Genomic DNA, 57,671 nt, shown 5'->3' with positions numbered 1-57,671 from the left:
CAGAGCTGTTTATTATGCCGACCGAACAGCCGTGGTAAGAGGGTGAAGCGGGTCAGGCTGGTGCCTGACCCGCAACGTTAGTTTGCAGAGGCCGTAGGTCTGATGGTGATTTCGGTGGTATCGACACTCTCAGGCGCCTCGATGATGTGGCGCACGGCGCGAGCGATATCAGCCGGTTTGAGAGCAATAGCCCGGTACGCATCCATCACCGCCATGGTTTCTTCGTGCGTGATGGTCGAGGCCAGTTCGCTTTCCACTACCCCAGGGTTGACGCAGGACACACGGATGTTCGAACTTTCCTGACGTAAACCATCGGAAATGGCCCGTACCGCAAATTTGGTCGCGCAATAGACGGCGGCCGTGGGCACGACGGACAAGGCACCAATCGAGCCTATATTGACGATCTGCCCCGAGCCCTGGGCTTCCATAATCGGCAAAACAGCACCAATACCCCACAGTACGCCCTTGATATTTACGTCAATGGTGCGCTCCCATTCATCCTGCTTGCCAGCCGAAAGGGGAGAGAGAGGCATAATGCCCGCGTTGTTAATAAGTACGTCAATGCGGCCCCACTTATCCCGTGCTGCCTGAACGAAGGCGGCCATCGACTGGCGGCTGGTAACGTCTAATACCTGAGCCTCTGCCTCCCCACCTGCGCTGCGGATTTCATCAGCCAGAGCGTGGATGCGATCCAGCCTCCGTGCACCCACGAACACTTTTGCGCCTGCCTTGCCGAGCTCTCTGGCGATACCTTCTCCGATACCGCTGGAGGCGCCGGTAATTAAGATGACTTTGTTCATGTTTTACTCCTTCAGTTGAGTTCACTGCAATCATAGATACAGACCATTGTTTCTTGTATCCTGCCTTTACTGGACTCACTGGTTAGCAATGTTAAACAATGAAAATCGATCTTAATTTGTTACCGCTTTTTCTGGCGGTCGCCGAAGAACGCAGCTTCAGCGCTGCCGCCGGGCGCCTGGGCATAACCCGTTCCGCTGTCAGCCAGGGAATAAGACGTCTCGAAGATGGGTTTCAGACCCTGCTGGTGATGCGCACCACGCGCTCGGTAAGGCTCACCGAAGCGGGTTAACGGTTGCATAAATCGTTGCTGGGGCCCATCGCCAACATTGAGGCGGCTTTTGACGACATCACCTCGGACAGCATACCGCGCGGACAGCTCAGGATCGCTGTTACCTCAATTGCGGAAGCGTTTCTTTCGGGCCCACTGCTCGCCTCGTTTACGGCCGCGCATCCTGCGGTATCGCTTGATGTTTTCGTGTCAGATGAGGAATTCGATATCGTGGCAGCGGGCTATGACGCCGGGGTGAGGCTGGGCGAAGTTATCGAAAAAGACATGATCGCTATTCCCCTTACGGGCCAGCAGCGTGAACGGGTGGTGGCTTCACCTTCCTATCTGGCGACACACAGCGCACCGACGCACCCCCGTGAACTGGTCGCTCATCGGTGTATCGGCTGGCGCCCTTCCCCGGACGTTGCCCCCTATCGCTGGGAGTTTGAGGAAGCAGGCGTCCCTTTCGATGTGGCAATTGAACCACAAATCACCACTAACGATCTGCGTCTTATGCTCAGCCTCGCGCTGGCCGGCGGTGGTATAACCTTTGCCACGGAGGACACCTTCACACCGTACATTGAATCAGGACAGCTGGTTTCCTTACTGGATGCGTTTCTTCCATCTTTTCCTGGTTTTTATCTCTATTTTCCCCAGCGCCACAATATGGCCCCCAAGCTCAGAGCCCTGATCGAGCACATCCGCCAGTGGCGACAGCTCCCCGCCACGCAGCCTACACTGCGTTAAATGGTTCCAACCCTGAATGCAGATTTTCCTCAATCTACTGCGTCCCTTTGATGAGCATCAACGACAGCACGTCATTACCATGGAAAATGACAACGGACACGATGGGCAGGACTTCACACAAGGATGGAACCTTAAAAATGTACAGACCAATAGTTGTTATCCTCTTTATTCTTTTGACATTAGCCGCCCTCGTGGAAATCGGCATAATTTCTTTAGGCTAATACCGATAGCCTCTGAAAGGCCACGCTTGCGGCCTTTTATTTATTAAACATGAGAAGAAAACACGTTATTTTTTGAGTAGCAGAAATTAACCCGCCCGTAAAAATATATTTTATAAATGAGAGAGTTTTAAATATATCATACACCAGATATTTCACCCTAACTTAAACTACAATTAAGCAGCAATTAAACCTAACCAAAATTAGATATTTATCGCATATTATAATTATTAATATCGCCCCACCAGCACCGTTTTAAGGGTTGCACCTTTTACGCCAAAACCCTTTATCCACGCGCCCTCATAGCTAACGGAATATATTCACGCTATCAATTAATCTCCCCTGCAATAGCCGCGCTGGGTTTACTAACACTTAATTTGCTTATTCAGACATTTATAGCTATATCATTTTTATAACGAAATAATTTAATACCTGCACAAACAATAAGGCTTATAAATCGCAAACATATAAATAAACAACTATTTCCTGTGTAAATAATTAGCTTTGCCCTGAGGTTGCCACTTTTAATCCTGGCGGGCATCGGTCGCGCTAAAGAAAGTAACGGTAAATCCTGTTTATTAAACAGTATTTTCGCCGGGAGCGCGTTCATCCCTTCAGAAACGATGGCTTTGTTTGACACGCCGTAACCAATCACTCTGCTGGAGTAATAACTGTATGAGCCAAATATCTGTTATATCTAAATTAACTGGCGTGGAAACGACCACGGAAGGGACACAGATAACACTCGATCACTCCTCAATCGTTAAGCTTAACGTGGATCGAGCCAACATCGCAGATTACTCCCGCAGCGGAAACGATCTGGTGATTACCCTCAATTCGGGCGAAGTGATTACCCTCAAGAATTTCTACGTCGCTGATGCGCAGGGCGTAAGCCAGCTGGTGCTTGAAGAGAGTGACGGAGCGCTGTGGTGGATTGAAGATCCAACCGGTGCCGCGACCTATGAATCCATCGCCTCCACCGATGCATTACTGGCGGCGTCAGGGAGTGATGCTGGTGGCGCCGCTGCGTGGCCCTGGGTGCTGGGTGGCCTGGCCGCCGCAGGTGGGATTGCTATTGCGGCGGGAACCGGCGGTGGAGGTGGCGGAGATGACGATAACAACAACCCGAATCCCGGTAATCCGGGAAATCCTTCCGAACCTGATACTACGCCTCCGAATGCTCCCACTAATCTTCAGGTCTCACCTGACGGCAAAATCGTAACAGGTACGGCTGAACCGGGCAGCACGATTACCCTTAAAGATGCCGATGGCAACACCATTGGAACGGGCAAGGTCGGCAGCGACGGCAAATTTACTATCGATCTCGGTACGCCGCTCACCAACGGGGAGCAGATCACCGCCACGGCCACCGACCCGTCCGGCAATACCAGCCAGGGTGGTCAGGTCACAGCACCGGATCTCACCGCGCCGGATGCACCTGCCAATCTGGAGGTTTCGCCTGACGGCAAAACCGTCTCCGGTACGGCTGAGCCGGGCAGCACCGTGACACTGAAAGATGCCGATGGCAACACCATCGGAACGGGCAAGGCTGGCAGCGACGGGAAATTTACTATCGATCTCGGCACGCCGCTCACCAACGGGGAGCAGATCAGCGCCACCGCCACCGATCCGTCCGGCAATACCAGCCCGGGCGTTCAGGTCACGGCACCGGATTCAACCGCGCCGGCTGCCCCCGAGATTGTCACCGTCAATGATAACGTGGGCACCGAAGCGGGCCCGCTGAGCAACGGACAACGCACGGACGATGCACGCCCGACGTTCAGCGGCATCAGTGAAGCTGGCACCGTTATTACCTTCTATGACAACGGCAGGCCGATCGGCACCGCCACGGCCGATGCTACCGGGAAATGGAGCTTTAACCCGTCGACCAACCTGTCTGAAGGAAACCACGCCATTACCACCACCGCGACCGATGCGGCAGGCAACCAGAGCGGCCTGTCTCAGCCGATCAACTTTACCGTCGATCTTACGCCGCCAGACATGCCGGAGGCGACGCTCAATTCGACAGGCACGCAAATCACCGGTACTGCCGAGCCGGGCAGCAAAATTGTCATCACCAACAACGCCGGGGTGCAAATCGGGACCGCCACTGCCGACAGCAACGGCAACTACATCGCCAACCTGAACCCTGCACAAGTGAACGGCGAGATCATCTCCGTGGTCGCCTCCGATGCCGCAGGCAACCAGAGTTCCCCGGCGCTGGTTAACGCAGCGGACATCACCGCGCCTGCTGCACCGGGTAACCTGGTGGTGGCGGAAGACGGGGCAAGCGTCAGCGGAACCGCCGAGCCAAACAGCACGATTATTATTAAAGCGCCGGACGGTACGATCATCGGCCAGGCCACCGCCGGTCCGGACGGCACCTTTACCATCCCGATTTCGCCAGCCCAGACCAACGGCGAAGCCCTTGCAGTGACGGCCACCGACGGCAGCGGCAACACCAGTCCGTCCGGCTTTGCCGACGCGCCAGACAGCACGCCACCGCTGGCACCGGAAAACGTGGTGATCTCTGCCGACGGCACCACGGTAACCGGTACAGCCGAGCCGGGCAGCACCGTCACCATTCGTGAAAATGGCGTTAAGGTCGGGGAAGCGGTCGCCGACGATCAGGGTAATTTCAGCGTTGATCTGATCCCGCCGAAAGCCAACGGCGAAGCCCTGACCGCAGATGCCACCGATACCGCCGGAAACACCGGCCCGACCGCGCCGTTTGACGCGCCGGACATCACCGCGGCACAAACCCCGGTCATCACAGGCGTGGAGGATGATGCGCTCGACGTCACCGGTCCTGTCAGCCAGAACGGTCTCACCAACGACAAAACCCCGACCATCAACGGAACGGGCGAGCCCGGCACAACGATCACCCTCTACAGCGGCACCACTGAAATCGGCACTGCGGTGGTTGGGCCTGACGGCCAGTGGTCCATCACGCTGGAAACGGATCTTCCCGACGGCGGGCACGTGCTGACGGCGACGGCGGTTGACGCCAACAATAACCTCAGCGGGACATCGAACACCTGGAGCATCACGGTGGATACCGCCGCGCCGGGCGCTCCAGCCATTACGCAGGTCATTGATGACGTACCGGGCCGCACGGGGCCGCTCGACAACAACCAAATCACCAACGACACGCTCCCGACGCTGAACGGTACCGGCGAGCCGGGCTCCACCGTGACGATCCGCCTGGACGGACAGGATATTGGTACTGCCATTGTGAACAACGGTGGCGCATGGACCTTCACGCCCACTACCGCATTAGGGAACGGGCAGCATACGTTCACCGTCGTCGCGAGCGATGCGGCCGGCAACACCAGCGCATCATCACCCGGCTTTACCTTTACCGTCGATACCACTCCGCCACCGGCGGCCACCCTTGACACCGTCTCCGATAACATCGGCACTGTGCAGGTTCCGCTTAACAGCGGGGATACTACCGATGACACGCTGCCGCAGCTGCAGGGAACCGCACCGGAAGGCACCACCATCACTATCTATGACGGGACCACCCTGCTCGGCACGGCCGTGCTTGACGGCAGCGGCGGCTGGAGCTTTACGCCAACCACGCCGCTGACGGACGGCCCGCATTCGCTGACGGTCCACGCGACGGATGAGGCGGGTAATACCACCATCTCGCCACCGTTTGAGCTGGCGATCGACACGACCGCGCCTGCAACGCCGGATATTCCTGAGATCACCGTGAACCCGGACGGCGCCACACCGGGGACGGCTCTGAATCCTGGGGAGACCACCCGCGATACCACACCAACCCTGAGCGGCTCGGGCACGCCGGGAGATACCGTAAGCATTTACGATGGCGCAACCAAAATAGGTGAAGCCGAGATCGATGGCGACGGTAACTGGAGCTGGACACCGGAAGATCCGCTCCCTGACGGCACCTACGATCTCTCCCTGACGGTGACCAATCAGGACAGCGCCGGGAACGAAAGCGCACCGTCCACGCCAGTGACCATTACCATTGATACCGACGCGCCGGGCCAGCCGGGGATCCCGACAGTGACAGACAGCGTAAGCCAGATCACCGGGCCAGTGGACAACGGCGGAACCACCAACGATCCGCGCCCGGTACTGAGCGGCACCGGTACGCCGAATGACGTCATTACCATCTATGACCAGGTGGGTACAGGCGAGCCGCAGGCCGTGGGCAGCGTCACGGTGGACGGTAGCGGTAACTGGAGCTGGCGTCCTGAGAGCAACATTGGCGAAGGGACGCACCAATACACGGCGACCGCCACCGATGAAGCCGACAATGAATCTCTGCCATCAACCGGTATCACGATAACGGTCGACACCCTCGCCCCGGATACCCCGCTCATCGGTTCCATTGGCGGCGCTCAGAATGGAGGCTCAACCAACGATAACACACCTGTCATTGGCGGAGGCGGCACGACCGGCGAAACGGTGATTATCTACAACAACGGCGTGGAAGTGGATCGCGTTGAAATCGCCAATGGCGAGTGGTCATACACCCTGCCGACACAAACCGATGGTCCGCTGAATATCACCGTCGCCGCGGTGGACGACGCGGGTAACCTGAGCCCGGTCAGCCCGGTCTTTAGCGTGACGGTCGATACGCAGGCACCGACCGTGCCGCAAATTGACGCCGTCTCTGACAGCCAACTGACCAACAGCGTGCTTTACACCCGCGACGGTACCCCAACCCTCACCGGGATTGGCGAGCCGGGTTCGAGCGTAACCGTTTCTGTAGATGGCACGCCGTCTCCGGTGGTCGTGGTGGTTCAGCCGAACGGGACATGGTCCTGGACAGCCGACCCCGCGCTTGCGGAAGGGCCGCATACCTTCTCGGTTGCCGCAAGTGACGCGGCGGGGAATACCTCCGCCAGCTCCGGCGATCTCAGCGTGACGGTGGATACGCTGCTTCCTGCAACGCCAACCAATATCACCATTGCCGCAGAGGGCACGCCACTGACCGGTACGGCAGATGACGGAACCACGGTGACGGTGCGTGACGCCGGCGGCAATATCATCGGGACCGGGGTCGCGACGGGAGGCATCTTCTCCATCGCCCTCTCCCCGGCCCAACTGGATCCCGCGACGCTGACGCTGTTCGCCACGGACGCCGCAGGTAATGCAAGCCCGACAACCACCTTTGACGTACCGGACTCCCCGCTTATTCTGCCAGCGGTGCCGGTGATTACGGCAATCAACGATGATGCCGATCCCGTCACTGGCGATGTGAAAGACAAAACCACCAATGACACCACGCCTACCCTTACCGGCACCGCCGATCCGGGTAGCGTCATCACCATTTATCTGGATGGGGCGCTGGTTCCGCTGACCGAAATTGTTGCGGATACAGACGGCAACTGGAGCTATACGCTTCTACTGCCGCTCGCGGAAGGCCCACACACCTTCGCCGTCACCGCCACGAATACCGGCACCGGCGCGACCAGCGGGCAGTCGCCGATCGCGACCGTCACCGTCGACCTCACCGATCCGACCGCACCAGCCATCGGTGCGGTGACCGATGACGTAGGCCCGGTCACCGGCCCAATCGCTGACGGGCAGAGCACCAACGACAACCGTCCTACCCTGACCGGAACAGGCACGGCCGGGGACACCATTACGGTGTACGATGACGGCGACCCGCTGGGCACCGTTGTTGTCGGTCCGACCGGCACCTGGAGCTACACGCCGCCTGCGCTGGACGACGGCAGCCACACCCTGACCGTGACCGCCACCGACCCGGCAGGCAATGAGAGCGCCCCGTCGGCCGGGATCACCATCGTTGTCGACACCGTCTCTACCACGCCGGTGATTACCAGCGTGACGGATAACGCAGGCAATGCGGCAACGCCAGTCCCAAGCGGCGATCCAACCAACGACACTACGCCAACCCTGACCGGTAGCGCCGAGCCGAACAGCGTCGTCGCCATTTTTGATGGCGCTACGCAAATTGGTACGGTGGCAGCAGACGGCACCGGTGCCTGGACATTTACTCCTGAAACCGCCCTCGGCGAAGGGACGCATGACTTTACCGTCAGAGCGACGGATCCGCAGGGCAACGTCAGCCAGCCGTCCAACGCCTGGAGCGTCGAAATCGATCTGACTGCGCCACAGGTGCCGACGATCGTTACGGTCAGCGACAATGCCCCGGGAGGCACAACCGGCCCGCTTACCGCCGGGCAGGTGACCAATGACACCACGCCAACCCTCAGCGGCTCCGGTCAGGCGGGTACCATCATTCACGTGCTGAATAACGGCGTGGAGATCGGCACCACCACGGTCGACGGCAGCGGCAACTGGACCTTTACGCCGGATCCGGTACTGACTGACGGGACGTATAACCTGCGCGTTAACGCCAGCGATGATGTCGGAAACGTCTCCGCCAACTCGCCAGTGTTCGCCTTTACGGTGGATACCGCCGGGCCTGCGGCCCCGGTGGTTACCACGGTAATAGACGATGTCAGCCCGGGAACGGGAACCCTCGCCAGCGACGGCTCCACGAACGACACCCGTCCAACCTTCAACGGTACGGGGGAAGTGGGCGCAACGGTACACGTTATTGTCGATGATGTGGAAATTGGCACGGCGGTCGTCAACGCCCAGGGTAACTGGACCTTCACGCCGACCACTGAACTGGGCGAAGGGCCGCACGTTATTACCTTCAACGCCACCGATGCCGCAGGCAATACCGGGGTCACCTCACCACCGTTCAACCTGACGGTGGATACCTCGGTGCCTGAGGCACCGGTCTTTACCCCGGCCACTGACGATGCTGGTACCGTGCTGGGCCCGGTCGCCTCGGGACAAAGCACAGACGACACCACGCCAACACTGAACGGCACCGCGGCGGCCAACGCGACCATCACCATTTATGAAAGTGGCCGTGAAGTGGGTACCGCCGTGGCGGACGCAAACGGCGTATGGAGCTTTACCACCGGTACGCTGGCAAACGGCAGCCACACCTGGACCGCCACGGTAACCGATGCCGCGGGCAACGTCAGCCCTGCCTCACCAGGCTTTACGCTGGTGGTAGATACGGCTGCGCCTGTCGCGCCGGTTATCACCCAGGCGATTGACGACGTTGGCACCATCACCGGGGCAATAGGTTCCGGCCAGACCACCAACGATCCTCTCCCGCGTCTGGTGGGGACCAGCGAGCCGCTGGCCACCGTGAATATTTATGAGGGCACCACGCTGGTGGGCACCGGTACTGCCGATGCCGATGGCAACTGGACCGTCGATATCACCGTGCCGCTGGACAGTGGGTCACACACCTTTACCGCAGAAGCAACGGATCAGGCGGGTAACACCAGCACGTCGTCCGCCGACTTCAGCCTGACCATTGACACCACGCCGCCAGCGCTGCCGGTGCTGACCAGCATCACCGACGATGTCGGTAACGCCGCTGCGCCTGTCGCCAACGGCGGGTTAACCAACGACGCGCGGCCAACGCTCACCGGTACGGCAGAAGCCGGCGCGACGGTCACCATCTTTGATAATGGGGTACAGATTGGCACCGCAGTCGCCACCGGCGGCGCGTGGAGCTTTACGCCTTCCACCCCGCTGGCTGACGGGCCGCATAATCTGACCTTCTCCGCTACCGACGCGGTGGGCAACGCCAGCGCGCAGACCGGCGGTTACACCATTAATGTGGATGCCACCGCCCCTGTCGCACCGGCAATCACCTCGATTGAGGATGATGTGGGGACCGTCACCGGACCTGTTACTGGCACCAACCCAACCAACGACACCCGTCCGACCTTAAACGGTACGGCAGAAGCCAATGCCACCGTACGTATTTACGACGGCACGACGCTGGTGGGGACCGTCACTGCCGATGCCAACGGCAACTGGACGCTGCCGCAAACCAGCACCACGCTGACGGAAGGCGCGCATAACTTCACCGCAACCGCCACCGATGCCGCGGGCAATACCAGCGTGGCTTCACCGATTATCACGATTAACGTTGACCTGACGCCGCCACCAGCTCCAACCGCGCTGGCGGTGATCACCAACGGGACGCAGGTCACCGGTACAGCGGAAGCGGGAAGCACCGTCACCATCACCAGCAGCACCGGAACCGTGCTTGGAACGGCCGTCGCGGACGGTAGCGGAAGCTTCAGCGCCACCATCACCCCTGCACAGACCGCCGGTGAATCCCTGATCGTCTTTGCTACCGATAAGGCCGGTAACGCGGGTATCACCACCTCCGTGATTGCCCCGATCACCACAATCCCGAACGCGCCTGTTATCGCCAATATTGACGATAACGTTGGCACGGTGACGGGCAACCTGACCAACGGGAATACCACCGATGACACCACGCCAACCCTGAGCGGCACGGCGCAGCCGAACACGACCATCACCCTCTATAACAACGGGGTGCTGATGGGCACGGTCACCGCGAATGCCAGCGGCAACTGGAGCTTCACCACGCCGGTGCTGAGTGAAGGCCCGCATGACTTCACCGCCACGGCGAGCAACGGCTCGGGCACCAGCCCGATTTCCACGTCGACCACCGTCATTGTCGATCTCACTGCGCCAACGGCTCCAACCGGGACCTTCAACGCAGACGGCAGCGTACTGACCGGTAGCGCTGAAGCGGGCAGCACCGTCACCATCCGCCTGGCGGATAATTCAACGGTCACCGCCACGGCGGACAGCAACGGTTCCTGGAGCTACACCTTCCTCAATAAACAGACGGAAGGTCAGACGCTGCAAATCACCGCCACCGATGCGGCAGGCAACGTTTCGCTGCCCGGCTCAGCCCTTGCGCCGGTGGTGCCGCTCTCTGCCAGCACCAACGCTGAAGAACTGGCGCTCACGACCACCGCCACGGTGACCAATTCGCAGTACAGCGACTATGGTTTCCTGCTGGTAGGCGCCTTAGGTAACGTGCTGACGCTGCTCGGCAACGACACCGCGCAGGTAGGTTTCACCGTCGGCAACGGCGGCAGTGCGGATATTGCCGTGAACGCCAACGCCACGGGTGCCGTTCTTTCCCTGCTCAATACCCTTGAGCTGGTGGTACAGCGCTTCGACGCCGCCAACAACACCTGGACCACCGTGGTCGATACCGGGCAGCCGCAGTTCGCTGACCTGTTGACCCTCGGCGCGACGGGGGTGTCGCTGAACCTGAACGGGCTGGCGAATGGTCAGTATCGCGTCCTGAGCTACAACACTAACCTGCTGGCAACCGGCTCTTACACCAGCCTCGATGTGGCGGTGAAAGAGACCAGCGCAGGCACCGTGTCCGGCGAGACCAGCGTTGTCGGGAACGTCATCACTGACGTGGATCCAACCGCAGGCAGCGACAACGCCCCGGCGGGCACCACCGTCACTACGGTCACCAACGCCCAGGGCACCACCACCAGCGTTACGGCTGACGGCACGGTGATTCAGGGGCAATACGGCACGCTGACCATCAACCTGGACGGCAGCTATACCTATAACCTGACCAACACCAGCGCCGCCGTCATTGGCCGCACGGAGAACTTTACCTACACCATCACCCATAACGGCACCAGCGCCTCGGCAAATCTGGTTTTGTCGCTGGGCGAAGGCACTACCAGCAGCGGGATCGTGGCCGTGGACGATACCGCCTCGCTGACCTTCGACACCACCGTGGAGGCGATCAACAACGGCACCTCGTCGCAGGGCGGCTTTACCCTGGTGGGGATCAACCTTGGCAATACCCTGGGGCTGAACCTGCTGGACGATCTGGCCAACCCGATCATCTATAACGTGGAAGAAGGCACCACCCGCACCATGACCGTTCAGGCGTCCGTGGGCGGCGTCGCGCTGGCCTCGGTGTTCGACCTCTACATCTATAAGTTCAACAATGCGACGCAGACCTTCGAGCAGATGCGCGTTGAACCCGGCTGGCTGCGCGCGCCGCTGCTGGGCGGCACTTCCCCGCAGCTGACGTTGAACCTGCCCGCTGGCGAGTACCTGTTCCTGCTCAATACGGCGGCGGGGATCACCGCGCTGACGGCCTACACGCTGAACGTCTTGCAGGATCATGTCTACAGCGTGGCAAGCGTGAGCGAGAGCACGACCGGGGATGTGCTGGCGGATGATATTGCGCCAGCAGGTACCGTGGTCTCCGACGTTAACGGCGTGGCGGTGAACAGCAGCGGCCTGACGGAGATCACCGGCGAGTACGGTACGCTGCGGATCAACGCAGCCGGGGAGTACACTTACACCCTGGACAGCGGAGTCGGCGCTGACAGCATCAGCACCCCAGATACCTTCGTCTACACCATCACCGCGCCGAACGGCTCGAAAGACACGGCATCGCTGAACATCACCCCGACCGCGCAGCCAATGGACGCGGTGAACGATGTCAGCACGGCGATGGACGTGAACTCGGTGCACCGCACCGCCGCATACTCGGATACCACCGTCGGGTCGGCGAGCTGGAACGCCGCGCTGCTTGCCTCAACCCAGGGCAGCGGAAGCGGGACCTTCGTGGTGGATCCTAATACTGCACTGCATAACGTGGTTCTGTCGTTTAACGTCGCCTCGCTGCTGACCCTTACCGGGTTAACGGTCGACTGGACGCTGACCAACGGCACCACCACCCTCAGATCCGGCTCATTTAACGGCGGGCTGCTGCTGGGCGGCAGGGCGACGATCAACCTGACGGGCCTCGATCTGGAAGCGGGAACCTATACGCTGAACTATACCGGCAGAATGGGACCGCTGGGGGTGGGAAATATCACCGTTACCCCAAGCGTCACCGGGACCAGCTACTCCCTGTCGCAGTTTGACGCCACGGGCACCCACACCGTTGACGGCAATATCTTCGACGGCACCGGCTCCGCGGGCGCGATGGACCAGCTGCACTCGGTGGATACCCGTCTCAGCATTACCGGCTACGACGGCGTAACCACCACGCTGGATCCGTACACCGGCAGCACGCAGGTAAACATCACGGGCCACTACGGCACGCTGGCAATTGCCGCAGACGGCAGTTACACCTACACACTCAACCCGGGGATATCGTTCTCTACCATCACCAGCAAGGAGGTCTTTAACTACACCCTGACCGACGCCAACGGCACCCGGGATACCGCCTCGCTGACCATCAATATGGCACCGAAATTTGTCAGTTCGGAACATAACGATGTGATTAGCGGCACGGCCTACGGCGACACGCTGATTTATCAGGTGTTGAACACTACGGCGGGTAACGCCACCGCAGGTAACAGCACGGGTGACCACTGGACGAACTTCTCCCTGTCGCAGGGAGACAAGATCGACATTGGCGATCTGCTGGTGGGCTGGAACGGTAGCGCGTCGACGCTGGGGAACTATGTCTCTGTTTCACAAAGCGGTAACAATACTGTGATCTCCATCGACCGTGACGGCACGGGAGCCGCCTACACTAAATCTACGCTCGTTACGCTGGACAACGTTCAGACCACCTACGACGAGCTTGTAAACCAGCAACACATCATTACCTGATAGCACCTGCAAGAAATGACCCGGGCGCGCACAGCGCCCGGGCATAAACAAAAAAGCAGTACTTTTTTATTAGGGACAAGACATGGGAAAGAAGATGCCTTACTGGTGGCTCTCGTGCTGCCTGATATCTGTGCCCGCTATCGCGGCAAACCCTGCGGCGATGATTAATACCGGACAATTAAGCGAAACGCAGGAACTCCCCTCTTTAAATGGCCGCGTGGCGCCCGTAGCCAGCAAAGCCGCCCCCGGCACGCTACAGCTGGATGAAGCCGTAAACCGCGCCGTGACCTGGCATCCGGCCATCAGTGAAGCCGTCGGCAAACTTTATCAGCAGAGCGAAAATGTGGACGTCGCCAAATCGAAATATTATCCGCAAATTAACGCCGGCATGGATAACGGCTATAGCCACGACGGCGACGATAATGGCTTTACCCCCTCGCTGGTGCTTTCGCTTTCGCAAATGCTTTACGACTTCGGCAAAGTCGCAAGCCAGGTGCGCGCCGAAAACGCGGGCGTCGCCCAGCAGCAGGCCAACGTGCTGGTGAGCATCGACACTATCGCCCACGATACCGCCATCGCTATGGTGCAGGTGCAGACCTGGCAGCAGATGGTCGAGACCGCTAAAGAACAGCTGGACGCCCTGACCTCCATCGGCACACTGACGAAGCTGCGTAATGACGAAGGCGCCACGTCGCTCTCTGACGTGGTGCAGACCGATGCCCGTATCGAAGGCGCGCGAGCGCAGCTGATGCAGTATCAGGCCAGCCTCGACAGCTCACGCGCCACGCTGATGAGCATGCTGGGCTGGGACGGCCTGAACGCGGTCAGCAATGAATTTCCGCAAAGTCTGGCCCGCAGCTGCGATATTGCCGAGCCGGACGATCGCCTGGTACCCTCGGTTTTAGCGGCCTGGGCGCAGGCCAACGTCGCGCAGGCCAATCTCGACTATGCCAACGCGCAGATGACCCCTACCGTCTCGCTGGAGCCGGAAGTCCGCCACTATCTTAACGACCGCTACTCAGGCAACGAAACGCGGGACCGCACCCAGTACTCCGCGTGGGTAAAAGTGCAGATGCCGCTCTATCAGGGCGGCGGCCTCACCGCCCGGCGTAACGCCGCCGGACACGCGGTGTAATCGGCCCAGTCCACCATTCAGCGCACCCGTCTTGAGGTGCGGCAAAAACTGCTGGAAGCGCGCAGCCAGGTGATGAGCCTGATGAGCACGCTTCAGATCCAGGGCCGCCAGGAAGCGCTCAGCGCCCGTACCCGCGAGCTGTATCAGCAGCAGTATCTCGATCTTGGTTCCCGCCCGCTGCTCGACGTGCTCAACGCCGAGCAGGAGGTGTATCAGGCGCGCTTTACCCAGCAGCAAACCGCCGGACAGCTCCGCCAGCTTCAGCTGAACTGTCTCTACCAAACCGGGCGCATACGTCAGGCGTTCGATCTTGAAAACCGCACCATCCAGACCGTGGAGATCCAGCCATGAAGCAACGCGATATTCCGCAGGGTGAAAACATGACGGATGAGGCGCTGGAGCAGTGGGCGCAGGCGTTTGGCTATGTGGCGACGCGCTATCGCGTTGCCTGCTCGCCAGGCTCGCTGATCGCGGGCGCGCCGTGGCTGAAAGGCAAACCGATGGTGCCCGCGCTGACGCAGCTCGCCCGTGAAGCCGGGCTGACGTTCCAGCTGCTGACGGCCGATCAGCACGCCATCAACAGCTGGCGTCTGCCGGTGGTGGTAGAGCTAAACGACGGTAAAATCGGCGTGATCGACAATTTCGACGGCGAGGATACGCTTGAGGTCAGCTTTTTCGACGACAACACGCACACCAACCGCCTGTCGATGAGCGCGATGCTGCCTGCCATCCGCCACGTCATCGCCCTGCGTCCGCTGGCGGCGCTGAAGGACAGCCGCGTGGACGCCTATATCTCAAAATACCGCCCGGACTGGCTCTACCGGCTGGTGATGCGCGACCTTCGCCCTTACAGCTGGGTGATGCTGGCGGCGCTGTTTATCAACGTGCTCTCCCTCTCCGGCATTGTCTTTTCCATGCAGGTGTATGACCGGGTGATCCCCGCCCAGTCCTACCCGACGCTCTACGTACTGACCATTGGGGTACTGATCGCCACGCTGTTTGGTTTTGTGCTGCGCGTGGCGCGCGGGCACATTATGGATCTGCTGGGCAAACGCTCGGATATGCGCGTCTCGGATCGGGTCTTCGGCCACGCGCTGCGGCTACGCCACAGCGCCATTCCGCGCTCCACCGGCAGCTTTATCTCCCAGCTGCGCGAGCTGGAGCAGATCCGCGAGATGGTCACCTCCTCCACCATTTCCACCATCGTCGATCTGCCGTTCTTTATCCTGTTTGTGATTGTGCTGGCGATCATCGCCCCGCAGCTGGCGTGGATCGCCCCGGTGGCGGCGGTGATCATGGTCCTGCCTGGCCTGCTGCTGCAAAAGAAGCTGGCAGAGCTGGCGAAGCAGTCGGCGCATGAATCTACCCTGCGCAACGCGGTGCTGGTGGAGAGCGTACAGGGGCTGGAGGACATCAAGCTGATGCAGGCGGAGAACCGCTTTTTGCAGCAGTGGAACAGCTATATCCAGATCACCGCCGAATCCGGCTTGCGCACCCGCGAACTGACGCAGAACCTGATCAGCTGGGGGATGACCATTCAGAGCCTGGTCTATGCCGGGGTGATCGTGGTGGGCGCGCCGATGGTGATCGACGGCACCTTAACCACCGGCTCGGTGGTGGCCGCCTCGATGCTCGCCTCACGGATGATCGCCCCGATGGCGACGCTGTGCGGCGTGCTGGCCCGCTGGCAGCAGGTGAAGGCGGCCAAAGAGGGACTGGACAGCATTATGCAGCTGCCGACCGAGAACCAGCGCGAAGAGACGCCGATCCGCCAGGACGTGCTGCGCGGCCACTATCTTTTCGAGCAGGCGCAGTTCCGCTATCACCCGGAAGATCCCCGCATGGCGCTGCGCATTAACCACCTGGAGATCAAAGCGGGCGAAAAAGTGGCGATCCTCGGGCGCAACGGCGCGGGCAAATCAACCCTGTTGCAGGCGATGGCGGGCGGGATGGATCTGGCGGGCGGTGAACTGCGGCTCGACAACCTCAGCCTGCCGCATCTGGACGTGGCTGACGTGCGGAGAAACGTCGGCTTTATGACCCAAAACGCCCGGCTGTTTTACGGCACCCTGCGCGAGAACATCACGCTCGGCATGCCGCGCGCCACCGATGAAGAGATCTTCGAGGTGCTGGAGATGTGCGGCGCGGCCAGCTTTGTGCAGAAGCTGCCAAAGGGGCTGGATTACCCGATTATGGAGAACGGCGTCGGGCTGTCCGGCGGGCAGCGGCAGTCTATTCTGCTGGCGCGGATGCTGCTGCGCGACCCGAATATCGTGCTGATGGATGAACCGACCGCCTCCCTTGATGAACATACCGAGCGGGAATTTATTCAACGTCTCGGGGCGTGGCTCGGCAACCGCACGCTGGTTGTCGCGACCCACCGTGTGCCGGTACTGGAGCTGGTGGAGCGCGTGGTGGTACTCAAAGATGGCATGCTGGTGATGGACGCGCCAAAAGCGCAGGCGCTGAACAACAGCCGTATGCAGCAACAGCAGCAGGCAACCGGACGGGAGTGGAATAATGAAAATCAATCAGCGTGACGTTGCCGCAGTAGAAGATCTGGATAACGCGCTCGACTCCGAAAGCGGTTATACCGGTGCCCGGCGCATCGTTTTCTTCTCCCTGCTGATGTTTGTGGTGCTCGGCGTCTGGGCGTGGTTCGGGGTGCTGGATGAAGTCTCAACCGGCACCGGAAAAGTGATCCCCAGTTCACGCGAGCAGGTATTGCAGTCGCTGGATGGGGGGATCCTCACTGAGCTGAACGTACACGAAGGGGATCAGGTGCAGGCCGGACAGGTGCTGGCGCGGCTGGATCCTACCCGCTCGGAATCTAACGTCGGCGAAAGCGCGGCGCGTTACCGCGCGTCGCTGGCCTCCAGCGTGCGCCTGTACGCCGAGGTGAACGATCTCCCGCTGAAATTCCCGCCTTCCCTGGCGAAATGGACCGACCTGACCGCCGCAGAAACGCGGCTTTACAACTCTCGCCGCGCCCAGCTGGAGGATACGCAGCGTGAACTTCGCTCCGCGTTAGCGCTCGCCAATAAAGAACTGGCGATCACTCAACGGCTGGTGAAAACCGGTGCCGCCAGCCACGTGGAAGTGCTGCGCCTGCAACGGCAGAAAAGCGACCTGGAGCTGAAGCTCACCGACGTACGTTCCCAGTATTACGTGCAGGCCCGTGAAGCGCTGTCGAAGGCCAACGCCGAGGTGGATATGGTGTCAGCGATCCTGAAAGGCCGCGAGGATTCCGTTACCCGCCTGACGGTTAAGTCGCCGGTGCGCGGGATCGTGAAAAACATCAAGGTGACCACCATCGGCGGCGTCATACCGCCCAACGGCGAGTTAATGGAGATTGTGCCGGTGGACGATCACCTGCTGATTGAAACCCGCCTCTCGCCCCGGGATATCGCCTTTATCCATCCTAATCAGGAGGCGCTGGTGAAAATCACCGCCTACGATTACGCGATTTACGGCGGGCTGCACGGAGTGGTGGAGACCATTTCGCCGGACACCATTCAGGACGAAGCGAAGCCGGAGGTGTTCTACTACCGTGTATTCATTCGCACCAGCCAGGATTATCTGGTGAACAAGGCGGGCAGGCACTTTTCGATTGTGCCGGGGATGATTGCGACGGTGGATATTAAGACCGGGGAGAAAACGGTGCTGGATTATCTGATTAAGCCGTTTAACCGGGCGAAGGAGGCGCTGAGGGAGCGGTAGTCAAACGCCGGGTGGCGGCTTCGCCTTACCCGGCCTACACCGCTGTTCCGAGTGATGAGGATCCAACACACCTAACATGATCTCCATCACCAATCTGCTATAGTAGCCCAAATTCATTTTTCAGGAAGAAATCATGCGCCAACGAACCATTGTCTGCCCCATCATCCAGAATGACGGAGCCTACCTGCTATGTAAAATGGCCGACGATCGCGGTGTATTCCCCGGTCAGTGGGCACTCTGCGGTGGTGGAATGGAACCAGGCGAAACCATGGAACAGGCGCTGCGCCGTGAAGTCCGTGAGGAGCTGGGCGACGCGCTGGACATTATCGACGTCAAGCCCTGGGCTTTTCGCGATGACATCAGGGTCAAAACTTACGCCGAGGGTACCACCGAGGAAATTTATATGATTTATCTGATCTTCGACTGCATCAGCGCCAATCGGGATGTAACGTTTAACGACGAGTTTCAGGAGATCGCCTGGGTTTATCCGGAATCGTTAAAAGAGCTGGATTTCAACGAGGCCACGCGCATTACCTTTGCGCAAAAGGGCCTTCTTTAATCGCCCACTGCCCCGGCGTTTTACCGGTCCACGTTCTGAAAACTTCAATAAATGCGCTGACGCTGCTGTATCCGCACGAGAGCGCAATCCACCCCACCGGCTTCCCCGCCGCCAGCCACTCCATCGCCTGCATGACGCGCGCCAGCTGGCGCCAGTTGACGAAGTTCATCCCCGTCTCCGCGCTAAACCGCCGGTTGAATGTACGTACGCTCATCCCGGCACGGCTGGCATGGCTTTCCACCGTCTGATTATCATCGACGGATTGCAGCAGTTTCCTGACCACATTTTTCAGCCGGGGATCGGTCGGTACGGGCAGATAAAAGCGGACCTGAGACGCCAGAGCCAACTCCTCCAGCAGCAGGATGAGCTTTCGGGGATCGTATTCACTCCCGGCAACGCTTAAACGGGAAAACAGTGCATCGGTAAAATCGTCCGACTCGAAAAGCGTGGCCTCTTCCGGAAGCCCTTCACAATGGGCAGGGTCAAGATAGACAGCGCAACCTTCAATCGCACTTTCCGAAAAGGCAGCGTGCTGCTGACCAGGCGGGATCCAGCCGATATGTTTTGCGGGTACCACCGAACGCCCCAGCGGCGTCTCAATCACCAGCAGCCCCGCAGCAATGCGCCAGAGCTGGCCGGCATGATGGCTGTGCCACGGGGTGTGATAGCCGCCGGGATGAACAAGCCTCTCAGTTGTCAGCATGAATTTGACCGAAAATCGTTATTCTTCGACTTATTACAGAAACTACGCCTTATTCTGTCAAGGATAATAGCGGCTCAACATCACGAGGAGCTAACATGACCATCATTACATCCCTGATAAACCAGCCCGACAACACCGCGCAGCGCGAGCAAATGGCCTGTCTGTTAACCCGCTTATTCAATGGCAATGTAGATCCGGCAGAGGTGTTTACGCCCGATTACCAGCAGGTTACGGACGGTCACATGCTTGATTATCAGGGATTTATGAAACACCTGAACCATGTGCGTGCGCAGATCCGCGAGATTACGTTTACCGTGGAAGCGTTATGTTGCCATAACGAATGTATGGCAGACCGGCACAGAGTGGCCGTGACATATCCGGATGGTCGCCAGGCAGAATTAGAGGTGTATATGTTTGCCACGCTGCGCGAGGGGAAAATTTGTCGGATCCATGAAGTCACACAGGCGCCAGACGGCGATGCATTTGACCGCACCCTCGCCCACGCCACGCAATAACCTTACCCTACACGGGAACAGCGCATAACGGCATCTGCCATTATGCGCATCCGCCTACAGGGAAATTTTCAGACGTCGAACCGCTTCTTTAAGCTGCTCATCCGTTGGGGTAACGAAAGACATGCGCAGCGTGGTGTGGTCCGGCTCGTTGCAGTAGAAGAACTCACCCGGCACAAACACGACGCCGTTGCTCAACGTTTTTTCCAGCCATTTCGTCGTATTGATGCCGTTATTCATTTTCGCCCACAGGAACATGCCGCCCTTTGGCTTGTGGAACGACATCACATTGCCCAGCTCCGCTTCCAGTTCACTGGCAAAGGTCTGGTATTTCTGGCGATAGGCTTCGCGGATCATTTTAATCTGATTCGCCAGACGACCGGTTTTAAGATATTCGTACGTCATCAGCTGCGACAGCGTGCTGGTGTGCAGATCGGTGGTTTGCTTGAGGTTCACCACCGCACGCTTCAGCCACTCCGGCACCAGCACCCAGCCCACGCGGGTGCCCGGCGCGAGGATTTTAGAGAAGGTGGAGGTGTACACCACGTTATCCTCATTGCCGATATCTTTGGCATGAGCAATCAGCGGGCGGAACGCTTCCTCGGTATAGTTGATTTCGCTGTACGGATCGTCTTCGATAATCACGAAGTCATAGCGCTTCGATAATTCCACCAGCTGTTTACGCCGCGCCTCGGAGAGCGTCACGCCGCCCGGGTTACCAAAGGTTGGCACGATATAAACCGCTTTGATGGTTTTGGTTGCCACCAGCGCTTCAAGTTCATCTACTTTCATGCCGTCGCCGTCGGTGCCGACGGATTCAAAATTCGCCTGTGCCAGGCCAAAGACCTGCAACGCGGCGAGGTAGGTCGGACGCTCAACGACGACCGTATCGCCCGGGTTAATTAACGCACGCGCCAGCACGTCAAGCGACTGTTGAGAGCCGGATGTAATGACCACGTCATCGGCTTTACAGGCGATGCCGCGACCTTCACAGATGCGTTGGATCTCTTCGCGCAGCCCCGGGACGCCTTCCGTCAGGCCGTACTGGAACGCTTCGCCAAAATGCTGAGACAGCACGGCATCAGCGGCAATTTTTAAACCTTCATGATCGAACAGATCCGGGTTTGGAATACCGCCCCCCAGCGAAATCACGCCTGCCATTTTGCTATGTTTTAATAATTCACGGATGGCAGAGGATTGCAGGCCCTGCGCGCTGCTGGCGAGTTTGTTTGCAGACATTCTTTACTTACCTTCTTTTTTTATATTGTGCCCAATCTTAGCAGAATATGGGCAATAAATTCCGTTAGCTTAGGCAGCGGACGCAAATCCTGGCGCCACAATAAATGCACCGGCCTCGGCGCGGGCGTAAACGCTTCCAGAACCCGAACCAGCCTGCCGCTTGCCAGCTCTTCAGCCACCAGCACTTCCGGTTGCAGCAATAGTCCTGCCCCGGCTCGCGCCGCCATGCGTAAGCCGTAGCCGTCATTGCATCGTAAGACGGCATCACGCTTCCAGCGCACCTCGCCTTCCACACCGGGCAGCCGCCACTCGTTACGCGCCGTCCATACCGTGTGCGACAGACACAGGTGATCCACCAGATCGGCTGGCGTTTGCGGCGTACCGTGACGCGCCAGATATTCCGGCGCGGCGCAGATCGTCATGTTGTAGGGACACAGGTATTTCGCCACCAGATCCTCATTTCGGATCTCCCCGATGCGAATGGCCAGATCGACCCCTTCCTCCACCAGATCCACCATTCGGTTGGTGAGATCCAGTTCGATGCGCACTTGCGGGTAGCGCTGTAAAAACGTGGCCGTCAGAGGCGCGATAACGCAGCCGCCAAACGAGGTGGGTGCCGTCACGCGCAGGGTGCCGGCGGGCGTGGCTCGCAGACGTTCAACTGCGTTTTCAGCAATCGAGACCTGCTCCAGCACGCGCCTGGCCTCTTCGAAATAAACGCGTCCGGCGTCGGTCAGGCTCTGGCGACGGGTGTTGCGCTCCAGCAGCCGCGTGCCGAGCTGCGATTCCAGCAGCGCAATATACTTCCCGACCATCACCGCCGACATCTCCAGCCGGGCCGCCGCGCCGGTGAAGCTGCCGCTTTCCACCACCGCGATGAACGTCTCCATCCCGCGAAGCTTATCCATATTCCAAACCTCTGGTTAGTAATCTTCTAACGTTAGCCCAGTTTATCTGAGTTTTTATTTATTAAAGAATGAAGACTCACAACATAAGGAGTATGCTATGAAAATCGTCATTATTGGTGCCAGCGGTACGGTCGGTCGTGCAGTCACAGAAGAGTTAAGCCAACGCCACGAGACGATCCGCGTGGGTCGCACGCAGGGCGAGCATCAGGTGGATATCACCTCGCAGGCGAGCGTACAGGCGCTGTTCGAAAAGATCGGCCCGGTGGATGCGATTGTCTCCGCCAGCGGTGGGGTACACTTCGGCCCGCTCGCAACCATGACCGACGGCGAGTTCAACCGGGGCTTGCAGGATAAGCTACTGGGGCAGGTTCGTCTGGCGCTGACCGGCCAGCACTTCCTGAACGAAGGCGGCTCGATTACGCTGATAAGCGGGATTGTGGCGCACGAACCGATTGCTCAGGGCGTCAATGCCACCACCGTAAACGCGGCGCTGGAAGGGTTTGTGCGCGCCGCGGCCTGTGAACTGCCGCGCGGGATCCGCATTAACCTGATCAGCCCAACGGTGCTGACGGAATCCGTCGAAGCATATGATGGCTTCTTCCCGGGCTTTGAAAGCGTTCCCGCTGCGACCGTTGCGCAGGCCTACCGCCGCAGCGTGGAAGGGGTACAGAGCGGGCGGGTATATAAAGTCGGCTATTAAGCCTTACGGGCGGCGATCAGCACCAGCATCGGGCGTTCCGCCTCTTCGGCCAGCGCGGGCCAGGCGTCAACCTGCGCCTGCGTTGGTCCCCACTCATTGACTTCGCTTATCGTCAATCCGGCCTTGATCAACGCGTTAAGCGTGGTACCCAGCGTGCGGTGGTATTTGATTACCCCCTCTGCCAGCCAGTTGCTGACGCGCTTGCCTTCGTCCTGATAATGGTTCACGCCCCAGAACCGCTCACCGTTGTCGTCGGTGAGCCAGCCCTGACGGGTGGCGCAGGTATAAATCGGGTGCTCCATCGAGAAAACCAGGCTGCCGCCGGGTTTAAGCGCACGCTGCACCCTGGCGAATAACGCATCCAGTTCCGGCAGATAGTGCAGCGCCAGCGAGCTGTAGACCAGATCGAGACTGTTTTCGCGAAGCTGAAGAGATTCCAGATCGCTACGCTGATAGTGGATCTGCGTGTCATCCGTCAGTTCTGCCGCGCGGGCGAGCATCTTTTCAGAGATATCGACGCCCGTGACGTCGCAAGCGCCCAGCTCGCGCGCCACGCGGCAGAACCAGCCGTAGCCGCACCCAAGATCGATAACTGATGTGCCGGTTAAATCCGGCAGCATCGCCTTAAGCGCAGGCCACTCCGGCGCGCCGTCCAGCCCCTGAACCGAGCGCGGAAGCTGGGCATAGCCTTCAAAAAATGCCGGGTTGTCGTAGATGTTTTGTGCCATAACGGACTCCTTTATCGCAACAGTGGCGAGGGTAAAGCACCCCTCGCCCGTTGACAACGTATCCGTCTTATAAATCACAGCCTGCGCCGGATTTTCTCCACCATGGCTGTGGTTGAGATCCCGTAGCGGTCATGGAGGGTGGGCAACGCGCCCGCATCAAGGAACGCGTCCGGCAGCGCGACGGTATCGAAATCCACGTTCACGCGGTTGCGCATCAACAGCGACGCGACGGCTTCGCACAACCCGCCTACGCTGCTGTGGTTTTCCGCCACGATGACCAGCCGTCCCGGCTTCGCAGCCTGCGCCAGGATCGTCTCTTCGTCCAGCGGCTTAATGGTGGGCGAGTGCAGCACCGCCACGCTGACGTTATCCTTACGCAGCTGCTTCGCCGCCTCCAGCGCACGCATGGTCATCAGGCCTGAGGCGACGATCAGGACATCGTTCCCCTCTTCCAGCAGCGCAGCTTTGCCAATCTTAAACTGGTAGTTGTACTGGTCCAGCACCACCGGCACCTTGCCGCGCAGCAGGCGCATATAGACAGGGCCATCGTGCGCTGCCATCGCCGGCACCGCCTGTTCGGTGTCGATTGCGTCACAGGGATCGATAATCGTCATGCCCGGAATACCGCGCATAATCGCAATATCTTCCGTCGCCTGGTGGCTCGGCCCGTAACCGGTGGTTAGCCCCGGCAGCGCCGCGCAGATCTTCACGTTCAGGTGCTCTTCAGCAATCACCTGATGGATAAAATCGTAGGCGCGGCGGGTGGCGAAGACGGCATAGGTGGTGGCGAAAGGAATAAAACCCTCTTTCGCCATGCCGCCCGCGGCCCCCATTAACAACTGCTCGGCCATGCCCATCTGAAAGAAGCGTTCCGGGTAGGCCTGAGCGAAAATATGCAGATCGGTGTACTTCGACAGATCCGCAGTCATGCCTACGACCTCCGGTCGCTGTTCCGCCAGCTTCACCAGCGCGTGGCCGAACGGTGCGGCTCGCGTCTCCTGGCCCTCTTCCGCGATAGAGGCAATCATCGCCGACGTGGTTAAACGCGGTTTTTTCTCCGTGGTCTGGCTCATTACAGCACTCCTTCAGGTTTGTTGGCATCCAGCACAGCGAGTGCCTTTTGCCACTCGTCAGCATCCACGCGAATAAAATGGTTCTTGTCACGCTTTTCAAGGAACGGCACGCCCTTGCCCATCAGCGTGTCGCACAAAATGACGCGCGGCTGGTTTTCCGGGTAGCGTTTGGCGTTATCAAACGCCGTTACCAGTGAAGGGACATCGTTGCCGTTGACGCGCTGCACGTACCAGCCGAAGGAGGTCCATTTATCTTCCAGCGGCTCAAAGCCGAGGATCGCGTGCGAGTTGCCATCCGCCTGCTGGCGGTTAATGTCCACCAGCACGATCAGGTTCGACAGGCCGTGATGTGCCGCCGACATCGCAGCTTCCCAGGTTGACCCTTCGTCCAGCTCGCCGTCCGACATGGAGTTAACGACCCATGCCGCGCTCTGCTTGCGCTTCAGCCCCAGCGCCATGCCAACGCCAATGCTTAAGCCCTGCCCCAGCGAACCGCCGGAGATCTCCATGCCCGGCGTGTAGGTTGCCATGCCGGACATCGGCAGGCGGCTGTCGTCCGCGCCGTAGGTCTCCAGCTCCTCTTCAGGAACGATCCCCGCTTCAATCAGGGCGGCGTAACAGGCAATGGCGTAGTGGCCGTGAGAGAGCAAAAAACGGTCACGCCCCTCCCACTCCGGCTCGCCCGGCTTAAGGTTCATCCCGTGGGCAAACGCGGTGGCCAGCACATCGGCATAGCCCAGCGCCTGCCCGATGTAGCCCTGCCCCTGCACTTCGCCCATGCGCAGCGCGTAGCGGCGAATGCGCCAGGCCGCGGCGGCAACCTGTTGAACTGTGGTATCCGTCATCGTCGTATCTCCTTAATGGATCAGCATCCCGCCGTTCACGTCGAGCGTGATACCGGTGGAGTAAGAAGAGAGGTCGCTGCCGAGGAACAGCGCGGCGCGGGCAATATCCTGCGCGTCTCCGAGGCGGTTAAGCGGAATGCCCGCCAGAATGGACGTTTTCATCTCATCGCTCAGCTTGCCTGCGGTAATGTCCGTCTGGATAAGACCCGGCGTGATGCAGTTTACGCGCACATTGTCGGGCCCCAGCTCACGCGCCATGGCTTTTGCCAGCCCCAGCACACCCGCTTTTGCAGCGCTGTAGTGTGGGCCGCCAAAGATGCCGCCGCCGCGCTGGGCCGATACCGATGAAATGCAGACGATGCTGCCCGACTTTTGCGCGCGCATAGTGGGAATAACCGCCTGGGACATTAGCAGCGTGCCGCGCAGGCTGACGTCAAGCACCGCATCGTAATTTTCGCGTTTGATATCCATCAGCTTGATCGGCTGAGTTATGCCGGCGTTATTCACCAGAATATCGATGCGCCCGTATTTCCCCAGCACCTGCTCAATGGCGGCATTAACCTGTAATTCATTGCTGACGTTCGCCGCAAGGCCCAGATGTTCGTCGCCCAGGCTCGCGGCGGCAGCCCGGCTGGCTTCAGCGTTTAAATCGATAATCACCACTTTCGCACCCTGTTCAGCATATAATTTCGCCGTAGCGAAACCCAAACCGCGTACGGAAGCCGCGCCGGTAATAACGGCGACTTTATTTTTCAGTAGCATACATTTACTCCATTCGGACAAGAGAGATTTAATGTTTTATTTCGGTTCTTCCAGCAGCATAATCATAATTAAGCCAATGGCTGCGCAAATACCGAAATAAATAAACACGGAATTAAAACTACCTGTTTTATCCAGCAGATAACCTGCCAGCATCGGGGAAACAAATCCGCCGAGATTACCGCCGCTATTGATAATGGACGCGGCAATCGGATAGGTTTTACTGTCCGCAACAGCCATTCCATAAGCCGTAAAAGCGGGCCAGCCGATATTCAGACAGAGGCCGACAAAAAATAACCCGACGCAAACCGCGACGGTGCTTTGCGGAATATTCAGCATAATAACCATCATTAAAACGGTGCTGATGGCGGTAAACATCATGGTCGGTTTACGTCGGCGGCCGAGCAGTTTGTCGGAGACGTAGCCGCCAAAAATCGCACCGATAAATCCACCGATGCACGGCATGCTGGCGACCAGCCCCATGCTCATAAACGTAAAGCCTTTCTCTTTCACCAGATAGAGCGGGATCCACGTCAACAGTCCGTACAGCACGCTGACCATCATAAAATAGGCCAGGCAGTCGCCGAGAATATTCTTCGAGGTAAACAGCCCTTTCACCGTGCTTACCGGGGCTAATTCCCGCACGCGGATCAGCCGATCGAGGCGTGCAAAGCCTGGTGAAATCACGATATTTTCCTGTCTGGCGTCCGGGGTCTCCTGACCGGCGGTAATGGTCTCCAGCTCTGCTTTCGAGACGAATGCGCTCTCGGACGGCCTGGTGCGTACCAGCAGATACCACAGGACGGCAATGACCAGACCGGGGATCGCAAAGGAGAAGAAGACCCAGCGCCAGCCCCAGGTCATGGCGATCCACACTGCCAGCGGCGGCACGAGGATGGGCGCGAACATGGTGGCGGCGATGTAGACGCCCGTGGCAGTGGCCTTCTCCTTTGGCGGAAACCAGTTATTGATGGTGGAGGCCAGCCCGACCGGGCACGGCCCCTCTGTTAACCCCAGCCCCAGGCGGATACACTTCAGGCCCAGAACCGAGGTTGCGGTGCCCATCAGCCAGGTAAAGGCAGAGAAGCCGAATATCGACAGTGCCACCATGCCGCGAATTCCCTTTTTGGCAATAAAAAAGCCCGCAGGAATTTGGCTCAGGGCGTATCCCAAAAAAAACATGCTGGCGATGGCACCGGCTTCGAAATTATTGATATGAAATTCGTCAATGATAAACGGCAGTACTGCACCAATATTTGTTCGGTCAGCATAGTTAATGGCATAAACAATAAAAATTAATGCCAGCACAACGAAACGGTAATTGGTTTTTTTAGTCTTTATGTAGGGGACAGCTTGTTCTATACGAGACATAACTTACCTCATTATTCGAACACCGTGAGTCGTTTTATTATTGCGTTCAACGTCAATATATCGGCTCACCCATGAAACGCCATTCAATAAAGCTCATTTATTGCTGAGATAAATTTGATTCGCGATACAGCTCAAAAAAATAACATCGGGATAAAATTGCCCGCTCGCAGTCTCAATGTTATGTTTTTTATCAATTATCGTGTAAGGAGTAGGCCATGTCCGCGCAGGATCGCCAGACGTTATCGCTGCCCTCGCTCAGAAATTTGCAGGCGTTTATCGCCGTTGCTAACGCCCTGAGCATCCATCAGGCGGCGGAACAGCTCAACGTCACGCCTTCGGCGGTAAGCCACCAGATCGCGTCGCTGGAATCGTGGCTGGGCAAGAAATTATTTATCCGCAGCGGCAAAGGGGTTCAACTCACCCCGACGGGAGAAAAATATCTGCGGGAGGTCTCGGCGGCGATGAGCGCCATCGGGCGCGCCACCGATCAAATCGTGAAAGAAAAAGACAATGCTGTGCTTCGCGTGCACTCTTCCCCCACCTTCGGGCTGTCCTGGCTGTTGCGCCGTCTGGGCAGATTCCGCGCCGAATATCCTGATATCACCATCAATCTCACCTGCTCCTATGAGAACCTACAGTTCGCCAGAGATAATATCGACATTGATATCCGTCACGGTATTCCGGACTGGGACGCCTACCGGGTGATGACCATTAAAAACGACACGCTGGTGGTATTGGCCTCGCCGGACTATGCAGAAGAGCATCCCATCAGCACGCCCGCCGATCTGCTGCAACAATCGCTTATCTCGTCCACCAGCACTCTGGTGAACTGGGAGAAATGGTTCGCCTGGCACAATATCGACAGGCCCTGGCTTAATTTCAGCCTCAGCTTCGACCGCTCCTACATGAGCTTTGAAGCGGCGCGCATGGGGCTTGGGTTTATTCTGGAGAGCAAAATGATGGCTACCGATCACCTGAAGGATGGCTCGCTGGTGCAGGTGCTGCCTGATGAAATGGGTATCGCCATCAACGCGCACCATCTGGTGATGCCGCACATGAACGAACGCGCGTGGAAGATCCAGCAGTTCGTCGAGTGGATTGACCGTGAGTTGCGATTGTCGGGGTATCACCTGTAGCGATACCCCAACGTGGCGTCAGGCGACCGTGCCCCAGACCAGATTCCCCTTGTGGAACGTCGCGGTGCGAGGAGAAATGCGCGCCACGGCCTCGGCGGAACAGGAGGCATCCACCAGCACGAAGCTGGCGTCGTCCTGCGCTTTAGGCCACACGCGCTCACCTTTGTCGTTCAGCGGCAGCACGTCGCCGGTGGCGATGCCCAGCGCCCGCGAAAGCGTCTGTTCGTTCGGGCGAATATAGAGCTGGGCGTAGAGGTTGGCTTTCTCCAGCATGTCCCCCAGACCGTACGGGGACCAGTGGTCAATCACGCTGTCGGTACCGGTCATGACAAACACGCCTTTATCACGTAAATGCTTCAGCGGCATGTGCAGGGTGCCAATCGGCACGGTCGAGGCGATGGTCACCTGCTGTGCCGCCATGCGGGTGGCGATCTCATCCACCTGCTGTTCGTTAAGCGTCGCCAGCGCGAAGGCGTGGCTGATGGTCAGCTTCCCCTTCAGCTCCGGCGTTTTCTCCACGGTTTCTACCATGTAGTTCACCGCCGCCACGCCCGCCGGGCTGGTTTCGTGCAGATGGATATCCACCCCTTTGTCATAATCCAGCGCAATCTGGAACATGGTGTCGAGGGATTTCTCCATCGCGCCGTCGACGCTGGTTGGGTCCAGCCCGCCCACGTAGTGCGCTCCGGCCTGCATCGCCTCGCGCATCAGCTTTTCAGAGTTGGAGAGCAGCAGACCGTGCTGCGGGAAGGCAACGATTTCACAGTCAAAACCTGGCTTACGGCGCGCCAGTACCGCCTGCAAATTTTCCAGGTTTTTCAGGCCGGAAACCGGCTCTATGTTGCAGTGGCTGCGGGCGATGGTGGACCCTTTGGACTGGATCAGGTCGATCAGCTTTTCGGCGCGTTCTTGCGTGTAAGGCTGTAATTCCGGCAGCAGCTTCTGCTCCAGGCGGATCATGTCCTGAATAGTGGTACCCGCCGGACGGTTCAGGGAGCGCCACGGGCCGCCATAGAAGGTTTTGTCCAGATGGATATGCATGTCGCACATCGCCGGGAGCATCAGCTTTTTGCCCGCATCGAAGTGCGGCAGGGCCGCGTCGGCGTGGCTGTTGTTATCGCGCAGGGCGACGATTTTCCCGTCTTTGATCTCAAGCGTTTTCAGCTCGGTGCGGGTGCTTGTCGCCACGCTGCCGTCGAAGTTAAACCCGGCTTCCAGCAGCACGTTGTCGAGATAGTAATGTTTTGCGGTGATGTTCATCGGTTTACCCGTCTCGCAGGTTGCCTTAGCAGAATCGGCAGCATACGCGACGGAACCCGTGGCGCCAAACAGCGCGCAGGCGGTAACCATTTTACCGCTCTGGCTAATAAACTCGCGGCGGCTTTTATTCTCACTCATCTTATCTTCCTTCGTTAACAATGTGGGTACCCGTTTCACCGCGCAGCGCTGCGGGCAGGCAGTCCGGCGAGGTGATGATCACGCGCCTGCCGCCATGGCGTAAAAATTCCAGCGAAGCGACGATTTTTGGCAACATGCTGCCCGCCGGGAAGTGGCCTTCATCCCTGTAGCGCGTCATCTGCGCCACGTTGACGGTATCCAGCGCCTGCTGGTTCGGCTTGCCGAAGTTCACGCACACTTTCTCCACGCCGGTGGTGATCACCAGCACGTCGGCGCCGATCTCGCGCGCCAGCAGCGCGGTGGAGAGATCTTTATCTATCACCGCGTCCACGCTCTGATAATCGCCCTGGTCACTGCGCACCACAGGAATGCCTCCGCCGCCTGCGCCGATCACCACAAATCCTTTCTGCGTCAGCGCCTTGATGGCGTCCGCCTCGACAATGCGCCGCGGCTGCGGTGAAGCCACCACGCGGCGATAGCCCCGGCCTGAATCCTCGACAAAATGCCAGTCCGGATGCGCAAGTTGCAGTTCGTCGCGCTGCGCCTCGCTGAAGAACGCGCCGATGGGTTTCGTCGGGTGCATAAAGCCAGGATCATTTTTATCCACCTCCACCTGCGTGACGACCGTAACCGCTTTTTGTTCCCCGCGCGCCGCCAGGCGGTTGTTGAGCGCCTGCTGGATCAGGTAGCCGATCCCACCCTGGGTATCTGCCACACAGTTTGCCAGCGGGGTCAGCGGCAGCCCTTCCCGCTCGTGGGCGATCTCGGCGCGGCGCAGATCCAGCCCCACCTGAGGGCCGTTGCCGTGGGTGAGCACGATGTCATAGTCCGAGGCCAGCATTTCGAGCACCGACTCAGCCACCGCTTTGACCGCCTGCGCCTGATGCTCAATCGACTGGCTGGCGTTGTCTTTGATAATGCTGTTGCCGCCGATGGCAACGACCATAAGCTCTTTCATTTTGTTTCCTTTAGAAGGTGCGTTCTGGCGCCCTCACCCTGGCCCTCTCCCACTGGGAGAGGGGAATTAACAGAGATATCGAGAACATGCTTCACCACAAACATCCCGCCCATCATCAGGTAGGCCGTGACGAACATCAGGGAACTGCCCTCGGCAAAGCCCACCACCGGCGCGTGGATCACGCCAAACAGCGCCAGCAGCGCGCCACCGGTCGCCGCGACGGCCCCGCGCAGCGGTTTGTTGATGATGGCGAAGATGGCGATACAGCCCCAGAGCATGCTGGCGAGCGGCGCGCCGTTGCCGAGATGCATCAGGCCTTCGTAGTAGATCCCCTTGCTGTGCAGCACGTCGGTGCCAATTTTCGCCGCGCTGGTCCCCGCCGCGCTCATCACGCTGTTCATCATGGTCAGCGCCCAGTTGGCAATCCATGGGAACAGGCAGATGAAGATGACGGGCACCTCCACTTTCGGGGTTTCCCTCACCACCTGGTTGGCGGTGACGACGCCGATAAACACCAGAATCGGCACGATGGCGGTCATCGGGATGATGGCGAGCATAAAGGCCCCCAGCCCGAACAGCGGCACGATGAACATGGTCACGCCGGACGCCAGGGTGTAGCCGATGCTGGCGCCCATCGCTTTCCAGCCTGGATGGCCGACGTAGACCGTGACCGGGAACGGATTGCCCATCAGGCAGCCGAGCATGGAGGCCAGACCGTTCGCCAGCATTACCTTGCGGGTCGGGTATTCATCCCCCGCCGCATGGGCGCTTTCGATGTTCTCCAGGTCAAAGATGTAGTTCGCCAGCCCCAGCGGTACGGCGGACGCCAGATACGGCAGCGCATGCGGCAACCCCTGCATAAAGCTGTCCACATGCACTTCCGGCGGGTTAAAGCCGAAGGATGACATGGACGCTTTAATGGCATCCGGGCTTTGCAGTCCGGAGATCCACGCAAGCAGAGTACCGGCAATCAACAGCAGCAGGCCGGTCGGGATGCGGGCGAAAATCGGCTTTTTACCGAACCAGTTAATGAAGATCAGCAGCAGGACGATAAACGACACGGTCGGCGCTTCGAACGCCTGCAACATCGGGTTCATCGCCAGCAGGAGCAAGCCAAGACCGGACAGGCACGACAGCAGCACGGTACGCGGGATCATCTTACGGATGGTTTCCCCCAGGAAGGAACCGCCCGCGAGGATCATCGCTTCCACAAAGCACCACACCAGGCCAATCTGAATCGCGAAATCCGCATCGCCGGTTTGCTGGTAAACCGGCATTAAGACCAGGAAGGTCACGGTAAAAATCGACGGCGCGCTCGGGCCGGACGGCAGCGCGGTGACGTCCGTTCGTCCGGTGGCGCGCGCCATTTGCAGGCCAAACCACGTATAGCAAAGACTCGCCACCAGCACCGCCAGCCCGAAGGCTGGCGCGATGCGTCCATAAACAATCTCCTTCGGGATGCCGACGACAAAAATGAGCAACCCCATCATGGTCAGCAAATTGGTCAGGTTGTTGGTCATCAACCCGAAATAAGCTGCCCAGTCACCTCTTTTCCACTCCAGTTTCATGTTTTTCATGGATGCATACCTTATAGAACGTAGCGATCGCGGAAGGTTAACAGCGCCTTTTCAAAACAGCTAAACGGCGGGTGAACGATGCCCGCCCCAATCATGCCGATACCGGCGTCCTTATGGGCAATGGCGGTATTAATGACCGGCAGAATGCCGCTGCCCGCGACCTTCGTGATGTCGATGGCGGACGGGATGCCCATAAACGACAGCAGCGGAATGGTGACGTTCGGGTTTTCGCCGAGAGTGATTTCGCGCATCTGGCGGGAGAAATCGATGGCTTCCTCCACCGTGCCGCCCACCAGCGCCACGATTGCCGGGGCTGTCGCCATCGCAAAGCCGCCGATGCCGTAGGTTTCGGTAATCGCGCTGTCGCCGATATCCAGCCCGGAGTCTTCCGGCTTATAGCCCGCGAACATCGGGCCGATCACCTGCTGCGCCGGGCCGGTGAACCACTGCCCCGGCAGGCCGGAGACGCGCAGGCCGAACTCGTAGCCGTTGCGCGCCATGGTGGTGACGACGGTGCTGTACTCAATGCCGTGGGCGGCATCCAGCGCGGCCTTACACATTGCCATCCACGTCGGACCGGAGAAGTAGTCGCTGCTGGCGACAAACTCGAACACTTCACGCTGCTGCGCCACCGGATAGCCCGCCTGGATCAGCCCCGGCGTCAGCGCCTGGATAAGCAGCGTGGTGCCCGCGTTGTTGCGGTTGTGGCACTCGTCGCCCATGTGCAGCGCCTGGGCCAGCATCAGGCGCAGGTCGATTTCGCCGATAATCTTCATCGCGTCGCGCAGCATTGGGCCGAGCACGTCGCGCATCCAGTTCAGGCGGTCGATCACGCTCTGATCGTTGGCCCCCATGCGCAGTATCTTCGCCATCTGCTCGCTGAGGTTGGTGAAGGCGCGGTTGCCGTAGGTTTTGTTCTCAACGATGTGCATAAACATCGACGCGGAGGTGACGCCCGCCATAGAGCCCACACAGTCGTGCTCGTGGCACGGCGAGAAGGTGATGTCGCCTGAAGCCGCCAGCCTTGCGGCGTCCTCCAGATCCGTCGCCAGCCCTTCAAACACCAGCGCGCCGGTGACCGCGCCCTTCATCGCCCCACACATGTTTTCCCAGGTAACAGGCGGACCGGCGTGCAGAATGGTGGTGCGGGTCATGCCCGGCACCACGTTAATCGCCTGGTCATAGCCCACCAGCACCGGATGGGACTGAATAATGCGCTCAAGGGCAATGTTGTTCGCGGCGGCAATTTTCTCCGCCAGCGGTTTTTCCGCCAGCCGATCCAGCGCGTCCACCACCTGCATATTGCCCTGCCCCGGCGGCGTCCAGTCGAGCTGGGTCACGGGAACGTGCTGTTTTTTGAGGTCGTCGCTGAACATCGCAATCCCGACATTAATCACGTTCAGCGGTTGGTTGAATAAGGTCGTCATTATGCTCTCTCCCCTTTGCAGACAAATTCGCGTGCCAGTAATCCGGTATTGGTGCTGCTGCTGGCCCAGATGACGCCTGCGTCGGTCAGCAGCTGGCACTGCTGGGCCAGCGACTGCGGATCCTGATCGGTGCCGAGCACGTAGCCGAGAATTTCCAGCGGACGGTTGTCGGCTTTCGCGATTGCCTGTGCCTCTTTGATCGCCTCGATCATCACCCCCACCGGATCCTCGTGTGCGCCAAAGCCCAGCACGAAGTCCATCACGATGACGCCCACCTGCGGATCGCGCGCCTCCTGTAGCAGGCGGCTGATGCGGTTGGTCGGGTCGATCATCGGGTGTGGTTTGCCGTTGGTGAAATCGTCGTCACCGAAATCAAGGAAGGTGTGGGCCTGGCTGACGCTGATGTCCTTCAGACGCCTGGCCGGATCCGGCTGGATGTTGCTGTAAACATCGTCAAACTTCTCCAGCGCGGCAAACATCGCTTCGTCGCACAGGGTGCCGCCGCAGAACAGGCCGCGAATGTACTTCTGCCGCGGCGTCAGGCGGGCGCGCACCTCTTCGATCAGCGGCCAGTTGAGCGGATGTAAATCCAGGGAGTCTTTTTTAATGCCGGTAAGCAGCACCGCTTTCAGGGCCGCCTCTTTGGTGCCACGAGCAAACTGCAAGCCGTCTTCATCGGCTGGCGGTTCGTTGCGGCCCAGGAAGCACACAACCACAGGTTTGCGGCAGGCGCGTGCCCGGGCCAGCACCTTCTCTGCCATCGCGGGTGCAGGCGGTTTGGAGATGAGCGCTATCACCCGGGTCGCGTCGTCCGCCTCCAGCATGTCGATGGCGTCGAGCATCATCAGGCCGCCAATCTTCTCGCTGAGATCGCGCCCGCCGGTGCCGATCAGCTGCGACACGCCGCCGTCGAACTCGTGAATGCGCACGCTCAGCTCCTGGCTACCGGTGCCGGAGGCGCCAACGATGCCAATCGGCCCGCGACGTACCGCGTTGGCAAAGCACAGCCCCGCGCCGTTGATAATGGCGGTGCCGCAGTCCGGCCCTATCATTAGCAATCCTTTGTCATGCGCCAGCTGCTTCAGCGCCAGCTCGTCGTCGAGCGACACATTATCGGAAAACAGCATCACGTTGAGATCGTTTTCCAGCGCCTGGCGCGCTTCGCGGGCGGCGAAGGTGCCGTTGACGGATATCACCGCAAGGTTGCTGTCCGGACGATGGGTTTTGGCGCTGGCAATTGTCGCGTAGCGTGCTTCATGGGAGCCAGCGCTCTCTTTACGCGTGAATAACGCTTCAATGGCGGCAAGGGTTTCCTCATTCGCCGCGTCGCCTTTAATAACGATCATCAGGTCGCCGTTTTTCGCGTCCGCTAATTCCGGCGTTAATAGCCCGAGGTTTTTTAATACCCCTTTGTTCATTTCCGTCGCCATCGCCACAAACGCCTGCTCGATGCCCGGCAATTTATTGGCTTTGGTGGAAACCGACATTAAGGAAACCGAATCGAAATACGTATTCTTTTTTATGACGATTTTGGTTGGCATTATTTTCACCTGTTTAAGATAAAAGGGGGCCGCCGTCGTGCTAAATGCACGTCGGTAACAATGCGTTTTTTGATTCACGGCCAGCCAGGGGAAGGCTGACCGAATGCGCTATGCGCCTGCCGCCAGCAGCAGGTCTGCGATCGCGTTGAAGCCTTTTTCCCGCGCCAGTTCGAGCGGGGTTTTGCCGTATTTATCAGTCATGTGCGGATTCGCGCCGTGATCCAGCAGCAGCTTCACAATTTCCTGCTGCTTTGCGCCGCCGTCGTTTAACACGATGGCCTCCAGCAGCGGCGTCCAGCCGACAAAATTGGTGTGGTTGACGTTAATGTCGGTTTTTTCCAGCAGCTCGCGCACGATTTCAACGTGCCCTTTTTCACTGGCAGGGGTAATGCCCACGCCGCCAAAGCGCGTCAGACGGTCGAGATCCGGATCCGCCGGAAGGACAATGCGCAGCAGGGTTAAATCATTGGTCAGGCAGCCGATCAGGAAGGGGTTAAAACAGGTCTGGTCCTGTTTATCAATATCCGCCCCGGCGGAAATTAAAAATTCCACACAGGCGTAATGCTTTTTCAGGCTGGCAATAATAATGGCGGTTCTTTTCTGGCGGTTGGTCGCGTTAATATCCACGCCTTTTTCCAGGCAGGCTTTTAGCGCGTCGATATTACCCTCTTCTGCCGCCAGCAAAAATTCTGTAACCAGTGCAGTTGCAGACATATTCAGACTCCCTATGTTTCACTTCTGATGACCTGAGAATAGCAACAGCCTGGTCATAAAAGAATCCGCTTAAAAATCATTCATCGACACGCAATTCATTGTTAAGTTAAATTCAACAGTCCGGCAAAAACGTGCGTCTATGCAACCTTTTTCTTATGGTTTACCGCTTTTACGCGCCTCGGGCTGCATTATCCTTATGAATGAAAAAGCCTTACACAGCGCGGCTCTACGTAAAAACCCAGAACTGTGACCGACATCAACTATGATGTAACGCCGGTGTTAAAATATGTTCAAAACTGATGGTAACCAGGAGCCATAATATGAATTCCATCTTTACCGAAGAGAATTTGCTGGCCTTCACCACCGCGGCACGTTTTGGCAGTTTTAGCAAAGCGGCTGCCGAGCTGGGCGTGACCACTTCCGCCATCAGTTACACCATCAAACGTATGGAGACCGGGCTGGACGTGGTGCTGTTTGTACGCAACACGCGCAGCATTGAGCTGACCGAATCCGGTTTTTATTTTTATCGTAAAGCGACCGACCTGCTGAATGACTTTCATGCCATCAAGCGCGGGATTGATACCATTTCGCAGGGCATTGAGACGCGGGTGCGCATCTGCATTAATCAGCTTTTGTATACGCCACGCCATACCGCGCGTTTGCTCCAGGTGCTGAAAAAACAGTTTCCTACCTGCCAAATCACGGTGACGACCGAGGTGTATAACGGCGTCTGGGATTCCATCATTAATAATCAGGCCAACATCGCCATTGGCGCGCCGGATACGCTGCTGGATGGCGGAGGCATCGATTACACCGAGATAGGCGCGATCCGCTGGGTATTTGCCATCGCGCCCACGCATCCGCTGGCGTTCGCCCCGGAGCCCATTTCCGAAAGTCAGCTGCGTCTGTATCCCAATATCATGGTTGAGGACACCGCGCATACCATCAACAAGAAGGTCGGCTGGCTGCTTCACGGTCAGGAGGCGATTCTGGTACCGGACTTTAACACCAAATGTCAGTGTCAGATCCTGGGGGAAGGTATTGGATTTTTACCGGAGTATATGACGCGTGAGGCGGTGGAGGACGGGCTGCTGGTAAAGCGGCGAATCAATAATCCGCGCCAGGACTCGCGCATGCTGCTCGCCACGCAGCATGCGGCGACCGGTCAGGTCACGCGCTGGATCAAACAGCAGTTTGGCCCCGAGGGCGCGCTGACCCGGATCTACAGTGATCTATTGTGGCGTACCTAGCTTTTCGTCTGAACCCAAAACGCGTGGATAAGACCCGGGAAGTAACCCAGGATGGTCAGAAGGATGTTCAGGATAAACGCCCAGCCCAGTCCCTTGCCAAGCAGCACGCCCAGCGGCGGGAGAATAATCGTAAAAACAACGCGCCAAAAACCCATAAATAACTCCGTGCAAGCTAACCAATTGAAAATTATAAAAGACACTTCTCTAAGCGTAGCCAGTTTACGGGTAACTGCCATTCGTCTCTCGCGCTTTTACCTGCCTTTACCCTCTTTACACTGGCTGAAACCCTGCCTTAAATGCTCTACTGTTCTGAAATTGACCGTAAGGAAACACAATGTCTCTTCCTCTTATTTCGCCGCAGCAGGCAAACGCGCTTATTGCTGAAGGCGCCAAACTTATCGATATTCGCGACCCCGACGAGTATGCCCGCGAGCATATTCCAGCGGCGCACTCCATTCCGCTGGATTCGTTACCCGGCGGGCTTAACGCAGCGCCGGGAGAAACGGTGATTTTCCACTGTCAGTCTGGCGCAAGAACCGCAAACAATGATGCTCGTCTTGCCCGGGCAGCGTCCCCTGCGAACGCCTTTGTGGTTGAGGGAGGCATTCAGGGCTGGAAGCAGGCTGGGCTGCTGACCGTTGAAGATAAATCGCAGCCGCTTCCGCTGATGCGTCAGGTGCAGATCGCCGCCGGGCTGCTGATTCTCTGCGGCGTGGTGCTGGGTTACAGCGTCTCAAGCGGCTTTTTCCTGCTAAGCGGTTTTGTGGGCGCCGGGCTGCTGTTCGCCGGAGTGACAGGTTTTTGCGGTATGGCGCGACTGCTGAAAGTGATGCCGTGGAACCGACGTACCTGATAAGGGGTATCTGAAAGATTAGGCTGTACCCCGCCCCGGACGTGGGCTATGGTGAAGATCGTGACAATGATGAGGAGGTGCTATGTTTTCTGTCGGTGATTATGTCCAACCGCGTCAGGGCGGTCCGAAACTGAAAGTGCTCGAAGTAAATGGTGAAAACATTGTGGCCGTGCAGGCCAGCAATGAGCAGGGCGAGAAATATCACCTGAAAGCGGCGGACGTAGTTCTGTACTCCGAAGAAGGTGACTTTGGCGTCTGCTAAGTCAATAATCGGGCGGAATACACCGCCCGAATAATCATCAGATCAGGAAATCGTCCAGCGATTTACCGTTTGCCAGTGCGTTCGCAATTGGCTTTGGCGTACGTCCCTGACCGGTCCACGTTTTCTCTTCACCGTTCGCGTCGATGAAACGATATTTCGCCGCACGCGCTTTACGTTTTTTAGCCGGCTGGCCCGCATGAGCCAGTTCTCCGCCTAACAGATCGCTCGGGGAAATACCGTCTGCCTTCATCAGTTCCAGCAGAGCATTAATTTTATCCTGCTGTTCAGCGCGCTGGCGCTCTAATTCAGCCTGCTCGCTGCGTTTTTCTTCTGTGACAATCCGAACTTTTTCCAGCACTTCTTCCAGAACATCCATGGATAATTCACGCGCCAGCGCCCGGAGGGTACGGATATTATTAAGATTCTGTAACGTTAAAGCCATAATAATGAGAAACCTTTCTTCGTGTGTATAACATAAATCAGGCACCAGAATAATTGATTTTTGTTCTGATATCTACCCACTCTGTCGTTTTGACATTATTGTAAATGTTTTAGAATATCCCGTTAATATAACCCCGAATTACCTGTCAGTTTTAACGCGTAATATTCCGTCCTGCACCTGGTCAAAAACCCCTGTTTAATACCGTTCAAAAAACCGCCCGGCATCCTCCGAATAACAAACGTTATACGCTTGCTCAGATAAGCTAATAGTTTGATTTCGTTTAATAAAACGGTGAATGGGAAAGAAAATAACGACTCGCACAAAAAACAGCCAACTTTAGAGAATTTTATGGACAAAGCGCCCATAAATAAAAATTAATCACTACTTGTTAGTTAAAAGCCAGAGGGATACGCTATACACTCAAAACAAACCAACCTAAAGCACTAAACGCCGCAGGTAAAAACGCCACTTTTTTGTCCTGTTCGAGGAGTTCAGACATGTTCTCACCGCAGTCTCGCCTGCGCCATGCGGTAGCGGATACGTTCGCGATGGTCGTTTACTGTTCCGTCGTAAACATGCTGATTGAAATTTTCCTGTCCGGAATGACCTTTGAGCAGTCCCTCTCATCGCGCCTGGTGGCCATTCCGGTGAATATCATGATTGCCTGGCCGTACGGAATGTATCGCGATGCGGTGATGCGTTTCGCCCGGCGTATTAGCCCGGCAGGTTGGGTAAAAAACCTGGCGGACGTGCTGGCTTACGTGACGTTCCAGTCCCCGGTGTATGTGGTTATTTTGCTGACGGTGGGCGCAGACTGGCATCAAATCGCCGCCGCGGTAAGTTCAAATATCGTGGTATCTATGCTGATGGGTGCGGTGTACGGTTACTTCCTTGACTACTGCCGCCGCCTGTTTAAAGTCAGCCCTTACAGCCAGGCAAAAGCGTAAGATAAGGCGACTGGCTCATGCCAGTCGCTGAGTTATTGTACGTCGCCAAACAGCCCTTTCAGGAAACGCTCCAGCGCCATACGCGAGCTGAAACCGTGCGGAATACCATAATGTTCATGCGTCTCTCCGCCTAAATAGAGCGGAAATTGCTGATAATGATCGCAGGTTTTAATATCCGAGGCGGGCTCAGCAAATGACAGGCTTCTGTCTTTGAGTGTCGGGTGAATAATGAGAGCAGTACGCCCCATTCTTGCTTCACGATTGACGTAAACATAATTCTCACCACGGCGATATCCGTACGCTTTTGATGTTACCTCATCCATGGTGAACCCTTCTTTTTCAAGAACGCGCGCCACCTCATCGGGTCGTAAATACATATCTTTTCCTCATTATCATACCTGCCGGGCAACCTTACAGTATTCAGCATTAGCAGGGCTTTCAGAATATTCCATAAACTGCCCGATAAGCCGTGACTCGCTTCAGATATTACATTTCTGGACTAAACTAAACGGGAACACAAATTATGGAGGATCGTATGTTTAACAGACCGAACCGAAACGATATTAACGACGACACCCAGGATATTCGTAACGATGTCAGCCAATTAGCGGACACGCTGGAAGCCGTATTGAAATCCTGGGGCTCTGACGCGAAGGACGAAGCAGATGCCGCGAAACGTAAGGCTCAGTCTCTGCTGCGTGAAACGCGAGCAAGGATGAATGGCCGCTCACGTACCACTCAGGCGGCCTGCGATATGGCAAGCTGCGCCACCACCTTCGTACGAGAGAAACCGCTGTGTACGTTGGGAACGGTCGCGGCAGTCGGGATTTTTGTCGGCGCCCTGCTTAGCCTGCGTAAGTAAGCACGCGTTTTCAGCCCCGGTAGCCTCAGGCGCCGGGGCTTTTCTTTGCCTGAAAGCCTGAAAAACCCGCGCAGTTCGCCCTGCCCCGCCAGGCTCATCATTGGGCCCTTATCAATCTGAATTTCCCATATCTTGTGTGGTTGAAAGTTATCTCAACTACATCTAGTATTCCCTTTAGCAAGACAGACACAACATGACGCGTTTACTCGCGCCGTTCTCTCATTCTAAATGGAAATACGAATCATGAGCATTATTATTTACACTCGTAACGATTGTGTTCAGTGCCACGCCACGAAACGGGCGATGGAGAGTCGCGGCGTGGCATTTGAGATGGTCAATATAGATCAGGTGCCTGACGCGGCAGACACCCTGCGGGCGCAGGGTTTCCGTCAGCTTCCGGTCGTGGTTGCCGGCGACACCAGCTGGTCTGGCTTTCGTCCGGACATGATCAACCGCCTTGCCGCTCAGGGCGTCAGTGCATGAGCAGGCTGGTCTACTTTTCCAGCAGCTCGGAAAACACGCTTCGGTTTATGGAGCGTCTCGGGCTGCCCGCGATTCGCATTCCGCTGAACGAGCGGGAGCGTATTCAGGTAGACGAACCCTACATTCTGGTAGTGCCCAGCTATGGCGGTGGCGGCACCGCGGGGGCTGTGCCTCGTCAGGTGATCCGCTTTCTGAACGACCCCCATAACCGGCAGCTGATTCGCGGCGTGATCGCGGCAGGCAATCGCAACTTCGGCGAGGCCTTTGCCCGCGCCGGGGATGTCATCTCTCAAAAATGCGGCGTGCCGTATCTCTATCGTTTTGAACTGATGGGGACACAGCAGGACGTAGAGAACGTGCGTAAAGGAGTGAACGAATTTTGGCAACGACAACCGCAGAGCGCGTGATTCAGGCGACGCCGGATTACCATGCATTAAACGCCATGCTAAACCTCTATGACCGGGAGGGGTGCATTCAGTTTGGCAAAGATCGTGAGGCGGTGGACGCCTTTTTTGCCGCTCATGTACGCCCGAACAGCGTCGTCTTTGGCAGCCAGCAGGAACGTCTCGACTGGCTGGTAAAAGAGGGTTATTACGAAGAGCGCGTCCTGACCCGCTACGACCGCGCCTTCGCGGTGGCATTGTTTGAACGGGCGCACGCCAGCGGTTTTCGCTTCCAGACGTTTCTCGGCGCGTGGAAGTATTACACCAGCTACACCCTGAAAACCTTCGACGGCAAACGCTATTTAGAAAGCTTTGAAGATCGGGTGGTGATGGTAGCCCTGACGCTGGCGCAGGGCGATGAAGCCCTGGCCGAAAGACTGACGGAGGAGATCCTCTCAGGCCGCTTCCAGCCTGCCACGCCAACCTTCCTTAACTGCGGCAAAGCCCAGCGCGGCGAGCTGGTCTCCTGCTTCCTGCTGCGTATTGAAGACAATATGGAGTCGATTGGCCGTGCGGTGAATTCGGCGCTACAGCTGTCGAAACGCGGCGGCGGCGTGGCATTTCTGCTTTCGAACCTGCGGGAAGCGGGCGCGCCGATCAAGCGCATCGAAAACCAGTCCTCCGGCGTCATCCCGGTGATGAAGATGCTGGAAGATGCTTTCTCATACGCTAACCAGCTTGGCGCACGTCAGGGCGCGGGTGCGGTTTATCTGCACGCGCATCATCCGGACATTCTGCGTTTTCTGGATACCAAACGTGAAAACGCCGACGAAAAGATCCGCATTAAAACCCTGTCGCTCGGCGTGGTGATCCCGGATATCACGTTTAAGCTGGCCAAAGAAAATGCCGACATGGCGCTTTTCTCACCGTATGACGTCGAGCGTGTCTACGGCAAAGCCTTTGGTGATGTGGCCATCAGCGAACTGTATGACGAACTGGTGACGGACGAGCGCATTCGTAAGAAATACATTAACGCCCGCGACTTTTTCCAGACGCTTGCCGAAATTCAGTTTGAGTCCGGGTACCCGTACATCATGTACGAGGATACGGTGAACCGCGCCAACCCGATTGCCGGGCGCATCAACATGAGCAATCTGTGCTCGGAGATTTTGCAGGTCAACAGCGCGTCCAGTTACGACGAGAACCTCGACTACGCGGATATCGGCAAAGATATCTCCTGCAATCTCGGTTCGCTGAATATTGCCCACACCATGGATTCCCCCGATTTTGGCCGCACGGTAGAGACCGCCATTCGCGGGCTGACGGCGGTATCGGACATGAGCCACATCCGCAGCGTACCGTCCATTGAGGCGGGCAACGCCGCGTCGCATGCCATCGGCCTTGGGCAGATGAACCTGCACGGCTATCTGGCGCGGGAGGGTATCGCCTACGGCAGCCCGGAAGGGCTGGATTTCACCAACCTTTATTTCTATACCATCACCTGGCATGCGCTGCATACCTCAATGATGCTGGCGCGCGAACGCAACCAGCGGTTCGCAGGCTTTGAGCAGTCCCGCTACGCCAGTGGAGAGTATTTCAGCCAGTATCTGGAAGGCGACTGGCAGCCGAAAACCGAAAAAGTACGCGCGCTTTTCGACCGCGCCGGCATTACCCTGCCGACGCGTGAGATGTGGCAACAGCTGCGTGAGGATGTGATGCACTACGGCATCTATAACCAGAACCTTCAGGCGGTTCCTCCAACCGGCTCCATTTCCTATATAAATCATGCCACGTCGAGCATCCATCCGATCGTGTCGAAGATTGAAATCCGCAAGGAAGGCAAAACCGGACGCGTCTACTACCCTGCCCCGTTTATGACTAACGAGAATCTGGCTCTGTACCAGGACGCCTATGAGATCGGCCCGGAAAAGATCATTGATACCTACGCCGAGGCGACCAGACATGTGGACCAGGGGCTGTCGCTGACGCTCTTCTTCCCGGACACCGCCACCACGCGGGACATCAATAAAGCGCAGATCTACGCCTGGAAGAGAGGCATCAAAACGCTGTACTACATTCGCCTGCGCCAGCTCGCGCTGGAAGGTACCGAAATTGAAGGCTGCGTGTCCTGCGCGCTGTAAGGAGAAAGGATGAAACTGTCACGCGTAAGCGCCGTTAACTGGAACAAAATTCTGGATGATAAAGACCTGGAGGTCTGGAACCGCCTGACCAGCAACTTCTGGCTGCCGGAAAAGGTACCGCTCTCCAACGATATTCCGGCCTGGCAAACCCTGAGCCATGCCGAGCAGCAGCTGACAATCCGCGTCTTTACCGGCCTGACGCTGCTGGACACCATTCAGAATACCGTGGGTGCGCCCGCGCTGATGAGTGATGCGCTGACCCCGCACGAAGAGGCGGTAATGTCGAATATCAGCTTTATGGAGGCGGTCCATGCCCGCTCTTACAGCTCGATTTTCTCCACCCTGTGCCAGACCAGAGACGTGGACGCGGCCTACGCCTGGAGCGAAGAGAGCGCGTCATTGCAGCGCAAGGCAGATCTGGTGCTGGAATATTACCGGGCCGACGAGCCGCTGAAGAAGAAGATCGCCAGCGTGTTCCTGGAATCTTTTCTCTTCTATTCCGGCTTCTGGCTGCCCATGTACTGGTCGAGCCGGGGCAAGCTCACTAATACCGCCGATTTGATTCGCCTCATCATCCGCGATGAAGCGGTACACGGGTATTACATCGGCTATAAGTACCAGAAAGGGCTGGAGAAAGTCACCCCGGAAAAACGCGAGGAACTCAAAGGTTTTGCCCTCGATTTACTGATGGATCTGTATGACAACGAGCTGAGCTATACCGAGGAGCTGTACGCCGGAACGGGCTGGGAAGAGGACGTAAAAGCCTTCCTCTGCTACAACGCCAACAAGGCGCTGATGAACCTGGGCTACGAAGCGTTATTCCCACCGGAAATGGCGGAAGTGAACCCGGCGATCCTCGCGGCGCTGTCGCCCAACGCCGATGAAAACCACGACTTCTTTTCCGGGTCCGGCTCGTCGTACGTGATGGGTAAAGCGGTGGAGACGCAAGACGAGGACTGGGATTTTTAATGAATGAATTAACGTTCATTAATTAACTCTACATTTCATTATTTTCAGCCGAATATTCCACTACGTACTACACTGTAATTTCTCCTTCATATTCGCCTGAATCACACCGATTCAGGCGAAATTCTCCCATGCAGTAGCAAAAAATTGAGAAAAATTCAAAGCGCCCTCAGCCCTTTATTCATGGGAAATTCAGCCATTTCGCTTGCGGTAAAATTCCGACCTCAGTCAGGTCCAGGGTTGTCTCAGATTCTGAGTATGTTAGGGTAATGCCAGTTAACTATTTACCATGGTAATCATATCGACATAAACAAATAACAGGACACTCTCTATTGCATGGCAATTAAATTAGAAGTGAAAAATCTTTATAAAGTATTTGGCGAGCACCCGCAGCGTGCTTTCAAATATATTGAGAAAGGCCTTTCGAAAGAGCAAATTCTGGAAAAAACCGGGCTATCGCTTGGCGTTAAAGACGCCAGTCTGGCCATTGAAGAAGGCGAGATTTTTGTCATCATGGGATTATCCGGTTCGGGTAAATCCACTATGGTTCGCCTTCTCAATCGCCTGATTGAACCCACCCGCGGACAGGTGCTGATTGACGGCGTTGATATCGCCAGAATATCAGACGCGGAACTCCGCGAGGTGCGCAGAAAGAAAATTGCGATGGTGTTTCAGTCATTTGCACTGATGCCGCACATGACGGTACTCGATAATACCGCCTTTGGCATGGAGTTAGCCGGCACGCCCGCTCAGGAACGTCAGGAAAAAGCCCTTGATGCACTGCGTCAGGTCGGGCTGGAAAATTATGCTCATGCGTATCCGGATGAGCTCTCCGGCGGTATGCGTCAGCGCGTAGGATTAGCGCGCGCATTAGCGATTAATCCGGATATTTTATTAATGGACGAAGCCTTCTCGGCGCTCGATCCCTTAATTCGCACCGAGATGCAGGATGAGCTGGTAAAATTACAGGCCAAACATCAGCGCACCATTGTTTTTATTTCTCACGATCTGGATGAAGCCATGCGTATTGGCGACCGTATCGCCATTATGCAAAATGGTGAAGTGGTGCAGGTCGGCACACCGGATGAAATTCTCAATAATCCGGCGAATGATTATGTGCGCACCTTCTTCCGCGGTGTGGATATTAGCCACGTATTCAGTGCGAAAGATATTGCCCGTCGAACACCAAACGGCATTATTCGAAAAACGCCAGGTTTTGGTCCGCGCTCCGCGCTGAAGCTGTTGCAGGACGAAGACCGTGAATACGGTTATCTGGTTGAACGCGGCAATAAATTTGTCGGCGTTGTCTCCATCGACTCCCTGAAAACCGCCCTGAGCGAAAACCAGGGAATCGATGCGGCGTTGATTGACGCTCCGCTTGCCGTGGACGCCGAAACGCCGCTCAGCGAGTTGCTCTCTCACGTGGGTCAGGCGCCGTGCGCCGTGCCGGTTGTCGGTGAAGAACAACAGTACGTTGGCATCATCTCAAAACGGATGCTGCTACAGGCTTTAGATCGCGAGGGGACAAACAATGGCTGATCAATCAAACCCATGGGGCACCACTGAAGCAACGGACAGCGCGGCGCAATCTGCCGATGCGTGGGGGTCGACGCCTGCGCCTGCCGATGGCGGCGGCGCGGCAGACTGGCTCAACAGCGCACCGGCGCCTGCCCCAGAGCATTTCAATATTATGGATCCGTTCCACAAGACGCTGATCCCGCTGGATAGCTGGGTAACGGAGGGGATCGACTTGGTCGTTACCCACTTCCGTCCGGTGTTCCAGGGGATCCGCATCCCGGTGGATTACATCCTGAACGGCTTCCAGCAGCTGATGCTGGGCATGCCCGCGCCGGTGGCGATTATCCTGTTCTCGCTGATCGCATGGCAGTTCGGCAGCGCGGGTATGGGGATCGCCACGCTGATCTCCCTGGTTGCCATCGGCGCGATTGGCGCGTGGTCTCAGGCGATGATCACCCTGGCGCTGGTGCTGACCGCCCTGCTGTTCTGCGTGGCGATCGGCCTGCCGATGGGGATCTGGCTGGCGCGCAGCCCGCGGGCCGCAAAAATTATCCGCCCGCTGCTGGATGCAATGCAGACCACGCCAGCGTTCGTTTACCTGGTGCCTATCGTGATGCTGTTCGGCATCGGTAACGTACCGGGGGTGGTCGTGACCATTATCTTCGCCCTGCCGCCGATTATTCGCCTGACCATTCTGGGCATTAACCAGGTGCCTGCGGATCTGATAGAGGCATCACGCTCGTTTGGCGCCAGCCCGCGTCAGATGCTGTTTAAGGTTCAGCTTCCGCTGGCGATGCCGACCATTATGGCAGGTGTTAACCAGACGCTGATGCTGGCGCTGTCGATGGTGGTGATCGCCTCAATGATTGCCGTTGGCGGGTTAGGTCAGATGGTACTGCGCGGCATTGGCCGTCTCGATATGGGGCTGGCGACCGTCGGCGGCGTCGGGATTGTGATCCTCGCCATCATTCTTGACCGCCTGACCCAGGCTGTCGGTCGTGATTCACGCAGTCGCGGCAACCGTCGCTGGTATACCACCGGCCCTGTCGGGTTACTCACCCGCCCATTCACAAAATAAGGAACAACGATGCGACATAACGTACTTTTTGCCACAGCGTTTGCGACCCTTGTCTCCACCAGCGCAGTTGCCGCTGACCTGCCGGGCAAAGGCATTACCGTGCAGCCGGTGCAGAGCACCATTTCGGAAGAGTCCTTCCAGACCCAGATTGTCAGCCGTGCGCTGGAGAAACTGGGCTATACGGTGAATACCGCCAGTGAAGTGGATTACAACGTGGGCTATACCTCTATTGCCTCCGGCGATGCCACCTTTACCGCCGTGAACTGGCAGCCGCTGCACGACGATATGTATGCCGCCGCAGGCGGTGACAAGAAATTCTACCGCGAAGGCACCTTTGTGACCGGCGCTGCGCAGGGATATTTGATCGACAAGAAAACCGCCGATAAGTATCACATCACCAATATTGAACAGTTGAAAGATCCGAAGATCGCCAAACTCTTTGATACCAACGGTGACGGCAAAGCCGACATGATGGGCTGCTCGCCGGGCTGGGGCTGTGAAGCGGTGATTAACCACCAGAACAAAGCCTTCGATCTGGCGAAGACCGTCGACGTGAGCCACGGCAATTACTCTGCGATGATGGCCGATACCATCGCCCGCTTTAAAGAAGGCAAGCCGGTGATCTACTACACCTGGACGCCGTACTGGGTGAGCGACGTGCTGAAGCCGGGCAAAGACGTGGTGTGGTTGCAGGTGCCCTTCTCCTCCCTGCCGGGCGAGCAGAAAGATATCGACACCAAACTGCCAAACGGCATGAACTATGGCTTCCCGGTGAATACCATGCATATCGTGGCGAACAAAGCCTGGGCCGAGAAAAACCCGGCGGCGGCGAAGCTGTTCTCGGTAATGAAACTGCCGCTGGCAGACATTAACGCCCAGAACGCGATGATGCATGCGGGTAAATCATCCGAAGCTGATATCAAAGGCCACGTGGATGGCTGGATCAAAGCCCACCAGCAGCAGTTCGATGGCTGGGTGAAAGAGGCGCTTGCGGCGCAGAAGTAAAAATACTACCCCTCACCCTGCCCTCTCCCCAAAGGGGAGAGGGTGTATAAAATCCCCTCTCCCCTTTGGGGAGAGGGATAGGGTGAGGGGATCAAACCGCACCCAACCTAAACCGCACAATCCACCACGTAACAATCCCCCAACATTCACAATCATTGGTTATTATGTTTCCGGAAAAATAATCACTTAACTTACGATTCCTGAAACAAATGACAAAAACAACTCAAGGGCTTAGCCCCGCACTCATCCTTTTAATGTCCGTGGCAACGGGACTGGCCGTCGCCAGCAACTATTACGCGCAACCTCTGCTTGATACTATCGCGCGTGCTTTCGATCTTTCAGCCAGCTCCGCCGGCTTTATCGTCACCGCTGCGCAGCTCGGCTATGCGGCCGGGCTGCTGTTCCTGGTGCCATTAGGCGATATGTTTGAGCGCCGGATGCTTATCGTCTCCATGACGCTGCTGGCCGCAGGCGGGATGTTGATCACCGCCAGCAGCCAGTCGTTAACGATGATGATTATCGGTACCGCGCTGACGGGGCTGTTCTCGGTGGTGGCACAAATTCTGGTTCCCCTCGCGGCGACGTTGGCTTCCCCGGAAAAACGCGGCAAAGTGGTTGGCACTATTATGAGCGGCCTGCTGCTGGGCATCCTGCTGGCGCGAACCGTTGCCGGGCTGCTGGCGAGCCTCGGCGGCTGGCGCACCGTTTATTGGGTGGCAAGCGTGCTGATGGTTATCATGGCGCTGGCCCTGTGGCGCGGCCTGCCAAAGGTGAAGCAGGAGAATCACCTGAACTATCCGCAACTCCTCGCCTCCGTTTTCAGCCTCTTCACCCGGGATAAACTCCTGCGCACACGCGCCGTTCTGGGGTGTCTCACCTTCGCCAACTTCAGCATCTTATGGACGTCGATGGCGTTTCTGCTCGCCGCGCCGCCGTTTAACTACTCAGAAGGCGTGATTGGCCTGTTCGGGCTGGCAGGCGCGGCTGGCGCACTGGGCGCGCGCCCGGCGGGTGGCCTGGCCGACAAAGGTAAATCTCATATGACCACCTCCGCAGGGCTGGTTTTACTCCTGCTCTCATGGGCGGCTATCTGGTACGGACACGTCTCAGTGCTGGCGCTAATTGTCGGTATTCTGGTACTCGACCTCACCGTGCAGGGCGTTCATATCACCAACCAGACCGTGATTTACCGCGTGAAACCAGACGCCCGTAACCGTCTGACGGCCGGGTACATGACCAGCTACTTTATCGGCGGCGCGGCGGGCTCGCTAATCTCAGCCTCCGCCTGGCAGCATGCGGGCTGGACGGGCGTGTGCGCAATCGGCGCCATCGTGGCGGCGATAAATCTGCTGGTATGGTGGCGCGGCTATCACCGCCAGGAAGCAATTCACTAAGTTTTACATTGCTTTGGGCCCCCTGGGGTGTAAAGGGGGCCTGCATCTGTTAAGGTAACGGTAATCATTTATCCCAGAAATTTTACTGTGGGTGACATATTTACTACCGGCATGAATAGTTCAGACCCCTGTCCTCACATCCCCTCTTTCGCGGGTACACACCCCACACTTTCTGTGCTCACCGGGTCACGGATTTACCCGGCGCTTTCTGATGGTGACATACGTTTGGCGGATATAACCGCACAAATAATTCATTTACATTATTTGTCACTATCGTTACTATATCGGCTGTAATTAATGAGGTTATGCCCAAAATGGATAGTTCGTTTACGCCCATTGAACAAATGCTTAAGTTCCGCGCCAGTCGTCATGAGGACTTCCCGTATCAGGAGATCCTGCTGACCCGCCTGTGCATGCACATGCAGGGTAAGCTGCTGGAAAATCGTAACAAGATGCTGAAAGCGCAAGGGATTAACGAGACGTTGTTTATGGCGTTGATTACGCTTGAGTCTCAGGAAAACCACAGCATTCAGCCGTCTGAACTGAGCTGCGCGCTGGGTTCATCCCGTACCAATGCAACCCGTATTGCTGATGAGCTGGAGAAGCGCGGCTGGATAGAGCGCCGTGAGAGCGATAACGATCGCCGCTGCCTGCATCTGCAACTGACCGAGAAAGGTCACGAATTCCTGCGCGAAGTGCTGCCACCGCAGCATAACTGCCTGCACCAGCTTTGGTCTGCCCTCAGCACCGCCGAGCGCGACCAGCTTGAGCACATTACTCGCAAGCTGCTCACCCGTCTGGACCAGATGGATGAAGATGGCGTCATTCTTGAGGCGCTGCGCTAACGCGACGATCCGCTCAACATTCCAGATTGCAAAAGAAAAACTGACAGGCCAGCACGTGAAACTGCTGGCCTTTCTGACAACAGGTCGGCTCAGCCGATGTGAAAATAAAAAGATCGTGGAGAACAACAATGAGCGCAAATGCGGAGAACACCCCCCCGCAGCAACCGGTCAACAAGAAGGGCAAACGTAAGAGCGCCCTTATTCTGCTGACCTTGCTCTTTATTATTATTGCCGTGGCATATGGGATCTATTGGTTTTTAGTCTTGCGTCATGTTGAAGAGACAGACGATGCATACGTGGCAGGGAATCAGGTTCAAATCATGGCCCAGGTGTCAGGCAGCGTGACGAAAGTCTGGGCTGACAACACCGACTTTGTGAAAAAAGGGGATGTGCTGGTCACGCTTGACCCGACCGACGCCCAACAGGCGTTTGAAAAAGCACAGACGGCGCTGGCCTCCAGCGTTCGCCAGACCCGCCAGCTGATGATCAACAGCAAACAGCTTCAGGCCAATATCGACGTGCAGAAAACGGCCCTGGCCCAGGCGCAGAGCGACCTCAAGCGTCGTGTTCCTCTCGGCACCGCCAACCTGATTGGCCGTGAAGAGTTGCAGCACGCCCGCGATGCGGTGGCGAGCGCACAGGCGCAGCTGGACGTGGCGATCCAACAGTACAACGCCAACCAGGCGATGGTGCTGGGCACCTCTCTGGAAAACCAGCCGGCGGTGAAACAGGCGGCGACCGAAGTGCGTAACGCATGGCTTGCCCTGCAACGTACCAAAATCGTCAGCCCGATGACCGGTTACGTTTCCCGTCGTTCCGTGCAGCCGGGTGCGCAAATTAGCACCACCACGCCGCTGATGGCGGTCGTTCCGGCGAACAACCTGTGGGTGGACGCGAACTTCAAAGAGACCCAGCTGGCGCATATGCGTATCGGCCAGACCGCAACCGTGGTCAGCGATATCTACGGCGATGACGTGAAGTACACCGGTAAAGTAGTCGGTCTGGACATGGGGACCGGTAGCGCCTTCAGCCTGCTGCCTGCACAGAACGCCACCGGCAACTGGATCAAAGTGGTACAGCGCTTGCCTGTACGTATCGAGCTGGATCCTAAGCAGCTGGCAGACCATCCGCTGCGAATTGGCCTTTCCACGCTGGTGACGGTCGATACCGCCAACCGCGACGGTCAGATCCTCGCAAGCCAGGTGCGCAGCACGCCAGCTTATGAAAGTAACGCCCGTGAAATTAGCCTCGATCCGGTCAATAAGCTGATCGATGACATCGTGAAAGCAAACGCCGGTTAAGCCGAAGGTGAGCGTTATGCAACAGCAAAAGCCGCAAAAACCGCTTGAGGGGGCGCAGCTGGTCATTATGACCATTGCGCTGTCGCTGGCGACATTCATGCAGGTGCTGGACTCCACCATCGCAAACGTGGCGATCCCTACGATCGCCGGGAACCTTGGCTCATCGCTGAGCCAGGGGACCTGGGTCATTACCTCATTCGGGGTGGCGAACGCCATCTCTATTCCCATCACCGGCTGGCTGGCGAAGCGCGTCGGTGAAGTGAAGCTGTTCCTCTGGTCGACGATCCTGTTCGTGCTGGCCTCCTGGGCCTGCGGCATGTCCAGCAGCCTGACGATGCTGATTTTCTTCCGCGTCATCCAGGGGATTGTCGCCGGGCCGTTGATTCCGCTGTCGCAGAGTTTACTGCTGAACAACTATCCGCCCGCCAAGCGCTCCATCGCGCTCGCGCTGTGGTCGATGACGGTGATTGTCGCCCCAATTTGCGGGCCAATCCTCGGCGGCTATATCAGCGATAACTATCACTGGGGCTGGATCTTCTTCATCAACGTACCCATCGGTGCGCTGGTGGTGCTGATGACGCTACAGTCTCTGCGTGGTCGCGAAACGCGGACCGAACAGCGGCGGATCGACGGCATCGGGCTGGCACTGCTGGTTGTCGGCATCGGCAGCCTGCAAATCATGCTCGACCGCGGCAAAGAGCTGGACTGGTTCGCCTCTACGGAAATCATCGTGCTGACGGTGGTCGCCGTGGTTGCCATTAGCTTCCTGATTGTCTGGGAGCTGACGGACGAAAATCCGATAGTCGACCTCTCGCTGTTTAAATCGCGAAACTTCACCATCGGCTGCCTCTGTATCAGCCTCGCCTATATGCTCTACTTCGGCGCGATTGTTCTGCTGCCGCAGCTGTTGCAGGAGGTGTACGGCTATACCGCAACCTGGGCGGGGCTGGCCTCCGCGCCGGTGGGGTTAATTCCGGTTCTGCTGTCGCCGATTATTGGCCGTTTCGCCCATAAGCTCGACATGCGCAGGCTGGTGACGTTCAGCTTCATCATGTACGCCGTGTGCTTCTACTGGCGCGCGTATACGTTTGAACCGGGAATGGACTTTGGCGCCTCCGCGTGGCCGCAGTTTATTCAGGGCTTTGCTGTGGCGTGCTTCTTTATGCCACTGACCACCATTACGCTTTCGGGCTTGCCGCCTGAGCGGATGGCGGCGGCATCGAGCCTGTCGAACTTCACCCGTACGCTGGCGGGCTCCATCGGGACATCGATCACCACCACGCTGTGGACCAACCGGGAAGCGATGCACCATGCCCAACTGACCGAAGCGGTGAACCCGTTCAACCCTAACGCTCAGCAGATGTATAGCCAGCTTGAGGGGATGGGGATGACGGAGCAGCAGGCATCCGGCTGGCTTGCCCAGCAGATCACCAACCAGGGGCTGATTATCTCGGCAAACGAGATTTTCTGGATATCGGCGGGGATCTTCATCGTCCTGCTGGGGCTGGTGTGGTTTGCCAAACCACCGTTTGGTGCCGGTAGCGGGGGCGGTGGAGCGCACTAGCCCTGTGCACGGTTTGCCCGGTGGCGCTACGCTTACCGGGCCTACGAACGTAGGCCGGATAAGGCGTAGCCGCCATCCGGCAAAACACCGCACCGTGTCCAAAACGCGACAGCGATTGTCAGTTCCGATAAAGCAGCGCGCCTGAAATTGATTCACGAGAGTGAAAAGACAACAGGAGCGTACCATGCTGAACACACCCGCGCCACGCGCTGGCTCTCGACAGACTTACGTCGAAGTGAGCACGCCGAACGTCTATCTCGACCAGATCGAATATTTCTGCCACCACTTCAGCCGCCGCAGCGACGTCTGTATCAGCGTGCATCCGCAAAACGATCGCGATACCGGCGTCGCCAGCGCGGAGCTGGCCGTGGTTGTCGTCATCAGTATTGTAGGCCCGGTCAGCGAAGCGCCACCGGGCATCCACAGGCACAATACTAAATGTGCAGTTCCTGAAGTTTTTCTTTTGGCAGGGCCAGCTCGTCGTTGCTGTTTACACGAACATCACGTTCGATGATATGGCGGGCAATCTCCTGAGCTTCTTCCAGAGAGTGCATCTGGTAAGTACCGCACTGGTAAACGTTCAGCTCTGGGATCTGGTTCTGCTCTTTCACCTTCAGCACGTCTTCCATGGCCGCTTTCCACGCATCCGCGACGCGTTTCTCTTCAGGCTGACCAATCAGGCTCATGTAGAAACCGGTGCGGCAGCCCATCGGAGAGATATCGATGATCTCCACGCCGTTGCCGTTCAGGTGGTCGCGCATGAATCCGGCGAAAAGGTGTTCCAGCGTGTGAATGCCTTTCTCTGGCATCACTTCTTTATTCGGCACGCAGAAGCGCAGGTCGAAAACGGTGATCGTGTCGCCGTGCGGCGTGTTCATGGTCTTCGCCACGCGGACTGCTGGTGCTTCCATACGGGTATGGTCGACAGTAAAGCTATCTAATAACGGCATACGTCACCTCCGATAGTGATTTTTTTTAAAATAAACTGAACTCTTCTACAGAATGCGCGTCTGAGTATATGAAAGACGCGCATTTGTTATCATCATCCCTGAATTCAGAGATGTATATTTTGGCCACAGCGATGTGGCCTTTTTCTTTTGGTTCAGGCCTGCTTCGCCAGAAACGCCTCAAACGACTCCGTATCCGCCGCTTCGACCTCTTTCTGACGCACAACGGACGCATCGCGCTCTGCCACAAAATCCGCTTCGCTCAGGATCTCTAACGGCTCCTGCATCAGCATCTCACGGTACTCCGCTGAGAGTGAACGCCCTGTGCCACCAATTCCCTGTTCAATCATAGAACGCAGAATACGTGCTGAGAATGTCAGTTCCGGGTTATCGAAGCTTTCAACCAGTTCGTCGCAGACCTTCTGGTAAGCTTCGCCGCCGTACACGCTATCCAGCGTCTGGGCTACGCGCTTAAGGTCATGGAACAGATCCTTCCCTACCTTGGACAGTGGGAACTGAGCCGTTTCACAGCCAATACCTAACGTCAGGCCCGGCTTGCGCCCTTCGAGAATCACGCGATTCCAGTTGGCACGAGTACACAAAAGTTCGTCGGAACTCATTTCCGGCGCATCCGCCAGTACGCACCAGACCATAAACAGGTCAAGGAAGCGAACCTGCTGCTCGTCAACGCCAATCGGTGAGAACGGGTTGATATCCAGCGAGCGCACTTCAATGTATTCGATCCCGCCGCGCTGTAGCGCATCCGACGGCGTTTCACCGCTGCGCGTCACGCGCTTCGGACGAATCGGCGCATACAGTTCATTTTCAATCTGCAACACGTTGGTGTTAATTTGCAGGCGCTTGCCGTCTTTTTCGAGGCCGATTTTTTCGTACTCTTCGGACGGGGTTTTTATCGCCCGCTTCAAGCCTGCCACATATTCGTGCAGATCGTTAAACGTAATTCCGAGATTGCTTTGCGATTTATTGGTATAGCCAAGGTCGCTCAGGCGCAGCGAGGTCGCGTACGGCAGATAGTACATGCCACACTCAGTCTTCTCGAACGGCAGCGTGGTCGGTTTCCCTTGCAGGAACGATGAACAGATAGCCGGGGACGCGCCGAACAGATACGGAATAACCCAGCCAAAACGGTAGTAGTTGCGGATCAGGCGGAAGTAGCCCGCGGAGATCGCTTCTTTATCCGTTTCACCGCACTTCGCCTGCCAGAACGCCATCGGCAGAGAAAAATTGTAGTGCACGCCAGAGATCGTCTGCATCAGTGCGCCGTAGCGATTTTTCAGTCCTTCGCGATACAGCGTTTTCAGCCGTCCAATATTCGAGGTGCCGTACTGAGCCAGCTCAATCTCCTGCCCCTGCTCGATATAGCACGGCATGCTGAGCGGCCACATACGCTCGTCGCCGAGGTTGCGGGCGGTGAAGCGATGCACGTCGCGCATGATCGTCAGCATATGATCAATATCACCGTCTACTGGCGTAATGAACTCCAGCAGCGCTTCGGCGAAATCGGTTGTGATCCATTTATGTGTCAGCGCCGAGCCTAACGCCTTCGGGTGTCCCGTAGTCGCTAAGCTACCATCCGCATTTACGCGCAGCGTTTCGCGCTCAAGCCCACGCTGAATCCCCTTCAGTGCCTGAGGGTGATTTTCCAGCCAGGCCAGCGCCTGTGATACGTCCGGGATCAATTTGACCTCCCGCCTGTCAAAAAATTGTCACTCAGCATAATTGTAATGGTTGACGATTGAAGGTCGCGAATTCATTCCACCAATTAGTGCCACCACGTCATACCCTGTAGTGTTACCCATGCCAGTAAAACATAGCGTAACGCCTTGCCAAGGCACAAAAAAAAGAGCACCGGTCCCCAGGAGATGCGCATCCATCCCGCCAGCAGACACAGTAAATCGCCTATTACAGGCATCCAGCTTAATAACAGCGTGGCAGCGCCATAGCGTTTTAGCCAGCCCACTGCCTTTTCCTGCCAGCGAGATTTTTCGCGTAGCGGAAAGAAACGTCCAAGAATAACGTTAGTCAGCCCTCCAAGGCTATTACCCATTGTTGCTATTAAGACCAGCAACCAGGGCTGACTCACGCCGGACAACAGCATCGCCACCAGCACCACTTCCGAATTCCCCGGTAAGAGGGTGGAGCTTAAAAAACTGCTGGCGAATAATGAAGCGAGTGACAGCGCGTCACTCACAGTAAGCGAACATCCACCGCCGCCATTCCGGCATCACGTGCGGCCTGAATGCCAAAATCAGCATCTTCAAACACCACGCATTTTGCAGGTGGTACACCCATTAATTCTGCACAGCGCAGGAAGGTATCCGGTGCGGGTTTGTGATGTTTAACATGATCGGCGGCAACGACGGCAGAAAAATAGTGGCGCAGGCCAAGGTGTTTGAGTAGCGCTTCAGCAATCGCGCTCTCGCTGCCCGTACCGACAGACATAGGACGACGGCCGTGCCACTCCTTGACGACGTCAATGAGTGGTAAAGGCTGCACGGTGTCTAACAGTATGGCTTTTACCGCGTCGGTTTTTTCACGCGCGAGCTGGTGCGGGTCGAGATCGGCCTGATTCAGCTCAATCACGGCCTGTGCGATACGCCAGGTGGGCGATCCGTTGAGGGCAATCATCGCCTGTAAATCGAAGCGCATACCGTAACGGCCCAGGACTTCGGTCCAGGCCTGACGATGCGTGGGTTCGGTATCCAGGAGGGTGCCGTCCATGTCGAAGATCAAACCGTCATACTGTGCGTACATCGTGCTCTCGCTAAACGATTAACAAAGCATTACTTTATCGTAAAAGGGGATTTTTGTCGCTGATTGCGAAGTGATAACAATGAGAGTGATTAAGAACTAAACATCGAAGGGGATCACAAGAAGAGATGGTGCATCCGGGAGGA

At 57.4% G+C, this 57,671-nt stretch carries 46 protein-coding genes and 3 pseudogenes (1 of these 49 running past the window's edge); 27 read left to right on the top strand and 22 right to left on the bottom strand.

The window, feature by feature from the left end:
* Window positions 1-38: the 3' portion of an SDR family oxidoreductase gene (locus tag CKK19_RS21035; RefSeq protein WP_022649104.1), read on the top strand. It extends 709 nt beyond the left edge of the window; the window shows 38 of its 747 coding nt (coding positions 710-747); its start codon lies beyond the left edge, outside the window; it ends in the stop codon at window positions 36-38.
* Window positions 39-77: 39 nt separating this feature from the next.
* Here CKK19_RS21035 and CKK19_RS21030 read toward each other — a convergent pair whose 3' ends face one another.
* Window positions 78-800: an SDR family oxidoreductase gene (locus CKK19_RS21030; RefSeq protein ID WP_063148624.1), complete on the bottom strand. Its 723-nt coding sequence runs from the start codon at window positions 798-800 to the stop codon at window positions 78-80.
* A 98-nt stretch (window positions 801-898) separates the two neighbouring features.
* Here CKK19_RS21030 and CKK19_RS21025 point away from each other — a divergent pair.
* From CKK19_RS21025 to nudI, 6 genes and pseudogenes are all read left to right on the top strand, one after another.
* A pseudogene (locus CKK19_RS21025) lies at window positions 899-1,816 on the top strand (LysR family transcriptional regulator).
* 893 nt (window positions 1,817-2,709) lie between these two features.
* Entirely contained in the window at window positions 2,710-13,509 is a 10,800-nt protein-coding gene (locus tag CKK19_RS21020) for a BapA/Bap/LapF family large adhesin (protein WP_225455217.1), read from the top strand.
* Between the two features lie 82 nt (window positions 13,510-13,591).
* Window positions 13,592-14,995: pseudogene (locus CKK19_RS21015) on the top strand (TolC family outer membrane protein).
* Window positions 14,992-17,184, top strand: a complete 2,193-nt coding sequence (locus CKK19_RS21010) for a type I secretion system permease/ATPase (RefSeq protein WP_063853159.1) — start codon at window positions 14,992-14,994, stop codon at window positions 17,182-17,184. The pseudogene CKK19_RS21015 and the gene CKK19_RS21010 overlap by 4 nt, the downstream one beginning before the upstream one ends.
* Complete coding sequence (locus CKK19_RS21005; RefSeq protein WP_022649110.1) at window positions 17,165-18,364, top strand: HlyD family efflux transporter periplasmic adaptor subunit; 1,200 nt, start codon at window positions 17,165-17,167, stop codon at window positions 18,362-18,364. Before CKK19_RS21010 ends, CKK19_RS21005 begins: the two co-directional genes overlap by 20 nt.
* Window positions 18,365-18,497: 133 nt before the next feature.
* Complete coding sequence (nudI, locus tag CKK19_RS21000; protein WP_063853160.1) at window positions 18,498-18,923, top strand: nucleoside triphosphatase NudI; 426 nt, start codon at window positions 18,498-18,500, stop codon at window positions 18,921-18,923.
* Here nudI and CKK19_RS20995 read toward each other — a convergent pair.
* Window positions 18,895-19,626, bottom strand: coding sequence for a helix-turn-helix domain-containing protein (locus tag CKK19_RS20995; RefSeq protein WP_032625901.1), 732 nt, complete (start codon window positions 19,624-19,626; stop codon window positions 18,895-18,897). The two genes, nudI and CKK19_RS20995, sit on opposite strands and share 29 nt — an antisense overlap.
* 95 nt (window positions 19,627-19,721) lie before the next feature.
* On the opposite strand from CKK19_RS20995, the gene CKK19_RS20990 reads away from it, so the two are divergent.
* The gene (locus tag CKK19_RS20990) at window positions 19,722-20,141 is read left to right on the top strand and encodes a nuclear transport factor 2 family protein (protein WP_063853161.1); all 420 of its coding nucleotides are present in this window, start codon (window positions 19,722-19,724) and stop codon (window positions 20,139-20,141) included.
* Between the two features lie 54 nt (window positions 20,142-20,195).
* Here CKK19_RS20990 and CKK19_RS20985 read toward each other — a convergent pair whose 3' ends face one another.
* Together CKK19_RS20985 and CKK19_RS20980 are read right to left on the bottom strand one after the other, a co-directional pair.
* Window positions 20,196-21,377 (bottom strand): PLP-dependent aminotransferase family protein, encoded by a 1,182-nt coding sequence (locus CKK19_RS20985; protein WP_063853162.1) that lies wholly within the window; start codon window positions 21,375-21,377, stop codon window positions 20,196-20,198.
* A gap of 20 nt (window positions 21,378-21,397) precedes the next feature.
* Window positions 21,398-22,285 (bottom strand): LysR substrate-binding domain-containing protein, encoded by an 888-nt coding sequence (locus CKK19_RS20980; RefSeq protein WP_045308444.1) that lies wholly within the window; start codon window positions 22,283-22,285, stop codon window positions 21,398-21,400.
* Window positions 22,286-22,382: 97 nt separating this feature from the next.
* Here CKK19_RS20980 and CKK19_RS20975 point away from each other — a divergent pair, with 97 nt between their 5' ends.
* Window positions 22,383-22,985, top strand: a complete 603-nt coding sequence (locus CKK19_RS20975; RefSeq protein WP_023298436.1) for a short chain dehydrogenase — start codon at window positions 22,383-22,385, stop codon at window positions 22,983-22,985.
* On the opposite strand, the gene CKK19_RS20970 is transcribed toward CKK19_RS20975, so the two are convergent.
* The 5 genes from CKK19_RS20970 to CKK19_RS20950 form a co-directional block, all read right to left on the bottom strand.
* Entirely contained in the window at window positions 22,982-23,713 is a 732-nt protein-coding gene (locus CKK19_RS20970; protein ID WP_023298437.1) for a class I SAM-dependent methyltransferase, read from the bottom strand. The two genes, CKK19_RS20975 and CKK19_RS20970, sit on opposite strands and share 4 nt — an antisense overlap.
* Before the next feature lie 74 nt (window positions 23,714-23,787).
* The gene (locus CKK19_RS20965) at window positions 23,788-24,786 is read right to left on the bottom strand and encodes a transketolase family protein (RefSeq protein ID WP_022651706.1); all 999 of its coding nucleotides are present in this window, start codon (window positions 24,784-24,786) and stop codon (window positions 23,788-23,790) included.
* Complete coding sequence (locus CKK19_RS20960) at window positions 24,786-25,631, bottom strand: transketolase (RefSeq protein WP_022651707.1); 846 nt, start codon at window positions 25,629-25,631, stop codon at window positions 24,786-24,788. The genes CKK19_RS20965 and CKK19_RS20960 overlap by 1 nt, the downstream gene beginning before the upstream one ends.
* Before the next feature lie 12 nt (window positions 25,632-25,643).
* The gene (locus CKK19_RS20955) at window positions 25,644-26,393 is read right to left on the bottom strand and encodes an SDR family NAD(P)-dependent oxidoreductase (protein ID WP_003862216.1); all 750 of its coding nucleotides are present in this window, start codon (window positions 26,391-26,393) and stop codon (window positions 25,644-25,646) included.
* Window positions 26,394-26,429: 36 nt separating this feature from the next.
* Window positions 26,430-27,761 (bottom strand): MFS transporter, encoded by a 1,332-nt coding sequence (locus CKK19_RS20950; protein WP_063853163.1) that lies wholly within the window; start codon window positions 27,759-27,761, stop codon window positions 26,430-26,432.
* Between the two features lie 215 nt (window positions 27,762-27,976).
* Between CKK19_RS20950 and CKK19_RS20945 the strand changes: the two genes are divergently transcribed.
* Window positions 27,977-28,897: a LysR substrate-binding domain-containing protein gene (locus CKK19_RS20945; protein ID WP_023323646.1), complete on the top strand. Its 921-nt coding sequence runs from the start codon at window positions 27,977-27,979 to the stop codon at window positions 28,895-28,897.
* A gap of 18 nt (window positions 28,898-28,915) precedes the next feature.
* On the opposite strand, the gene CKK19_RS20940 is transcribed toward CKK19_RS20945, so the two are convergent.
* From CKK19_RS20940 to CKK19_RS20915, 6 genes are all read right to left on the bottom strand, one after another.
* Window positions 28,916-30,295 carry an amidohydrolase family protein gene (locus CKK19_RS20940; RefSeq protein ID WP_063853164.1) on the bottom strand — a complete coding sequence of 460 codons (1,380 nt, stop codon included), beginning with the start codon at window positions 30,293-30,295 and terminating at the stop codon, window positions 28,916-28,918.
* Between the two features lies 1 nt (window position 30,296).
* Window positions 30,297-31,253, bottom strand: a complete 957-nt coding sequence (locus tag CKK19_RS20935) for a carbamate kinase family protein (protein WP_023306797.1) — start codon at window positions 31,251-31,253, stop codon at window positions 30,297-30,299.
* Entirely contained in the window at window positions 31,250-32,830 is a 1,581-nt protein-coding gene (locus CKK19_RS20930; protein ID WP_063853165.1) for a hypothetical protein, read from the bottom strand. Before CKK19_RS20930 ends, CKK19_RS20935 begins: the two co-directional genes overlap by 4 nt.
* 11 nt (window positions 32,831-32,841) lie before the next feature.
* Complete coding sequence (locus CKK19_RS20925) at window positions 32,842-34,257, bottom strand: DUF1116 domain-containing protein (RefSeq protein WP_058676728.1); 1,416 nt, start codon at window positions 34,255-34,257, stop codon at window positions 32,842-32,844.
* Window positions 34,257-35,798, bottom strand: coding sequence for an acyl-CoA synthetase FdrA (fdrA, locus tag CKK19_RS20920; protein ID WP_063853166.1), 1,542 nt, complete (start codon window positions 35,796-35,798; stop codon window positions 34,257-34,259). Before fdrA ends, CKK19_RS20925 begins: the two co-directional genes overlap by 1 nt.
* 108 nt (window positions 35,799-35,906) lie before the next feature.
* Entirely contained in the window at window positions 35,907-36,512 is a 606-nt protein-coding gene (locus tag CKK19_RS20915; RefSeq protein ID WP_032625916.1) for an ankyrin repeat domain-containing protein, read from the bottom strand.
* A gap of 320 nt (window positions 36,513-36,832) precedes the next feature.
* Between CKK19_RS20915 and CKK19_RS20910 the strand changes: the two genes are divergently transcribed.
* Complete coding sequence (locus CKK19_RS20910) at window positions 36,833-37,762, top strand: LysR substrate-binding domain-containing protein (protein WP_032625925.1); 930 nt, start codon at window positions 36,833-36,835, stop codon at window positions 37,760-37,762.
* On the opposite strand, the gene CKK19_RS20905 is transcribed toward CKK19_RS20910, so the two are convergent.
* Complete coding sequence (locus CKK19_RS20905) at window positions 37,759-37,917, bottom strand: YqaE/Pmp3 family membrane protein (protein ID WP_003862203.1); 159 nt, start codon at window positions 37,915-37,917, stop codon at window positions 37,759-37,761. The two genes, CKK19_RS20910 and CKK19_RS20905, sit on opposite strands and share 4 nt — an antisense overlap.
* A 179-nt stretch (window positions 37,918-38,096) precedes the next feature.
* On the opposite strand from CKK19_RS20905, the gene CKK19_RS20900 reads away from it, so the two are divergent.
* Together CKK19_RS20900 and CKK19_RS20895 are read left to right on the top strand one after the other, a co-directional pair.
* Complete coding sequence (locus tag CKK19_RS20900) at window positions 38,097-38,615, top strand: rhodanese family protein (protein WP_022649125.1); 519 nt, start codon at window positions 38,097-38,099, stop codon at window positions 38,613-38,615.
* 82 nt (window positions 38,616-38,697) lie between these two features.
* Entirely contained in the window at window positions 38,698-38,877 is a 180-nt protein-coding gene (locus CKK19_RS20895) for a hypothetical protein (protein ID WP_006811690.1), read from the top strand.
* Between the two features lie 37 nt (window positions 38,878-38,914).
* Here the strand turns inward: CKK19_RS20895 and stpA are convergent, their stop codons facing one another.
* On the bottom strand, window positions 38,915-39,319 hold the full coding sequence (gene stpA, locus CKK19_RS20890) for a DNA-binding protein StpA (RefSeq protein WP_022649126.1): 405 nt from the start codon (window positions 39,317-39,319) through the stop codon (window positions 38,915-38,917).
* Between the two features lie 497 nt (window positions 39,320-39,816).
* Between stpA and alaE the strand changes: the two genes are divergently transcribed.
* Window positions 39,817-40,266, top strand: coding sequence for an L-alanine exporter AlaE (alaE, locus tag CKK19_RS20885; RefSeq protein ID WP_022649127.1), 450 nt, complete (start codon window positions 39,817-39,819; stop codon window positions 40,264-40,266).
* A 32-nt stretch (window positions 40,267-40,298) separates the two neighbouring features.
* Here alaE and CKK19_RS20880 read toward each other — a convergent pair whose 3' ends face one another.
* A complete protein-coding gene (locus CKK19_RS20880) occupies window positions 40,299-40,643 on the bottom strand; it encodes a DUF2002 family protein (RefSeq protein ID WP_006811693.1) in 345 nt (114 codons plus the stop codon).
* A gap of 158 nt (window positions 40,644-40,801) precedes the next feature.
* Here CKK19_RS20880 and CKK19_RS20875 point away from each other — a divergent pair, with 158 nt between their 5' ends.
* From CKK19_RS20875 to CKK19_RS20815, 13 genes and pseudogenes are all read left to right on the top strand, one after another.
* Window positions 40,802-41,128, top strand: coding sequence for a DUF883 domain-containing protein (locus CKK19_RS20875; protein ID WP_017382769.1), 327 nt, complete (start codon window positions 40,802-40,804; stop codon window positions 41,126-41,128).
* Window positions 41,129-41,371: 243 nt separating this feature from the next.
* Entirely contained in the window at window positions 41,372-41,611 is a 240-nt protein-coding gene (nrdH, locus tag CKK19_RS20870; protein ID WP_017382770.1) for a glutaredoxin-like protein NrdH, read from the top strand.
* Window positions 41,608-42,018, top strand: a complete 411-nt coding sequence (gene nrdI / locus CKK19_RS20865) for a class Ib ribonucleoside-diphosphate reductase assembly flavoprotein NrdI (protein WP_022649128.1) — start codon at window positions 41,608-41,610, stop codon at window positions 42,016-42,018. The genes nrdH and nrdI overlap by 4 nt, the downstream gene beginning before the upstream one ends.
* Window positions 41,991-44,135 carry a class 1b ribonucleoside-diphosphate reductase subunit alpha gene (nrdE, locus tag CKK19_RS20860; protein WP_063853167.1) on the top strand — a complete coding sequence of 715 codons (2,145 nt, stop codon included), beginning with the start codon at window positions 41,991-41,993 and terminating at the stop codon, window positions 44,133-44,135. Before nrdI ends, nrdE begins: the two co-directional genes overlap by 28 nt.
* 9 nt (window positions 44,136-44,144) lie before the next feature.
* The gene (nrdF, locus tag CKK19_RS20855; RefSeq protein WP_063853168.1) at window positions 44,145-45,104 is read left to right on the top strand and encodes a class 1b ribonucleoside-diphosphate reductase subunit beta; all 960 of its coding nucleotides are present in this window, start codon (window positions 44,145-44,147) and stop codon (window positions 45,102-45,104) included.
* A 333-nt stretch (window positions 45,105-45,437) separates the two neighbouring features.
* Complete coding sequence (gene proV, locus CKK19_RS20850) at window positions 45,438-46,640, top strand: glycine betaine/L-proline ABC transporter ATP-binding protein ProV (RefSeq protein ID WP_022649131.1); 1,203 nt, start codon at window positions 45,438-45,440, stop codon at window positions 46,638-46,640.
* Entirely contained in the window at window positions 46,633-47,697 is a 1,065-nt protein-coding gene (gene proW, locus CKK19_RS20845; protein ID WP_225455216.1) for a glycine betaine/L-proline ABC transporter permease ProW, read from the top strand. The genes proV and proW overlap by 8 nt, the downstream gene beginning before the upstream one ends.
* A gap of 9 nt (window positions 47,698-47,706) precedes the next feature.
* Window positions 47,707-48,702, top strand: a complete 996-nt coding sequence (gene proX, locus CKK19_RS20840; protein WP_063853169.1) for a glycine betaine/L-proline ABC transporter substrate-binding protein ProX — start codon at window positions 47,707-47,709, stop codon at window positions 48,700-48,702.
* Window positions 48,703-48,911: 209 nt separating this feature from the next.
* Window positions 48,912-50,096: an MFS transporter gene (locus tag CKK19_RS20835; RefSeq protein WP_017692795.1), complete on the top strand. Its 1,185-nt coding sequence runs from the start codon at window positions 48,912-48,914 to the stop codon at window positions 50,094-50,096.
* A 314-nt stretch (window positions 50,097-50,410) separates the two neighbouring features.
* Complete coding sequence (gene emrR, locus CKK19_RS20830) at window positions 50,411-50,941, top strand: multidrug efflux transporter EmrAB transcriptional repressor EmrR (RefSeq protein ID WP_017694792.1); 531 nt, start codon at window positions 50,411-50,413, stop codon at window positions 50,939-50,941.
* Window positions 50,942-51,069: 128 nt separating this feature from the next.
* Window positions 51,070-52,242, top strand: a complete 1,173-nt coding sequence (gene emrA / locus CKK19_RS20825) for a multidrug efflux MFS transporter periplasmic adaptor subunit EmrA (protein WP_022649133.1) — start codon at window positions 51,070-51,072, stop codon at window positions 52,240-52,242.
* A gap of 16 nt (window positions 52,243-52,258) precedes the next feature.
* On the top strand, window positions 52,259-53,806 hold the full coding sequence (emrB, locus tag CKK19_RS20820) for a multidrug efflux MFS transporter permease subunit EmrB (protein WP_022649134.1): 1,548 nt from the start codon (window positions 52,259-52,261) through the stop codon (window positions 53,804-53,806).
* Window positions 53,807-54,035: 229 nt separating this feature from the next.
* Window positions 54,036-54,179 (top strand): annotated as a pseudogene (locus tag CKK19_RS20815) (hypothetical protein); the annotation flags it as partial.
* Window positions 54,180-54,240: 61 nt separating this feature from the next.
* On the opposite strand, the gene luxS reads toward CKK19_RS20815, so the two are convergent.
* The 4 genes from luxS to yqaB all read right to left on the bottom strand — a co-directional run bounded on the left by luxS (window position 54,241) and on the right by yqaB (window position 57,528).
* On the bottom strand, window positions 54,241-54,756 hold the full coding sequence (gene luxS, locus CKK19_RS20810) for an S-ribosylhomocysteine lyase (protein WP_003862180.1): 516 nt from the start codon (window positions 54,754-54,756) through the stop codon (window positions 54,241-54,243).
* A gap of 152 nt (window positions 54,757-54,908) precedes the next feature.
* Window positions 54,909-56,453: a glutamate--cysteine ligase gene (gene gshA / locus CKK19_RS20805; RefSeq protein ID WP_058676734.1), complete on the bottom strand. Its 1,545-nt coding sequence runs from the start codon at window positions 56,451-56,453 to the stop codon at window positions 54,909-54,911.
* 83 nt (window positions 56,454-56,536) lie between these two features.
* Window positions 56,537-56,965, bottom strand: coding sequence for a YqaA family protein (locus tag CKK19_RS20800; RefSeq protein ID WP_017692791.1), 429 nt, complete (start codon window positions 56,963-56,965; stop codon window positions 56,537-56,539).
* Entirely contained in the window at window positions 56,962-57,528 is a 567-nt protein-coding gene (yqaB, locus tag CKK19_RS20795) for a fructose-1-phosphate/6-phosphogluconate phosphatase (protein ID WP_022649138.1), read from the bottom strand. Before yqaB ends, CKK19_RS20800 begins: the two co-directional genes overlap by 4 nt.
* Window positions 57,529-57,671 lie beyond the last annotated feature (143 nt).

Origin of the sequence: Enterobacter sp. CCUG 70166, assembly GCF_020224095.1 — a bacterium.
Classification (GTDB): Bacteria; Pseudomonadota; Gammaproteobacteria; order Enterobacterales; family Enterobacteriaceae; genus Enterobacter; species Enterobacter intestinihominis.
Note: the sequence above shows the minus strand (reverse complement) of the source record. Positions and strands in the feature narration are given on the sequence as shown.

Bases quoted from the DNA above. Each gene is read 5' to 3' on its own strand.
- CKK19_RS21010 (WP_063853159.1), top strand. From the start codon at position 14,992: ATGAAGCAACGCGATATTCCGCAGGGTGAAAACATGACGGATGAGGCG.
- CKK19_RS20955 (WP_003862216.1), bottom strand. From the start codon at position 26,393: ATGCTACTGAAAAATAAAGTCGCCGTTATTACCGGCGCGGCTTCCGTA.
- emrB (WP_022649134.1), top strand. From the start codon at position 52,259: ATGCAACAGCAAAAGCCGCAAAAACCGCTTGAGGGGGCGCAGCTGGTC.
- CKK19_RS20950 (WP_063853163.1), bottom strand. From the start codon at position 27,761: ATGTCTCGTATAGAACAAGCTGTCCCCTACATAAAGACTAAAAAAACC.
- CKK19_RS20965 (WP_022651706.1), bottom strand. From the start codon at position 24,786: ATGAGCCAGACCACGGAGAAAAAACCGCGTTTAACCACGTCGGCGATG.
- nrdF (WP_063853168.1), top strand. From the start codon at position 44,145: ATGAAACTGTCACGCGTAAGCGCCGTTAACTGGAACAAAATTCTGGAT.
- fdrA (WP_063853166.1), bottom strand. From the start codon at position 35,798: ATGCCAACCAAAATCGTCATAAAAAAGAATACGTATTTCGATTCGGTT.
- CKK19_RS20975 (WP_023298436.1), top strand. From the start codon at position 22,383: ATGAAAATCGTCATTATTGGTGCCAGCGGTACGGTCGGTCGTGCAGTC.
- emrR (WP_017694792.1), top strand. From the start codon at position 50,411: ATGGATAGTTCGTTTACGCCCATTGAACAAATGCTTAAGTTCCGCGCC.
- CKK19_RS20940 (WP_063853164.1), bottom strand. From the start codon at position 30,295: ATGAGTGAGAATAAAAGCCGCCGCGAGTTTATTAGCCAGAGCGGTAAA.
- yqaB (WP_022649138.1), bottom strand. From the start codon at position 57,528: ATGTACGCACAGTATGACGGTTTGATCTTCGACATGGACGGCACCCTC.
- alaE (WP_022649127.1), top strand. From the start codon at position 39,817: ATGTTCTCACCGCAGTCTCGCCTGCGCCATGCGGTAGCGGATACGTTC.
- CKK19_RS20995 (WP_032625901.1), bottom strand. From the start codon at position 19,626: ATGCTGACAACTGAGAGGCTTGTTCATCCCGGCGGCTATCACACCCCG.
- nrdI (WP_022649128.1), top strand. From the start codon at position 41,608: ATGAGCAGGCTGGTCTACTTTTCCAGCAGCTCGGAAAACACGCTTCGG.
- CKK19_RS20915 (WP_032625916.1), bottom strand. From the start codon at position 36,512: ATGTCTGCAACTGCACTGGTTACAGAATTTTTGCTGGCGGCAGAAGAG.
- CKK19_RS20980 (WP_045308444.1), bottom strand. From the start codon at position 22,285: ATGGATAAGCTTCGCGGGATGGAGACGTTCATCGCGGTGGTGGAAAGC.
- CKK19_RS20875 (WP_017382769.1), top strand. From the start codon at position 40,802: ATGTTTAACAGACCGAACCGAAACGATATTAACGACGACACCCAGGAT.
- CKK19_RS20990 (WP_063853161.1), top strand. From the start codon at position 19,722: ATGACCATCATTACATCCCTGATAAACCAGCCCGACAACACCGCGCAG.
- CKK19_RS21005 (WP_022649110.1), top strand. From the start codon at position 17,165: ATGAAAATCAATCAGCGTGACGTTGCCGCAGTAGAAGATCTGGATAAC.
- nrdH (WP_017382770.1), top strand. From the start codon at position 41,372: ATGAGCATTATTATTTACACTCGTAACGATTGTGTTCAGTGCCACGCC.
- CKK19_RS20985 (WP_063853162.1), bottom strand. From the start codon at position 21,377: ATGTCTGCAAACAAACTCGCCAGCAGCGCGCAGGGCCTGCAATCCTCT.
- CKK19_RS20925 (WP_058676728.1), bottom strand. From the start codon at position 34,257: ATGACGACCTTATTCAACCAACCGCTGAACGTGATTAATGTCGGGATT.
- proV (WP_022649131.1), top strand. From the start codon at position 45,438: ATGGCAATTAAATTAGAAGTGAAAAATCTTTATAAAGTATTTGGCGAG.
- CKK19_RS20900 (WP_022649125.1), top strand. From the start codon at position 38,097: ATGTCTCTTCCTCTTATTTCGCCGCAGCAGGCAAACGCGCTTATTGCT.
- emrA (WP_022649133.1), top strand. From the start codon at position 51,070: ATGAGCGCAAATGCGGAGAACACCCCCCCGCAGCAACCGGTCAACAAG.
- CKK19_RS20930 (WP_063853165.1), bottom strand. From the start codon at position 32,830: ATGAAAAACATGAAACTGGAGTGGAAAAGAGGTGACTGGGCAGCTTAT.
- CKK19_RS20945 (WP_023323646.1), top strand. From the start codon at position 27,977: ATGTCCGCGCAGGATCGCCAGACGTTATCGCTGCCCTCGCTCAGAAAT.
- stpA (WP_022649126.1), bottom strand. From the start codon at position 39,319: ATGGCTTTAACGTTACAGAATCTTAATAATATCCGTACCCTCCGGGCG.
- proW (WP_225455216.1), top strand. From the start codon at position 46,633: ATGGCTGATCAATCAAACCCATGGGGCACCACTGAAGCAACGGACAGC.
- proX (WP_063853169.1), top strand. From the start codon at position 47,707: ATGCGACATAACGTACTTTTTGCCACAGCGTTTGCGACCCTTGTCTCC.
- CKK19_RS20935 (WP_023306797.1), bottom strand. From the start codon at position 31,253: ATGAAAGAGCTTATGGTCGTTGCCATCGGCGGCAACAGCATTATCAAA.
- CKK19_RS21020 (WP_225455217.1), top strand. From the start codon at position 2,710: ATGAGCCAAATATCTGTTATATCTAAATTAACTGGCGTGGAAACGACC.
- CKK19_RS20835 (WP_017692795.1), top strand. From the start codon at position 48,912: ATGACAAAAACAACTCAAGGGCTTAGCCCCGCACTCATCCTTTTAATG.
- CKK19_RS20970 (WP_023298437.1), bottom strand. From the start codon at position 23,713: ATGGCACAAAACATCTACGACAACCCGGCATTTTTTGAAGGCTATGCC.
- CKK19_RS20895 (WP_006811690.1), top strand. From the start codon at position 38,698: ATGTTTTCTGTCGGTGATTATGTCCAACCGCGTCAGGGCGGTCCGAAA.
- CKK19_RS21030 (WP_063148624.1), bottom strand. From the start codon at position 800: ATGAACAAAGTCATCTTAATTACCGGCGCCTCCAGCGGTATCGGAGAA.
- CKK19_RS20910 (WP_032625925.1), top strand. From the start codon at position 36,833: ATGAATTCCATCTTTACCGAAGAGAATTTGCTGGCCTTCACCACCGCG.
- CKK19_RS20960 (WP_022651707.1), bottom strand. From the start codon at position 25,631: ATGACGGATACCACAGTTCAACAGGTTGCCGCCGCGGCCTGGCGCATT.
- nudI (WP_063853160.1), top strand. From the start codon at position 18,498: ATGCGCCAACGAACCATTGTCTGCCCCATCATCCAGAATGACGGAGCC.
- CKK19_RS20905 (WP_003862203.1), bottom strand. From the start codon at position 37,917: ATGGGTTTTTGGCGCGTTGTTTTTACGATTATTCTCCCGCCGCTGGGC.
- CKK19_RS20880 (WP_006811693.1), bottom strand. From the start codon at position 40,643: ATGTATTTACGACCCGATGAGGTGGCGCGCGTTCTTGAAAAAGAAGGG.
- luxS (WP_003862180.1), bottom strand. From the start codon at position 54,756: ATGCCGTTATTAGATAGCTTTACTGTCGACCATACCCGTATGGAAGCA.